This is a genomic window from Hoeflea ulvae, assembly GCF_026619435.1.
GTDB classification, from domain to species: Bacteria; Pseudomonadota; Alphaproteobacteria; order Rhizobiales; family Rhizobiaceae; genus Hoeflea; species Hoeflea ulvae.
In genome coordinates, this window is the sequence record NZ_JAOVZQ010000001.1 from 457,700 (window position 1) to 515,370 (window position 57,671).

General features: G+C 63.7%; 48 protein-coding genes and 2 pseudogenes (2 of these 50 running past the window's edge). 34 read left to right on the forward strand and 16 right to left on the reverse strand.

Features of this window, described 5'->3' with window-relative positions; genetic code table 11:
* A protein-coding gene (locus OEG82_RS02310; RefSeq protein ID WP_267610854.1) for a malate synthase G crosses the window boundary here: on the forward strand, nt 1–300 show its end. 1,857 nt of this gene lie to the left of the window's left edge; 300 of the gene's 2,157 nt are visible here — the last part of the coding sequence; its start codon lies beyond the left edge, outside the window; the stop codon is at nt 298–300.
* Between the two features lie 82 nt (nt 301–382).
* Here the strand turns inward: OEG82_RS02310 and OEG82_RS02315 are convergent, their stop codons facing one another.
* A complete protein-coding gene (locus OEG82_RS02315; RefSeq protein ID WP_267610855.1) occupies nt 383–1,030 on the reverse strand; it encodes a L,D-transpeptidase in 648 nt (215 codons plus the stop codon).
* A 208-nt stretch (nt 1,031–1,238) separates the two neighbouring features.
* Here OEG82_RS02315 and OEG82_RS02320 point away from each other — a divergent pair, with 208 nt between their 5' ends.
* A complete protein-coding gene (locus OEG82_RS02320) occupies nt 1,239–1,709 on the forward strand; it encodes an MmcB family DNA repair protein (RefSeq protein ID WP_267610856.1) in 471 nt (156 codons plus the stop codon).
* A gap of 11 nt (nt 1,710–1,720) precedes the next feature.
* Here OEG82_RS02320 and OEG82_RS02325 read toward each other — a convergent pair whose 3' ends face one another.
* The 8 genes and pseudogenes from OEG82_RS02325 to OEG82_RS24280 form a co-directional block, all read right to left on the reverse strand.
* Entirely contained in the window at nt 1,721–2,290 is a 570-nt protein-coding gene (locus OEG82_RS02325; RefSeq protein ID WP_267610857.1) for an ActR/PrrA/RegA family redox response regulator transcription factor, read from the reverse strand.
* An 84-nt stretch (nt 2,291–2,374) separates the two neighbouring features.
* The gene (locus tag OEG82_RS02330) at nt 2,375–3,694 is read right to left on the reverse strand and encodes an ActS/PrrB/RegB family redox-sensitive histidine kinase (protein WP_267610858.1); all 1,320 of its coding nucleotides are present in this window, start codon (nt 3,692–3,694) and stop codon (nt 2,375–2,377) included.
* A 67-nt stretch (nt 3,695–3,761) separates the two neighbouring features.
* Nucleotides 3,762–6,227 (reverse strand): ATP-dependent helicase HrpB, encoded by a 2,466-nt coding sequence (gene hrpB, locus OEG82_RS02335; protein ID WP_267610859.1) that lies wholly within the window; start codon nt 6,225–6,227, stop codon nt 3,762–3,764.
* A complete protein-coding gene (locus OEG82_RS02340; protein WP_267610860.1) occupies nt 6,224–6,871 on the reverse strand; it encodes an ATP-binding cassette domain-containing protein in 648 nt (215 codons plus the stop codon). Before OEG82_RS02340 ends, hrpB begins: the two co-directional genes overlap by 4 nt.
* 11 nt (nt 6,872–6,882) lie before the next feature.
* Complete coding sequence (locus OEG82_RS02345; RefSeq protein ID WP_267610861.1) at nt 6,883–8,577, reverse strand: ABC transporter permease; 1,695 nt, start codon at nt 8,575–8,577, stop codon at nt 6,883–6,885.
* Nucleotides 8,578–8,610: 33 nt separating this feature from the next.
* On the reverse strand, nt 8,611–9,843 hold the full coding sequence (locus OEG82_RS02350) for an ABC transporter substrate-binding protein (protein ID WP_267610863.1): 1,233 nt from the start codon (nt 9,841–9,843) through the stop codon (nt 8,611–8,613).
* Between the two features lie 139 nt (nt 9,844–9,982).
* Nucleotides 9,983–11,913, reverse strand: a pseudogene (gene polA, locus OEG82_RS02355) (DNA polymerase I); the annotation flags it as partial.
* A gap of 45 nt (nt 11,914–11,958) precedes the next feature.
* Nucleotides 11,959–12,921, reverse strand: a pseudogene (locus OEG82_RS24280) (5'-3' exonuclease); the annotation flags it as partial.
* A gap of 445 nt (nt 12,922–13,366) precedes the next feature.
* Here OEG82_RS24280 and OEG82_RS02360 point away from each other — a divergent pair.
* From OEG82_RS02360 to OEG82_RS02405, 10 genes are all read left to right on the forward strand, one after another.
* Nucleotides 13,367–14,758 (forward strand): M20/M25/M40 family metallo-hydrolase, encoded by a 1,392-nt coding sequence (locus OEG82_RS02360; RefSeq protein ID WP_267610865.1) that lies wholly within the window; start codon nt 13,367–13,369, stop codon nt 14,756–14,758.
* Nucleotides 14,759–14,976: 218 nt separating this feature from the next.
* Nucleotides 14,977–17,178, forward strand: coding sequence for a transglycosylase domain-containing protein (locus tag OEG82_RS02365; RefSeq protein WP_267610866.1), 2,202 nt, complete (start codon nt 14,977–14,979; stop codon nt 17,176–17,178).
* Nucleotides 17,179–17,431: 253 nt separating this feature from the next.
* On the forward strand, nt 17,432–19,354 hold the full coding sequence (gene dnaK / locus OEG82_RS02370; RefSeq protein ID WP_267610867.1) for a molecular chaperone DnaK: 1,923 nt from the start codon (nt 17,432–17,434) through the stop codon (nt 19,352–19,354).
* Between the two features lie 96 nt (nt 19,355–19,450).
* Nucleotides 19,451–20,581: a molecular chaperone DnaJ gene (gene dnaJ, locus OEG82_RS02375; RefSeq protein ID WP_267610869.1), complete on the forward strand. Its 1,131-nt coding sequence runs from the start codon at nt 19,451–19,453 to the stop codon at nt 20,579–20,581.
* Nucleotides 20,582–20,687: 106 nt separating this feature from the next.
* A complete protein-coding gene (gene pmtA, locus OEG82_RS02380; protein ID WP_425497516.1) occupies nt 20,688–21,284 on the forward strand; it encodes a phospholipid N-methyltransferase PmtA in 597 nt (198 codons plus the stop codon).
* Between the two features lie 88 nt (nt 21,285–21,372).
* A complete protein-coding gene (locus tag OEG82_RS02385) occupies nt 21,373–21,954 on the forward strand; it encodes an NADPH-dependent FMN reductase (protein ID WP_267610870.1) in 582 nt (193 codons plus the stop codon).
* Between the two features lie 91 nt (nt 21,955–22,045).
* Complete coding sequence (pyrF, locus tag OEG82_RS02390) at nt 22,046–22,774, forward strand: orotidine-5'-phosphate decarboxylase (protein ID WP_267610872.1); 729 nt, start codon at nt 22,046–22,048, stop codon at nt 22,772–22,774.
* Between the two features lie 19 nt (nt 22,775–22,793).
* On the forward strand, nt 22,794–23,087 hold the full coding sequence (locus OEG82_RS02395) for a DUF1330 domain-containing protein (protein ID WP_267610874.1): 294 nt from the start codon (nt 22,794–22,796) through the stop codon (nt 23,085–23,087).
* Between the two features lie 229 nt (nt 23,088–23,316).
* The gene (locus OEG82_RS02400) at nt 23,317–24,297 is read left to right on the forward strand and encodes a complex I NDUFA9 subunit family protein (protein ID WP_267610876.1); all 981 of its coding nucleotides are present in this window, start codon (nt 23,317–23,319) and stop codon (nt 24,295–24,297) included.
* A gap of 35 nt (nt 24,298–24,332) precedes the next feature.
* Nucleotides 24,333–25,082, forward strand: coding sequence for a sulfite exporter TauE/SafE family protein (locus OEG82_RS02405; protein WP_267610877.1), 750 nt, complete (start codon nt 24,333–24,335; stop codon nt 25,080–25,082).
* Between the two features lie 512 nt (nt 25,083–25,594).
* Here the strand turns inward: OEG82_RS02405 and OEG82_RS02410 are convergent.
* Nucleotides 25,595–26,398, reverse strand: coding sequence for an undecaprenyl-diphosphate phosphatase (locus OEG82_RS02410; RefSeq protein WP_267610878.1), 804 nt, complete (start codon nt 26,396–26,398; stop codon nt 25,595–25,597).
* Nucleotides 26,399–26,590: 192 nt separating this feature from the next.
* Between OEG82_RS02410 and OEG82_RS02415 the strand changes: the two genes are divergently transcribed.
* The 18 genes from OEG82_RS02415 to ybaK all read left to right on the forward strand — a co-directional run bounded on the left by OEG82_RS02415 (nt 26,591) and on the right by ybaK (nt 44,135).
* On the forward strand, nt 26,591–27,283 hold the full coding sequence (locus OEG82_RS02415; RefSeq protein WP_267610879.1) for a glutathione S-transferase family protein: 693 nt from the start codon (nt 26,591–26,593) through the stop codon (nt 27,281–27,283).
* A gap of 31 nt (nt 27,284–27,314) precedes the next feature.
* Nucleotides 27,315–28,460, forward strand: a complete 1,146-nt coding sequence (gene queG / locus OEG82_RS02420; RefSeq protein ID WP_267610880.1) for a tRNA epoxyqueuosine(34) reductase QueG — start codon at nt 27,315–27,317, stop codon at nt 28,458–28,460.
* Between the two features lie 48 nt (nt 28,461–28,508).
* Complete coding sequence (locus OEG82_RS02425) at nt 28,509–29,381, forward strand: SDR family oxidoreductase (RefSeq protein ID WP_267610881.1); 873 nt, start codon at nt 28,509–28,511, stop codon at nt 29,379–29,381.
* Between the two features lie 181 nt (nt 29,382–29,562).
* Nucleotides 29,563–29,892 carry a septal ring lytic transglycosylase RlpA family protein gene (locus OEG82_RS02430; protein ID WP_267610883.1) on the forward strand — a complete coding sequence of 110 codons (330 nt, stop codon included), beginning with the start codon at nt 29,563–29,565 and terminating at the stop codon, nt 29,890–29,892.
* A 63-nt stretch (nt 29,893–29,955) separates the two neighbouring features.
* Entirely contained in the window at nt 29,956–31,263 is a 1,308-nt protein-coding gene (locus OEG82_RS02435; protein ID WP_267610884.1) for an acetylornithine deacetylase/succinyl-diaminopimelate desuccinylase family protein, read from the forward strand.
* A 36-nt stretch (nt 31,264–31,299) separates the two neighbouring features.
* Nucleotides 31,300–32,790 (forward strand): ABC transporter substrate-binding protein, encoded by a 1,491-nt coding sequence (locus OEG82_RS02440; RefSeq protein WP_267610885.1) that lies wholly within the window; start codon nt 31,300–31,302, stop codon nt 32,788–32,790.
* 70 nt (nt 32,791–32,860) lie between these two features.
* Nucleotides 32,861–33,811 (forward strand): ABC transporter permease, encoded by a 951-nt coding sequence (locus OEG82_RS02445; protein WP_267610886.1) that lies wholly within the window; start codon nt 32,861–32,863, stop codon nt 33,809–33,811.
* Complete coding sequence (locus tag OEG82_RS02450) at nt 33,808–34,671, forward strand: ABC transporter permease (protein ID WP_267610887.1); 864 nt, start codon at nt 33,808–33,810, stop codon at nt 34,669–34,671. Before OEG82_RS02445 ends, OEG82_RS02450 begins: the two co-directional genes overlap by 4 nt.
* Nucleotides 34,668–36,278: an ABC transporter ATP-binding protein gene (locus OEG82_RS02455; RefSeq protein ID WP_267610888.1), complete on the forward strand. Its 1,611-nt coding sequence runs from the start codon at nt 34,668–34,670 to the stop codon at nt 36,276–36,278. The genes OEG82_RS02450 and OEG82_RS02455 overlap by 4 nt, the downstream gene beginning before the upstream one ends.
* Nucleotides 36,279–36,308: 30 nt before the next feature.
* Nucleotides 36,309–37,775, forward strand: coding sequence for an aldehyde dehydrogenase family protein (locus OEG82_RS02460; protein WP_425497517.1), 1,467 nt, complete (start codon nt 36,309–36,311; stop codon nt 37,773–37,775).
* Between the two features lie 24 nt (nt 37,776–37,799).
* Complete coding sequence (locus OEG82_RS02465) at nt 37,800–38,546, forward strand: SDR family oxidoreductase (RefSeq protein WP_267610889.1); 747 nt, start codon at nt 37,800–37,802, stop codon at nt 38,544–38,546.
* Nucleotides 38,547–38,722: 176 nt separating this feature from the next.
* Complete coding sequence (locus OEG82_RS02470) at nt 38,723–40,015, forward strand: RsmB/NOP family class I SAM-dependent RNA methyltransferase (protein WP_267610890.1); 1,293 nt, start codon at nt 38,723–38,725, stop codon at nt 40,013–40,015.
* Nucleotides 40,016–40,079: 64 nt separating this feature from the next.
* A complete protein-coding gene (locus OEG82_RS02475) occupies nt 40,080–40,544 on the forward strand; it encodes a TspO/MBR family protein (RefSeq protein ID WP_267610891.1) in 465 nt (154 codons plus the stop codon).
* Between the two features lie 75 nt (nt 40,545–40,619).
* Nucleotides 40,620–41,069 (forward strand): PaaI family thioesterase, encoded by a 450-nt coding sequence (locus OEG82_RS02480; RefSeq protein WP_267610892.1) that lies wholly within the window; start codon nt 40,620–40,622, stop codon nt 41,067–41,069.
* Nucleotides 41,066–41,698: a 5'-methylthioadenosine/S-adenosylhomocysteine nucleosidase gene (locus OEG82_RS02485; protein WP_267610893.1), complete on the forward strand. Its 633-nt coding sequence runs from the start codon at nt 41,066–41,068 to the stop codon at nt 41,696–41,698. Before OEG82_RS02480 ends, OEG82_RS02485 begins: the two co-directional genes overlap by 4 nt.
* A 9-nt stretch (nt 41,699–41,707) precedes the next feature.
* Nucleotides 41,708–43,279, forward strand: a complete 1,572-nt coding sequence (gene guaA / locus OEG82_RS02490) for a glutamine-hydrolyzing GMP synthase (protein WP_267610894.1) — start codon at nt 41,708–41,710, stop codon at nt 43,277–43,279.
* A 24-nt stretch (nt 43,280–43,303) separates the two neighbouring features.
* Nucleotides 43,304–43,651, forward strand: a complete 348-nt coding sequence (locus tag OEG82_RS02495) for an ArsC family reductase (protein ID WP_267610895.1) — start codon at nt 43,304–43,306, stop codon at nt 43,649–43,651.
* A 10-nt stretch (nt 43,652–43,661) separates the two neighbouring features.
* On the forward strand, nt 43,662–44,135 hold the full coding sequence (gene ybaK, locus OEG82_RS02500; protein ID WP_267610896.1) for a Cys-tRNA(Pro) deacylase: 474 nt from the start codon (nt 43,662–43,664) through the stop codon (nt 44,133–44,135).
* A 46-nt stretch (nt 44,136–44,181) separates the two neighbouring features.
* On the opposite strand, the gene OEG82_RS02505 is transcribed toward ybaK, so the two are convergent.
* The 3 genes from OEG82_RS02505 to xseA all read right to left on the reverse strand — a co-directional run bounded on the left by OEG82_RS02505 (nt 44,182) and on the right by xseA (nt 48,557).
* The gene (locus tag OEG82_RS02505) at nt 44,182–45,648 is read right to left on the reverse strand and encodes a UdgX family uracil-DNA binding protein (protein WP_267610897.1); all 1,467 of its coding nucleotides are present in this window, start codon (nt 45,646–45,648) and stop codon (nt 44,182–44,184) included.
* Complete coding sequence (locus OEG82_RS02510) at nt 45,648–46,883, reverse strand: putative DNA modification/repair radical SAM protein (RefSeq protein ID WP_267610898.1); 1,236 nt, start codon at nt 46,881–46,883, stop codon at nt 45,648–45,650. Before OEG82_RS02510 ends, OEG82_RS02505 begins: the two co-directional genes overlap by 1 nt.
* 96 nt (nt 46,884–46,979) lie before the next feature.
* The gene (gene xseA, locus OEG82_RS02515) at nt 46,980–48,557 is read right to left on the reverse strand and encodes an exodeoxyribonuclease VII large subunit (protein WP_267610899.1); all 1,578 of its coding nucleotides are present in this window, start codon (nt 48,555–48,557) and stop codon (nt 46,980–46,982) included.
* A 221-nt stretch (nt 48,558–48,778) separates the two neighbouring features.
* Between xseA and OEG82_RS02520 the strand changes: the two genes are divergently transcribed.
* The 4 genes from OEG82_RS02520 to OEG82_RS02535 all read left to right on the forward strand — a co-directional run bounded on the left by OEG82_RS02520 (nt 48,779) and on the right by OEG82_RS02535 (nt 53,127).
* Complete coding sequence (locus OEG82_RS02520) at nt 48,779–49,117, forward strand: PilZ domain-containing protein (RefSeq protein WP_267610900.1); 339 nt, start codon at nt 48,779–48,781, stop codon at nt 49,115–49,117.
* Between the two features lie 142 nt (nt 49,118–49,259).
* Nucleotides 49,260–50,873, forward strand: coding sequence for a phytoene desaturase family protein (locus tag OEG82_RS02525; RefSeq protein ID WP_425497518.1), 1,614 nt, complete (start codon nt 49,260–49,262; stop codon nt 50,871–50,873).
* A 38-nt stretch (nt 50,874–50,911) separates the two neighbouring features.
* The gene (locus tag OEG82_RS02530; protein ID WP_267610902.1) at nt 50,912–51,970 is read left to right on the forward strand and encodes a succinylglutamate desuccinylase/aspartoacylase domain-containing protein; all 1,059 of its coding nucleotides are present in this window, start codon (nt 50,912–50,914) and stop codon (nt 51,968–51,970) included.
* Between the two features lie 140 nt (nt 51,971–52,110).
* Entirely contained in the window at nt 52,111–53,127 is a 1,017-nt protein-coding gene (locus OEG82_RS02535) for a TAXI family TRAP transporter solute-binding subunit (RefSeq protein WP_267610903.1), read from the forward strand.
* Between the two features lie 35 nt (nt 53,128–53,162).
* Here OEG82_RS02535 and OEG82_RS02540 read toward each other — a convergent pair whose 3' ends face one another.
* The 3 genes in view from OEG82_RS02540 to OEG82_RS02550 are tightly spaced (at most 4 nt apart) and all read right to left on the reverse strand, a layout consistent with a single transcriptional unit that may run on beyond the window.
* Nucleotides 53,163–54,074: a dimethyl sulfoxide reductase anchor subunit family protein gene (locus OEG82_RS02540; protein WP_267610904.1), complete on the reverse strand. Its 912-nt coding sequence runs from the start codon at nt 54,072–54,074 to the stop codon at nt 53,163–53,165.
* A gap of 4 nt (nt 54,075–54,078) precedes the next feature.
* Nucleotides 54,079–54,825 carry a 4Fe-4S dicluster domain-containing protein gene (locus tag OEG82_RS02545; RefSeq protein ID WP_267610905.1) on the reverse strand — a complete coding sequence of 249 codons (747 nt, stop codon included), beginning with the start codon at nt 54,823–54,825 and terminating at the stop codon, nt 54,079–54,081.
* Nucleotides 54,822–57,671, reverse strand: partial view of a molybdopterin oxidoreductase family protein gene (locus OEG82_RS02550; RefSeq protein WP_267610906.1) — the 3' portion only. It continues 3 nt past the right edge of the window; the window shows 2,850 of its 2,853 coding nt (coding positions 4–2,853); the start codon falls outside the window, past its right edge; it ends in the stop codon at nt 54,822–54,824. The genes OEG82_RS02545 and OEG82_RS02550 overlap by 4 nt, the downstream gene beginning before the upstream one ends.

The window sequence follows — 57,671 nt, forward strand, 5'->3', positions numbered from 1 at the left end:
GTCGGACTGATGGAAGACCGCGCCACGCTGCGGATTTCGGCCCAGCACATGGCCAACTGGCTGCACCATGGCGTCGTCACCCGCGAGCAGATCATCGAGACCATGAAACGCATGGCCGAAGTCGTTGATGGCCAGAATGCCGGCGATCCGGCCTATCGCCCGATGGCGGCCGATTTTGACAAGTCGATCGCATTCCAGGCGGCAGTAGAACTGGTGCTCGAAGGCCGTGCCCAGCCCAATGGTTATACCGAGCCGGTGCTGCATCGCCGCCGTCTCGAACTCAAGGCTGCCGGCGGCTGAGCAACAGCGACCGGCTGAGACAAGAAAGCCCGCCGGAACTGAGTTCCGGCGGGCTTTTTCAATGGCGGCAGAGGCGTAAAACCTATTGCTTGACGATGACCCGGGTGCTCTTGCCCGGACGAACGCGCTCGTAAAGGTCGATGATGTCCTGGTTCATCAGGCGGATGCAGCCCGAGGAGGCGGCGGTGCCGATCGAGGCCCATTCCGGCGTGCCATGCAGGCGGAACAGCGTGTCTTCGCCCTTCTGATTGAACAGGTACAGCGCGCGCGCGCCGAGCGGGTTTGCCAGGCCGGGCTTCATGCCGTCCTTGCCGTATTTGGCCAGCTCGGGCTTGCGGGTGATCATTTCCTTGGGCGGTGTCCAGGTCGGCCATTCCTGTTTCCAGGCGATATAGGCCTCGCCTTCCCAAGCAAATCCGGCCTTGCCGACGCCGATGCCGTAACGCACGGCTTTCTTGCCCGGAAGCACCAGATAGAGAAAGCGGTTGGGTGTGTCGACAATGATGGTGCCCGGCTTTTCCTTGGTGCCATAGCTGACGATCTGCCGGTGGAACTGCTTGTCGATCTTGCTGATCGGCACCGCCGGGATCGAATAGCCGGCGTCACTCACCGTGCCGTATTCGGAAGTGAAAATCTGGGTGGTGGAGCCACCGCCCGAACTGGACGAACAGCCTGCAAGCGCGAGCGCCGCGATCAGGCCCGCGATGGTAAGTGAAAAACGAGGTATCATTATATGATCTTCCGAGAGCAAGGCGTTGGGCGCCAGTTTTAGAATCACGCGCAACTTGGCACCGGTTATTTTAAACAAATCTTAATCACGCAACTCTCTTCGAAGAAAAGCCGGGACAGGATACTCGCTTTGTCTCGGGTCATTGTTTTTCTGCAACAAGAAGGGCGCTGACATTGCGACGCCAGGCAAACTGGGGCATTTATGCCCCATGCCCATTATCTCTCCCCATTCCGACAATCCGCTTGTCGACGGCCGCCAGTCCGACCGTGCGATGATGGTCCGCCGCGGGGTCCAGCGGCTGTTTTCCGATCTGCGGCTGTCGATGGTGCCCGAATTGTCGCTGGCCTCGGGGCGGCGCGCCGACCTGGTGGCGTTGAACCCGGCCGGCGAGATCTGGATCGTCGAGATCAAGTCTTCGATTGAAGATTTCCGGTGCGACAGCAAATGGCCCGACTACCGGTCCCATTGCGACCGGCTGTTTTTTGCCACCCATGCAGGCGTGCCGACCGAGATTTTCCCGCAGGAATGCGGCCTGATCATCGCGGACACATGGTCGGGTCACATGGTGAGGGAGGCGCCGGAACACCGGCTTGCCGCGACCACGCGCAAGGCGATGCTGCTGAGATTTGCCCGCGCCGCCGCCGATCGGCTGCTTCTGGCCGAACTCGCCGCCGGCTGAAATCGCTTCGCTCAGCGCGGCGCGCGCTTGGCAAGGATCCGCTGCAATGTCCGCCGGTGCATGTTGAGCCGCCGCGCGGTTTCCGAGACATTGCGCTCGCACATTTCATAGACCCGCTGGATATGCTCCCAACGGACCCGGTCGGCCGACATCGGGTTTTCCGGAAGCTCGGCCCGTTCACCCGGCTTGCGGGTCAGCGCGGCAAACACCTCGTCGGCGTCAGCAGGCTTGGCCAGATAGTCGATCGCGCCCAGTTTCACGGCGGTCACCGCCGTGGCGATGTTGCCATAGCCGGTCAGCACGATGATCCTCGTGTCATCGCGGCGTTCCCGGATCGCCCCGATCACGTCGAGCCCGTTGCCGTCCTGTAGCCGCATGTCGACCACGGCATATTTCGGTGGGTTGCGCCGCGCCTTGGCCAGGCCCTCGGCAACGCTTTCGGCAATGTCGACCACAAAGCCGCGGGCTTCCATGGCGCGGGCCAGCCGGCGAAGGAAGGGCGCGTCGTCATCGACCAGCAACAGCGTCGCGTCTGGTCCAATGGGCTGGGTTTCGGTCGAATTGGCAGTTTCGTCGGTCATGATTCACCTTATCGGTGTGCGCAGGATACAGTCTGTATCTCCGATTTAATGCGGTTTTGCAATTTATCCAGTTCCGGCACGGATTCAGTGAGTTTCACTGGTCCCGAACAGGTCCATTTTCTCTCGCGGCCAGCTGATCTGGACATGCGCGCCGGTAGCAGGCGGGGTCCGGTTGGAGAATTTCAACTGGGCGCCGGAGCGCTCGAGCAGGGTCTTGGCGATGAACAATCCCAGCCCCAGCCCGCCGGCCTTTTCCCGGTCAAGCCGGTTGCGCCGGTTCATGAACGGCACGCCGATCTGGGTCAGCACGTCGGGTGCAAAGCCGGGCCCGTCATCATCGATGCTGATTTCCACCCGGTCCTTGCCGTGCGACACCGTCACCGTTACCTCGGAATCGGCAAAATCGACGGCATTCTCGATCAGGTTGCCCAGTCCGAACAGGATGCCCGGATTGCGCCGGCCCACCGGTTCGCGCGAGCCGGTCTCGCCGCGCACCACGTGGATGGCGATGCCGAATTCCCGGTGCGGCGCGATCACCTCCTCAATCAGCGAGTCCAGTGGCAGCCGCACCATATGGGCCTCGTCTTCCGCCGACAGCGTCGACAGGCGCCGCAGGATGTCGCGGCAGCGCTCGCTCTGGCTGCGCAGCAGCATCAGGTCATCGGTAAACCGCGGGTCATCCGCCAGCGCCTTTTCCATTTCGCGCGCCACCACCTGGATGGTTGCCAGCGGCGTGCCGAGTTCGTGTGCGGCCGCCGCAGCCAGGCCATCGAGCGCCGAAATGTGATGTTCGCGCTGCAACACCAGCTCGGTCGCAGCCAGCGCATCGGCCAGCTGATTGGCCTCGGCCGAGACCTGGAACGAATAGAAGGCCGCAAACGCCGTGGTCGACACGATGGCGATCCACGCCCCGCCGATCAGCAGCACCGGAAATTCGAAATCGCTTCCCGGATACCAGGGCAGCGGCAGCGAATAAAACGCCAGAACGGTGACGCTGGTCACCGACAGCGCGCCAAGGCTCAGGGTATGGCGCACCGGCTGCGATGCCGAGGAAATGATCACCGGAACGCACAGCAGCACCGAAAACGGATTGGCCAGACCTCCGGTCAGGAACAAAAGCCCGGAGAGTTGCAGAACGTCGATCGACAGCACCGCCGTGGCCTCCAGCGGCGGCAGCCGGTGCGCTGCTGGAAAACGCACGGACAGGAAGATGTTGAGCCAGGCCGAGCAGGCAATCAGCGCAAAGCACATCAGCTCCGGAAGCTCAAAGCCATAGCCATGGGCGACGACCAGCACCGTGAAGCTTTGCCCCGCCACCGCCAGCCAGCGCAGCCGTGTCAGCGTCTGCAGCCGCAGCCGGTGCCGGATCGAATGATCATCATGCAAGGACGGGGTCATGGTCATGGGGTCAGGTCTAGCGCATCGGGGTTCAAGGTCACAAACTGTTTTCAGCTGACGGATCTGCCGCGCACTAGCTTCCGCGCGGCTTGACCCGCCGTGTCGGGTCGGCTTCGGACGGATCTTCCGGCCAGGGGTGGCGCGGATAGCGGCCGCGCATGTCGGCCCGCACATCGGCCCAGGAGCCGCGCCAGAACCCAGGCAGGTCCCGGGTGGTCTGGATCGGCCGCTGCGCCGGCGACAAAAGCTCCAGCGTCAGCGGCAGTCGGCCGCCGGCAATGCAGGGGTGACGGGTTTCGCCAAACAGCTCCTGCACCCGGATGGCCACCGTCGGCCCCTCCTCCTCATAGCGGATTGGCAGCCTTGAGCCGGTCGGCGCCTGGTAATGCGTGGGGGCCAAACGCCCGATCTCGCTCCGGGCGCCGGGCCCGCACAGCGACAACAGGCCTTCATTGAGCCCCTCCCGGTCAAGCGCCTTGAGCGACGTGATGCCCGGTTGAAACGGCGCAAACCAGATCTCGAGACTGTCGAGCAAGGCCTGGTCCGACACATCCGGCCAGGGCGCGCCCAGGCTGGTGTTGAGAAAGGCGATGCGGTCGCGCAATTGCAGACCGGCCGGTGAAAACGGCAGCGCCTTGATCCCGATCTTGCGGATCGCCGCGCAAAGCGCCGTCATCGCCGCCGCGGCGTCGGGTTTGGGCAATGGCGCTTCCGACAGGGTGATGGCGCCCAGCCGGCTGATCCGCCGCGCCCGCACGGCGCCCGACTGCGCGTCGAAGACACATTCCTCGCTCTGGACTGTGCGGCTTGCCAGAACCTCGTCAAGCGCCTCGCCGGACAATTCCGCGGCGGCGAGGATCCGGGCGGCTTGCGCCTTGCCGCTGAGATCGGCGATCACCACGAATTCGGCGCCGGCCAGCCGGTCGGTTTCGTCGATGGTGGCGCCACGACCATTGGCCAGCACGAAGCGGCCTCTACCGCCGCGCTGCCGGGCGATCCGGTCGGGGAAGGCGTGCACGAGCAGCGCCGCCGCCGGTATCTGGCCCGTTCTTGTGTCCTTTTTCGCGCCCCCGGAAAGTCTGGCTGCCAGCGCCCGCGCCGCCGTGGCTCTTTGTCCGCGATCCGAGCGGAACCGGGACATCCGGGCGTCCAGATCGGCATCCTGCCCGCCCAGCCCCTGTTCGGTGAGCAGCACCGCCAGTTCGGCGGCGGCAAATCCGTGCCCGTCCTGTTGCCCCGCAACCACCATCGAGGCCAGCCGAGGCGGCAGCGCCAACGACCGCATGCGCTTGCCCCGCCCGGTCAGTCCGCCATCCGCATCGATGGCGCCAAGTCCCTGCAGCAGCCCCCGCGCTTCCTCGATCGCCAGAGCCGGCGGCGGATCGATAAAGCGCAATTCCCGCGGATCCTTGACGCCCCAGGCCAGGCAATCGAGCACCATGGCGGACAGGTCGCTCGCCAGGATCTGCGGGGTGGAAAAGGCCGGCAGCGCCCCGGTCTGTGCCTCGCGCCACAGCCGCACCGCGATGCCCGGCGCGGTACGTCCGGCACGGCCGGCGCGCTGGTCGGCAGAAGCCTGCGACGCGCGGATGGTTTCAAGCCGGGTGATGCCGGTGGAGGGTTCATAGACCGGCTGCCGCACCAGCCCGCTGTCGATGACGATGCGCACCCCATCAATGGTGATCGAGCTTTCCGCCACCGGCGTGGCCAGCACCACCTTGCGTCGTCCTTCAGCTGGCGGCTTGATTGCCGCGTCCTGCTCCTGTGAACTCAGCCCGCCATAAAGTGGTTGCACATCGGTGAGCGGTCCGAGCCGGTCTTCAAGCCGTGAGGCCACCTGCCGGATTTCGCCCTGGCCGGGCAGAAACGCCAGGATCGATCCGGTCTCGGAACGATGGATCGCCTCAATGGCGCTTGTCATGCTGATCTCGACGCGCTCGCCCGGTGTCCGGTCTTGGTAGCGGGTCTCGACCGGAAAACTCCGGCCGAGGCTCTCGATCACCGGGCAATCATCCAGCAGCGATGCCACGCGGGCGGTGTCCAGCGTCGCCGACATCACCAGAATGCGCAAATCCTCGCGCAGGCCCGACTGGATGTCGAGCGCCAGCGCCAGACCGAAATCGGCCTCAAGCGCGCGTTCGTGAAATTCATCGAAGATCACGCAATCAACGCCCTCGAGGTCGGGCGACGACAGCGCCATGCGGGTGAACACGCCTTCGGTCACCACCTCGATGCGGGTCCTGGCCGAGACCCCGGTGTCGAGCCGCATCCGGTAGCCGACGGTGCCGCCGACCTCTTCGCCCAGCATCGACGCCATTCGCCGCGCCGCAGCCCGCGCCGCCAGCCGCCGCGGCTCGATCAGGATGATCTTGCCGGTGAGCCAGGGCTCTTGTGCCAGCACCAGCGGCACCAGCGTGGTCTTGCCGGCACCCGGCGGCGCGGCAAGCACCGCGTTGGGGCCATCGGCAAGGGCTGTGCGCAAGGGCTTGAGCGCGTCTGAAACCGGCAGATCGGCAAAGCGGGCGGCAATGTCGCTCACGCCGGGTCGACCTTGTGCACCTGTCCGCCGGCGGCGCGGGCGTCGTCCTCGTCATGGGTGACAAGCACCACCGGCAGGCCGGCGCGGCGTGCCCGGTCAAACACCAGCTGCCGGGTCTGGTCGCGCAAATTGGCGTCGAGCTTGGAAAACGGCTCGTCCAGCAGCAGCAGCCGCGGCCGCGAGGCCAGCACCCGCTGCAGCGCGACACGGGCCTTTTGCCCGCCCGACAGCGTTTCGGGATCGCGATCACCGAAGTCCGAGAGGCCTGCATCGTCAAGGGCTGCCTCGGCAAGCGCCCGCCTTTGCTTGCGGCCATGAACGTCTTCGGGGATGGCAATGGCAATATTGTCGGCGACGCTGAGATGCGGAAACAGCAGCGGATCCTGGAACAGGATTCCCGCATGGCGCTTTTCAGCCTGAAGCCGGGTCAGGTCGATCCCGTCGACGATCACCCGGCCGCTGGCGGTGAACGCCGGATCGAGAAATCCGCCGAGATAGGCCAGAAGCGTCGATTTGCCCGATCCCGACGGCCCCATGACGGTCAGGGTTTCGCCGCGCCGGACATGGGCATCCAGTGCCACCAGCACGCGCTCGCCCAGGCAGATGTGCACGGCCTCAAGTCGTAGTCCCTGATTGTCGCTCATGCTGTCCAATCTCACACCCGCAAGCCTCGCCGGTTGCGGAATACCAAGCCGGGCAATCCCGTGGCAATGGCAAAAGCCAGAAACGGCAGCAGCGTCTGCATGAAGGCATAGACGCCGATGACGCGCCGATTGCCGCCGGCCGCCAGCGCCACAGCTTCGGTGGTCACCGTGGTCAGCCGCCCGGCGCCGATCAGCACGGTGGGCAGATATTGCCCGACCGAGACCGAAAACCCGACCGCGGCAGCGGTCAGGATGGCGCGTGTCAGCATCGGCATCCGGATACGGATCAGTGTCCGCGTCCGGCTCATGCCCAGCCCTGCGGCAATCAGGTCATGGCGGCGGTCATGCGCCCGCCACGGATCGCTCAATGACAAAAACACGTAAGGAAGCACGAACACCAGATGCGCCAGCACCAGCGCCGGAAAGCTGGCATCGACCCCGAGCCAGATCGACAGCACCTGCAGCCCGAACATGAATGAGATCTGTGGCACGATCAGTGGCAGATAAATCAGGAGCAGCGCCCCGCCGCCGCGCCCGCGTCCGGTCTCGTATTCGCGTTCAAGACACAGGATCGTCAGCACCAGCGCAATCAGCGTCGACAGCCCGGCTACAGCCAGGGTGGTTGCCAGCGGTCCGCTCATCCGCGGCAGCGCCTGCATCCAGCTTCGCAGGCTGAAATTCGCCGGCAGCGCGTCGGGGAACTGCCACAGGCCCGACACCGACCACAGCGCCAGCACGGCAATGCCGCCAAAGACGATGGCAGCCGACGCGATCATCACCATCCGCGCACCGGCGCGCACAATGCGGTCACGCTGCATCCGGTGACCGCAATTGCGGGCGCGGCCAACCATGGCGGCGCCGATCCGCTCCAGCCCGACCCAGGCCAGCAGCGCGGTCAGGGTGACGCCCAGTTGCAGGATCGCGCCGGCTGAGGCCAGAAACCGGGTCTCAAGATCGGGGTCGTTCATCCAGTCGATCAGCCGCACCGGTAGCGTCGCCGGCAGATGCGGCCCCAGGATCAAGGCGACATCGACCACTGAAGTGGCATAGGCAACCACCGCGAACACGGCGAGCCGAATCTGCCGGTAAAGCGGCGGCCACAGCAGGAAGACGAAGCTGGCAATCCGGCCGTAGCCGAGCGACCGTCCCAGCCGCATGGTCTCGACATGACGGGTCTGCGGCAGGGCCGCCAGTGTGACCAGAAACAGGAACGGGATTTCCTTGACGATCAGCCCGGCCATCATCGACAGCGCCAGCGGGTCATTGACGATCAGGACATCCGGCGGCTGGTCGTAGCCGGTGAGCCAGGGCGAGACCAGGCGCATCAGCATGCCCGACGGGGCAATCAGGAAGGCGAGGCCAAACGCCGCCGCCGCATGCGGCACCGACAGCAGCGGCGAGATCATCCGCCGCATCCGCGCAAATCCGCAGGTGCCGAGATCGCTGGCGACAAATCCTGCCACCGCGCCAAGCGACACCAGCGTGGTGACCAGCCCGATCAGGATCGACAGGACTGCGGAACGGGTGATGCCGGGCACTTCCGCCAGAGCCGAAAAATGCGCGGTGGTAAACTCCGTGCCGCCCAGTTCCGGCAGATAGCCCAGCGCCGGAAGCGCGGTTCCGGCCAGCCCGAAGGCCAGCGGCCCGAGCAGGATCAGCAATGTCAGGGGCGGCGCCAGTCGCGCCAGGCGCACGCCGCCCGTCATGTCACGCGTATCCGCTTGAGCTGGCCATGCGGATCAGTTGGCCGCGCCGTAGCGCCGGAGCCATTCGCCCTCGATATGCTCCATCCAGTCCGGATGCGGCTCATCCAGCGCCGGGCCCAGCTCGTCGGGCTTCAGCGTGGCGATGCCGAGGTCGAGCGCGTCGAAGGCGGCGCGGTCCTGGGCTGACAGCTTGTTCATCGACAGCACGGTCGGGTCGCCCCAGATCGCCGGGTCCTGCTTGCGGGCCTGTGCTTCCGGCGAGATCAGGAAATTGGCCAGCACCAGGGCGCCGGCCTTGGCCGCAGCATTGTAGGGGATGGCAACGAAATGGGTGTTGCCCAGCGTTCCTTTGTCATAGGTGAAGGAGCGCACGGTGTCCGGCAGTTCGCCCGCAGCGATCCCCGCCGAAGCCTCCGACGGATTGAAGGCGAAGATGATGTCGAGCTCGCCATCGGCCAGCTTCTGCTTCATGTCGGGATAGTTCTGCGGATAGGCCTTGCCGCTGCGCCACAGGCTGGGGTGCAGCTTGTCGAGATAGGCAAACAGCGGTACCGCATCTTCGGCAAAGCGCGCCTCGTTGACCGGTTTGCGAAGTTTCGACTTGTCCGTGATGGTTTCCAGCAGCACCTGCTTGAGGAATGACGAGCCGATGAAATCCGGTGGTTGCGGGTAGGAAAAGCGCCCGGGGTTTCGCTGGGCCCAGTCCAGCAGTTCCGCCGATGAGTTGGGCACGCTGTCGGCGGGTGTACGGGCAATGTCATGGAAGAACACCATCTTCGCCCCGCCCCAAGGGCTTTCGAGCCCGTCGGTCGCAATGGTGAAATCGGTCAGGATCGTCGGCTTGTTCTCGTGGTCGACATAGGCCCAGTTCGGCAGGCGGGTGGTCCAGTCCGGCGCCATCAGCAGGTTCTGACGTTTCATCGAGGCGAAATTCTCGCCATTGATCCAGATGAGGTCGACCGAGCCGCCCTCGTTCTTGCCGGCGGCCTTTTCGGCCAGCACCTTGGCCACCGCATTGGCGGTGTCATCGAGCTTGACGTGGACCACGTCGACGCCGAAGCGGTCCTTCAGCGTCGCACCGGCCCAGTCGATATAGCTGTTGATGTTTTCGGAGCCGCCCCAGGCGTTGAAATAGACGGTCTGGCCCCTGGCCTCTTCAAGCACCGCATCCCAGTCCCGCGGATCGGGGTCAGCGGCCTGCGCTGCGGGGGTCAATACCAGCGCCGCGGTCAGCGCACCGGCCAGCACGGAAAGGGACTTCAACATGGCATTTCTCCTCAGACGGCAAAATCATCCCCACACACCACAGCGCCGGGATGGCGTCAAATAAACGCCACCGCCCGCAGCGTCACATTTTGGTGACCCGCACGTGTAAAACGGGTCTGGAAACCCCGATGAGCCGTTGCTAATGCGCCTCGTCCCAGTTCAGCGCTGCGCGGGCATCGACCTTCAATGGTACTGCCATGTCGACGGCCGGCATGGCGGCGTTTTCCATCACGTCGACGATCAGCGGGATGATCTTTTCGGCCTCGGTCTCGGGCGCTTCGAAAATCAGTTCGTCATGCACCTGCAGCAGCATCCGGGCATTGGCGCCGGCCTTTTCCAGCGCCGGTTCCATCCGCACCATGGCGCGCCGGATGACGTCGGCGGCCGAGCCACTGGATCGGCGCATTGATGGCGGCGCGCTCGTTGAAGGCGCGCACCTGCGGGTTGGACGAGCGGATTTCCGGATAATGCGCGCGGCGGCCGAAGATGGTGGTCACGTAGCCATATTCCTTGGCCTCCGCCTTGGCGGCGTCCATATAGTCCTTGATGCCCGGGAACCGCTCGAAATATTTGCGGATGTAATCGCCGGCTTCTGACCGCGAGATGCTGAGCTGATTGGCCAGGCCGAAGGCCGAGATGCCATAGATGATGCCGAAATTGATCGCCTTGGCGCGGCGGCGCACTTCCGACGGCATGCCCTCGATCGGCACGCCGAACATTTCCGACGCGGTCATGGCGTGAATGTCGACGCCATCGGCAAAGGCCTGGGTCAGCTGCGGAATATTGGCGACATGGGCCAGCACCCTGAGTTCGATCTGGCTGTAGTCGGCCGAGATCAGCACATTGCCCGGCTCGGCAATAAACGCGGTGCGGATCTTGCGCCCTTCGGCAGTGCGCACCGGAATGTTCTGGATGTTGGGGTCCGACGAGGACAGCCGCCCGGTGGTGGTGGCAGCCATCGCAAAAGACGTGTGCACGCGTTGGGTTTCGGGGTTGATGAACCCCGGCAGTGCATCCGTATAGGTGGATTTGAGCTTGGTCAGCTGCCGCCAGTCGACAATCTTGCGCGGCAATTCATGGCCTGCGGCTGCCAGATCCTCGAGCGCCTGGGCGGAAGTCGACCATTGCCCGGTCTTGGTCTTCGACCCGCCCGGCAGGCTCATCTTGTCAAACAGGATTTCGCCGAGCTGTTTGGGCGAGCCGACATTGAAGTTTTCGCCGGCCAGTTCCTGGATCTCGGCTTCCAGCGCCGCTGCGCCCTGAGCCAGCTCACCCGACAGCCGCGACAGGATTTGCCGGTCGACGCGGATCCCGTGCCGTTCCATGCGCATCAGCACCGGCGCCAGCGGCCGTTCCAGCCGCTCATAGACCGTTGCCAGTCCATCGGAAACCAGCCGCGGTTTGAGCACATGCCACAGCCTGAGCGTCACATCGGCGTCCTCGGCCGCATAGGCCGTTGCCTTGTCGATCTGCACCTCGGCAAAGGGGACCGCGCTCTTGCCCGTACCGGCCACGTCCTTGTAGCTGATGGTCTTGTGGCCGAGCCAGCGTTCGGCCAGCGCATCCATGCCGTGGCCGCCACTGGCCGGCATCCAGCACATAGGACAGCAGCATCGTGTCATCGAAGCTTTCGATGGATATGCCGTGTTGCGCCAGCACCAGCATGTCGTATTTCAGGTTCTGCCCGATCTTGAGAACCGACGGGTCCTCGAGCAGCGTCTTGAGCTCATCGAGTGCGGCGCGCATCGGCATCTGTCCGGCCTGCGCCCCGCCGCCGCCGAGCAGATCGCCGATGCCGTTGGAGTGCGCCAGCGGCACGTAGCAGGCCTTCACCGTCAAGCCGCCGGCTTCCGGGGCGGTTTCGGGAATGGCCAGCGAGAATCCGACCAGCTCGGCCTGCATTGCATCCAGCGAGGTGGTTTCGGTGTCAAAGGCAATGAGACCGCGTTCGCGCGCCAGGGCGGACCAGAGCCTGAGCTGTTCGATATCGCGCAGGGTCTCGTAGGCTGTCGTATCGATCTTGCTCGAAACGGCCGCATCGGCGCGCCGCTTCGCCAGCGCCTGCGGTGTGTCATCGCCGTCAGCGGCAATGGAAATTCCGGCAGCCTGGCCCGGATCGAGGTCGGGACCGCGCATCTCGGCCGCGGCGCCGATGGCGACATCGGTCGCGTCGATGACGCTGGCGTCGGTCTCTGTGGCCTCGGCCACCCGCCGGGTCAGCGAGGTGAACTCCATGCCCTTGAGAAAGGCCACCAGCTTGGGTCCGTCAAGCGGATTGAGCACCAGTTCGTCGAGCTTCTCAATGACGTCGACATCATCGCGCAGCCGCACCAGCTCGCGCGAGATCCGCGCCTTTTCGGCATATTCAATGATGTTTTCGCGGCGCTTGTTCTGCTTGATCTCGCCGGCGCGTTCGAGCAGCGTGTCGAGATCGCCGAAGTCGGTGATCAGCTGTGCGGCGGTCTTTGGCCCGATGCCGGGGATGCCGGGAACATTGTCGACCGAATCGCCGGTCAGCGCCTGCAGATCGATCATCTTTTCCGGCGGGACGCCCCACTTGTCGATGACTTCCTGAACGCCGATCTGCCGGTCCTTCATCGAATCATACATCGACACCTGCGGCCCGACGAGCTGCATCAGATCCTTGTCCGAGGATATCACCGTGACATCGGCGCCGGTTTCGCGCGCCAGCCGCGCATAGGTGGCGATCAGGTCATCGGCCTCGAAGCCCTCCATCTCGATGCAGGGCAGGTCGAACGCCCGCGTCGCCTCGCGGATCACGGCAAATTGCGGCACCAGATCTTCCGGCGGGGCGGATCGATTGGCCTTGTATTCGGGATAAAGCTCGTTGCGGAAGGTTTTCGAGGAATAGTCGAAAATCACCGCGAAATGCGTCGGTGTGACCCCCACCGAGGTGTCGCGCGTTTCCGACATCAGCTTCCACAGCATGTTGCAGAAGCCGGCAACGGCGCCGACCGGCAAACCGTCGGATTTGCGCGTCAGCGGTGGCAAGGCGTGATAGGCCCGGAAAATATAGCCGGAGCCGTCGACGAGGAAGAGATGATCACCTTTTTTCATGCGGCAAGGATTAGCGCGGGGCTGCTTCAAGGTCCATGCGCTTTGCGCGCCATACGCCGGAAAATCCGATCGTCGCCATTTTGAAGCCACAGGAACACTGTCTCAGTGATGGCGACGGGACTTGCGAAGCGCCGCCGCGAGCCGCTGAAAATGGCCCGCCGATCACAAAATGGTTACCAAATTGTAATCTTTGGAAACAGTTTGTGTCCTTGAAAAGCCACATTCCGGGGGCCAGATCACTATCACCGGCAAACGAATAAGCCGCTGTCTGGAATTTCGGCTCGTCCCCCGCCGTCTCCAGACAAGGGCAGAGGACCCCCCGCCCCCTCAGTGGTCCTTGCCCGAAAAACGAGCCGTCATGACCTTCCCCCCGGTCATGGCGGCTTTTCTTTTGGCGGGCCCGGGCTGTAGTCTGGCTGCATCTGATTCCCCTCCGGAGCTTGCCATGACCGATCTCACCGCCGCCCTTTCTGCTGCCGACGCCAATCTCGATGACAGCCTCGAGCGGCTGTTTGGACTGCTGCGCATCCAGTCGATTTCAACCGACCCGGCTTTTGCGCCCGAGTGCCGCCGTGCCGGGCAATGGCTGGTTGATGAGCTGAGCTCCCTGGGTTTTGAAGCCAGCCTGCGTGACACCACCGGTCATCCCATGGTTGTCGCCCACCACGACGGCGCCACCCCGGATGCGCCGCATTACCTGTTTTACGGCCACTACGACGTGCAGCCGGTCGATCCGCTCAATCTCTGGGTCGACCCGCCGTTCGAGCCGGCGATCAAGGAGATCGCGCCCGGCCGCAAGGCGATCACCGGCCGCGGTTCCTCCGACGACAAGGGCCAGCTGATGACCTTTGTCGAGGCCTGCCGGGCCTGGAAGGCGGCAGCGGGCACCCTGCCATGCCGCATCACCATCCTGTTCGAGGGCGAGGAGGAATCCGGTTCGCCCTCGCTCAAGCCGTTTCTCAAGGCCAATGTCGAGGAACTGACCGCGGAATGCGCCCTGGTCTGCGACACCGGCATGTGGGACCCGGAGACACCGGCGATTGCGGTTGCGCTGCGGGGCCTGGTCGGCGAGGAGGTGACAATTCACGCCGCCGACCGCGATCTGCATTCCGGCCTGTTCGGCGGCGCTGCTGCCAATCCGCTGCATATCCTGTCAAAGATCCTTGCCGATCTGCATGACGAGACCGGCCGGGTGACGCTGGACGGCTTTTACGACGGCGTCGAGGAAACCCCGGCGCAGGTGCTGGCGAGCTGGGAAAGCCTGGGCCGGACGGCGGAGGATTTTCTCGGTGAGGTCGGCCTTTCCGTGCCCTCGGGCGAACAGGGCCGCTCGGTGCTGGAGCAGACCTGGGCGCGGCCCACGGCCGAGGTCAACGGTATGTGGGGCGGCTATACCGGCGAGGGCTTCAAGACCGTGATCGCGGCGCAGGCCTCGGCCAAGGTCTCCTTCCGGCTGGTCGGCACGCAGGATCCCGAAAAGGTGGCCGCAGCCTTCCGCGCCCATGTCGAAGCCCGCTTGCCGGCTGATTGCACGGTGAGCTATGCGCCGCATGGCGGCTCGCCGGCGATCCAGTTGCCGTTTGATTCGCCCGTCGTCACCAAAACCCGCAACGCGCTCACCGATGAATGGCCCAAGCCTGCAGTGATGATCGGCATGGGCGGCTCGATCCCCATCGTCGGCGATTTCCAGAACATTCTCGGCCTGCAATCGGTGCTGTGTGGCTTCGGACTGACCGACGACCGCATTCATTCGCCCAACGAGAAATACGACCTCAAGTCCTTCTCCAAGGGAATCCGCTCCTGGGTGCGCATCCTTGACGCCCTGTCGGTGCGCTGAAACCCGGCCTGTGCCGCAAGCGCGGGCTGCAAAGGGGTGGTTTCCTTAACCACCCCTTAAATCGTCGCATTTAGGGTGTTGTGAGATCGCCGGGCAGTTTCGGAATGGGACATCGTCAGGTCCCGGCCCGAAATTGCTGTGAAACCAGATCCCGGACTGCCGCCGCAAACGCTTTGCCGGTGAAGCCGACCGGGGTTCAATCAGCATCCGGACCCTTCATGGCTCGCAAGAAAACCACCCGAAGCCGCATCGAACCGTCGTTTGAAGGCGGCCGCTCGAAGGCGGTGTCGCGCACTCTTGCCGATGATCGCGTGGCCGGCAAATCGGCAGCCAAATCCGGATCCGCTCCGGCCAGGCGTCGCAAGAAAACCGGGACCAAGGCCCGCAGGCCGAAGGGGCGCACCTCCCGCGGCCGGCTGACGGGCGCGTTGCGCGCGATGGTCTATTGGTGTTTTGTGCTGGCGATCTGGGGCGGCATCGCCATTGCCGGCGTGGTCATTTTCTACGGCGCACGGATGCCCAGTGCAGCCACCTGGACGATTCCCGACCGGTCGCCCAACGTCAAGATCGTCTCTGTCCGCGGCGAGACCATGGCCAATCGCGGCGCCACCGGCGGCGAGGCGCTGCTCTTGGGCGAGATGTCGCCCTATATCCCGGAAGCCGTGATCGCCATCGAGGACCGGCGCTTCTATTCGCATTTCGGCGTCGATCCGATCGGCCTGGCCCGCGCCATGGTTGCCAATGTCATGGCCGGGCGGCTGGTGCAGGGCGGATCGACCCTGACCCAGCAATTGGCCAAGAACCTGTTCCTGTCGCCCGAGCGCACGGTTGAACGCAAGGTCCAGGAGGTGCTGCTGTCGCTGTGGCTGGAGCACCGCTTCACCAAGGACCAGATCCTGGAAATGTATCTCAATCGGGTGTTTTTCGGGTCCGGTGCCTATGGCGTCGAGGCCGCGTCGCGGCGTTATTTCCGCAAGCCCGCCCGCGATGTCTCGCTGGCCGAAGCAGCGCTTCTTGCCGGCCTGCTCAAGGCGCCGTCACGGCTCTCGCCCGCCCGTGATCCGAAGGCCGCCGAAGACCGGGCGCAAGTCGTGCTTGCCGCCATGCGTGATCAGGGCGTCGTCACCGACAGCGAAACCGCCACGGCGCTGACCAGTCCGCAAGTGCGCGCCAAGAGCTACTGGACCGGTTCCGAAAACTATGTCGCCGATCTGGTCATGCAGCGTCTGCCCGGCCTGGTCGGCAAGATCGCCGAGGATCTGGTTGTCGACACCACCATCGATTTCAATCTTCAGCACGAGGCCGAAAAGGCGCTCAGGACGGCGCTTGCCGAAAACGGCGCCAAGCTCAATGTCAGCCAGGGGGCCCTGGTCTCCATCGACGGCACCGGTGCGGTCCGGGCGCTGATCGGCGGGCGCGAATATGCCACCAGCCAGTTCGACCGCGCCACCGATGCCCTGCGCCAGCCCGGATCGGCGTTCAAGCCTTTTGTCTACACCGCAGCACTGGAACAGGGGCGCACACCCGTATCGGTGCGCAATGATGCGCCGGTGCGGATCGGCAAATGGACGCCGGAAAACTATGACAGCAAATATCGCGGCAAGGTCACGCTGTCGGATGCGCTGACCGATTCGCTCAACACCGTGGCGGCCCAGCTGGTCATGGAGGTCGGGCCGAAAACCGTGGTCAAGACCGCCCACCGGCTCGGCATCGAGGCGCCGCTGCAGGCCAATGCCTCGATCGCGCTTGGCACTTCCGAAGTGACGCTGCTGGAACTGACCGGAGCCTATGCGCCATTCATGAATGGCGGCTACAAGGCGACGCCGCATGTCATCCGCCGGGTCAGCACCCAGGACGGCAAGGTGCTGTATGAAAACACCTATGACAATCCGCCACGGGTCCTCGATCCGGCGGTCGCGGCGATGATGAACCAGATGCTGGTCCGGGTTGTCGAGGAAGGCACCGGCCACAATGCCAAGCTCGACCGCTGGCTGGCCGCCGGCAAGACCGGTACCACCCAGTCCTACCGCGATGCGCTGTTTGTCGGCTACACCGCCAATCTGGCCACCGGGGTCTGGTTCGGCAATGACGATGGCAAGCCGATGAAGAAGGTCACCGGCGGCGGCCTGCCGGCCCAGACCTGGAAGCAGTTCATGCAGGTGGCCCATTCAGGCCTGCCGCCGGTCAGTCTGCCGATCGGCGGCCCGGTGCCCCCCGTCGCCATCGACGGGCCTGGATCGGGCGAGGGCGATGCCGTGGCCGATCTGGTGCGCGGCCTGGCGCCGGTGCCGGTCTCGCGGGATGCGACGGGTGCCACCGGGCAGGGCTTTTTGACCCCGCCGGCCGATGTCGGCGGCGGTTCGGCGCCCAATGCCAATCCAAAGCGAACCACCCTGCTTGATATCCTGATGGGCAATTAATAGGTAAAGCGGCAGCTTGAGTCCGCAAAACAGACTTCAGCTCATAAACTGGCAGTGCTGTGGCGCTTGCAGTCTTGAGGCGACATTCTTATATACGCCTCAACGCTTCCGGCGGGCGCCGCTTTGCAGTGGTCTGGCCTGGATAGCGGAGACGGATGGCACTCGTCATCCTGTTTTCAGTAATGTCCCGTTAGGGGCTGTCGTATGGAACGCCTGACCGGGTCCCGGCAGCTCGCTTCAAGGAGAAAGTAATATGGCGAAAGTAATCGGTATCGACCTCGGAACCACAAATTCCTGTGTCGCAGTGATGGATGGCAAGGACGCCCGCGTGATCGAAAACGCGGAAGGCGCCCGCACAACGCCTTCCATGGTCGCTTTCAGCGACGACGGCGAGCGTCTGGTTGGCCAGCCGGCCAAGCGGCAGGCGGTCACCAATCCGGAGAACACCCTGTTTGCGGTCAAGCGCCTCATCGGCCGCCGCTATGAAGACAAGGCCGTGGCCAAGGACAAGGAGCTGGTCTCCTTCAAGATCGTCCGCGGCGACAATGGCGACGCATGGGTCGAAGCCAATGGCGACAGCTATTCGCCGGCACAGATCTCGGCGATGATCCTCCAGAAGATGAAGGAAACCGCCGAATCCTATCTTGGTGAAAAGGTCGAGAAGGCCGTCATCACGGTTCCGGCCTACTTCAACGACGCCCAGCGTCAGGCCACCAAGGACGCCGGCAAGATTGCAGGCCTTGAAGTGCTGCGTATCATCAACGAGCCGACCGCTGCGGCGCTGGCCTATGGTCTGGACAAGACCGAAGGCAAGACCATCGTGGTCTACGACCTGGGCGGCGGCACCTTCGACGTCTCGGTTCTCGAAATCGGCGACGGCGTCTTCGAAGTGAAGTCGACAAACGGCGACACCTTCCTCGGCGGTGAAGACTTCGACATGCGCCTGGTTGGATATCTGGCCGACGAGTTCAAGAAAGAGCAGGGCATTGACCTGAAAAAGGACAAGCTCGCGCTGCAGCGTCTCAAGGAAGCTGCCGAAAAGGCCAAGATCGAACTGTCCTCGCTGGCCCAGACCGAAATCAACCTGCCCTTCATCACTGCCGACGCCTCCGGGCCGAAGCACCTGACCATGAAGCTCAGCCGCTCCAAGTTCGAAAGCCTGGTCGATGATTTCGTCCAGCGCACCATCGGACCGTGCAAGGCCGCTCTCAAGGATGCCGGTCTTCAGTCTGCCGAAATCGACGAAGTGGTTCTGGTCGGCGGCATGACCCGCATGCCCAAGATCCAGGAAGTGGTGAAGAAGTTCTTCGGCAAGGAGCCCCACAAGGGCGTCAACCCGGACGAAGTTGTCGCCATGGGCGCGGCCATTCAGGCCGGCGTTCTCCAGGGTGACGTCAAGGACGTTCTGCTGCTCGACGTGACCCCGCTGTCGCTCGGCATCGAAACCCTTGGCGGTGTCTTCACCCGCCTGATCGACCGCAACACCACCATCCCGACAAAGAAAAGCCAGGTCTTCTCCACCGCCGAAGACAATCAGAATGCGGTGACGATCCGGGTTTTCCAGGGTGAACGCGAAATGGCTGCCGACAACAAGGTTCTCGGCCAGTTCGACCTCGTCGGCATTCCGCCGGCACCGCGTGGTGTGCCGCAGATCGAGGTGACCTTCGATATCGACGCCAACGGCATCGTCAATGTCTCGGCCAAGGACAAGGGCACCGGCAAGGAGCACCAGATCCGCATCCAGGCCTCCGGTGGTCTCTCCGATGCCGACATCGAGGCGATGATCAAGGAAGCCGAAACCAATTCGGAATCCGACAAGAAGCGCCGTGCCGGTGTTGAAGCCAAGAACCAGGGCGAAAGCCTGATCCATTCCACCGAGCAGTCGCTCAAGGAATATGGTGACAAGGTTTCCGAGGAAGACCGCACCGCGATCACCGATGCGATCGCGGCGCTCAAGTTTGCGGTTGAGGCGGAAGAAGCCGACGCCGAGGAGATCAATGCCAAGAGCCAGACCCTGATGGAAGTTTCCATGAAGCTGGGTCAGGCGATCTATGAGCAGAACCAGGCTGAAGGCGCCGACGGCGAAGCCGAGGCCGAAGGCGACGAAAAGGTCGTCGACGCGGACTTCGAGGAAGTCAACGACGACGACGGCGACGACGAAAAGAAGTCAGCCTGATAGGCGAACGCAACGGACCCGGGAGTTCTCTCCCGGGTCACGATCCGGCACCCCGGCCGGTAGCGGTAAGTGAACTCAGGACGTCGGCGGAGTAGTATGGCCAAGGCTGATTTTTACGAAACACTCGGTGTGGCGCGTGGCGCGGACGAGAAGGAGCTGAAAGGCGCCTATCGCAAACTTGCCATGAAGTTCCACCCGGACAAGAACCCCGACAATGCCGAGGCCGAGCACAAGTTCAAGGAGATCTCCGAGGCCTACGAGACCTTGAAGGATCCCCAGAAGCGTGCGGCCTATGACCGGTTCGGCCACGCTGCCTTCGAACAGGGCGGCATGGGCGGCGGCGGCATGGGTGGCGGCGGCGGTTTCTCGGACATCTTCGAGGATATTTTCGGCGAGATGATGGGCGGCCGTGGCGGCCGACGCTCGGCCGGTGGCCGCGAGCGCGGCGCCGATCTGCGCTACAATATGGAGATCTCGCTCGAGGAAGCCTATGAGGGCAAGACCGCGCAGATCCGTGTTCCCACATCCATCACCTGTGATGTCTGCAGCGGCTCGGGCGCCAAGCCCGGCACCCAGCCGACCACCTGCAGCACCTGCGGCGGCGCCGGTCGCGTGCGCGCGGCGCAGGGTTTCTTCTCGGTCGAGCGCACCTGCCCGACCTGTCACGGCCGCGGCCAGACCATCACCGATCCCTGCACCAAATGCGCGGGTCAGGGCCGCGTCACCGAAGAGCGCTCGCTCTCGGTCAACATTCCGGCAGGCATCGAGGACGGCACCCGAATCCGGCTGACCGGCGAAGGCGAGGCCGGTGCGCGTGGCGGACCTGCGGGCGATCTTTACATCTTCCTGTCCGTCCGGCCGCACGCGGTGTTCCAGCGCGAAGGCGCGGACCTTTATTGTTCGGTGCCGATTTCGATGACCTCGGCAGCACTTGGCGGCAAGTTCGAGATCACCACCATGGATGGCGCGCGTTCGCGCGTGACCGTGCCCGAAGGCACCCAGCCGGGTAAGGAACTGCGGCTGCGCGGCAAGGGCATGCCGGTGCTGCGTTCGGCCCAGTTCGGCGATCTCTATATCCGGATTACCATCGAGACCCCGCAGAAACTGTCCAAACGGCAACGTGAATTGCTGACCGAATTCCAGGAACTGTCCTCTAAAGAGACCAGTCCGGAATCCACCGGCTTCTTTTCGCGGATGAAGGGCTTTTTCGATACGCTGACTGACTGATCTTGCGGCCCGTACCGGCGTTGCTCAGGATATACCGTGTTTTACATCCAGGACCCGTCGTATAGATTGGGTTCTGGACCGGGTATAGACGCCGAAAGGGCAGGCCGTGAGTATCAGTTTTCCTGGACGGATCGCCAAGCATTTTGACGACGAGATCCGTTTTTTCAAAGGCTGGATGCACGGGCCCAGGGCCGTCGGCGCGATCATGCCCACCTCGTCCGTCACCGCGCGGTCGATGGCGCGGCTGATCAATCCCGCTTCCGGTCTGCCGGTGCTTGAGCTCGGACCGGGAACCGGCGTGATCACGCGCGCCATCCTGGCCCGTGGCGTTATCCCCTCCGATCTCGTCTCCGTCGAATTTTCCCCCGATTTTCATGCCCGCCTGATGGTCGATTTTCCCGGCGTCGATTTCATCTGCGGCGATGCATTCGACCTTGGCGTGACGCTGGGAAGCCTGAACACCAGCCTGTTCGATTGCGTGATTTCGGGTATTCCGCTGCTCAATTTTCCCATGGCCCGGCGCGTCGCACTGATCGAGGATCTTCTCGACCGCCTGCCGCCGGGACGTCCGGTGGTGCAGTTTTCCTATGGTCCGAAGTCCCCGGTGACCTCGCACGGCGCCAGTTTCGAGGTGATCCACCACGATTTTGTCATGCGCAACGTGCCGCCGGCGCGGTTGTGGATCTACAGGCGGACCCATTGATTTCATGAAGAAGCCGGTTGTGCGGCCTGTCTGCCCGGCAGGACGGCGCGGGCGCCGCGCAACCGGCAACACAGCAGCGGAGTAGCAGATGACACCCAAGATCCTGGTCTTGCCCGGCTCCAACCGGAGCGGTTCCTTCAACGCGGCCCTGGCTGCCGCCGCAGCGGTCGAACTGGCCCAGCAGGGTGCGGATGTGACCCGCATCTCTCTGGCCGATTACCCGCTGCCGATCGTCGATGAAAACCTCAAGAACCAGTCGGGCATTCCGGACAATGCCATGAAGCTCGGCCGTCTGATCGCCGCACAGGACGGGGTGTTTCTGTGTTGCCCGGAATATAATTCGTCGATCCCGCCGCTTCTCAAGAACATGATCGACTGGGTCAGCCTGATTGCGAAGGACGGCGAGCGGGCGGTCAAGCCCTGGGCCGGCCGCTACGTGGCGCTCGGCTCGGCCTCCAACGGCAAGTTCGCAGGCATCCGGTGCCTGTCGCATGTCCGTCCGGTGATGATGAATGTCGGTGCGCAGGTCGTCAGCGAGCAATGTTCGGTCGGCGGCGCGGCCTCCGCCTTTGGCGAGGACGGGCGGATCATCGACGAGCGCACCCAGGCAATGCTGACCAGGGCCTGCACCTCGCTGATCACCCATTGCGTCATGATGAACAGCCGCTGAGCCGCAGGCCGCGGGCCGCGGCGGCGGCGCGAACAGGCTTGCGAAGCCCGTGTCTTCATGCGAGTACCGGAAAACACGGAGGGAATGCATCATGGAAAATGCAGTGCTTGATCAAGCTTCGCCTGCCAGTGACACCATTGACCCGCGCCTGATTGTCGCGCTCGATGTGCCCAGCGTCGCCGAGGCCGAGGCGCTGGTGGCGCGCATCGACAATGAGGCGGTGTTCTTCAAGATCGGCTATCAGCTCGCCTTTGCCGGAGGTCTGCTGCTGGCGCGCGACCTCAAGGCTTCGGGCCGCAAGGTCTTTCTCGACATGAAACTGCTCGACATCGACAACACGGTTGCCAAGGGCGTGGAGAGCGTTGTCCGCATGGGCGTCGACATGCTCACCCTGCACGCCTATCCCAAGGCCATGCGGGCTGCAGTTGAGGCCGCGCGGGGCAGTGATCTCTGCCTGCTCGGCGTTACGGTGCTGACCTCGATGGACGCGGATGATCTGGCCGACGCCGGCTATGCCGCCACGCCCGAACAGCTGGTCCTGCGCCGCGCAGCCCAAGCGCGCGACGCCGGCATGGGCGGCATCGTCTGCTCGGCCGCCGAAGCCCGCGCCGTGCGGACCATCGTCGGTCCCGGCATGGCCATCGTCACACCGGGCATCCGCCCGGCCGGCGCCGAGCACGGCGATCAGAAACGGGTGATGACGCCGGCGCAGGCGCTCGAAGCCGGCGCCTCGCACCTGGTGGTCGGCCGTCCGGTCTCGGCGGCAAGCGACCCGGCCGCCGCTGCCCGCGCAATCCGCCTGGAAATGGCGCAATACTGACACCGGAGGGGAAGCCGACATGGCAAAGGGATACTGGATCGGGCGCATTGATGTGCATGATGCGGAGGCCTACAAGGCCTATGTCGAAACCGCGACGCCCGCCTACAGGGAGTTCGGCGCGACATTTCTGGTGCGTGGCGGCGAATTCGACCCGGTCGAAGGAAACGCCCGTGCGCGCAATGTCGTGATCGAATTCCCCACTTACGAGGCGGCGCTGGCCTGCTACGCCTCCGAAACCTATCAAAAGGCCCGGGCAATCCGCCAGAAAGTCTCCGATGGCGAGCTGATCGTCATCAAGGGCCACGACGGCTGAGGCACCGGGATCCGGTCCGGTCGATATGGCGCAGGACTTGGCCCTTCACCTTGCCGCCGTTTTTGACTATGAGCTTCGTTGACCATTTGCATTTGTCCTCGAAGCGGCAGCGGTTTGAGGCTAATGTCGCCTATTGAGACTATCCCCGCTGCAGCGGTTTTGCGTCAGACCTGACGCGGCGCTTCAGTCACATTTACCTGCCCCAATGATCCTGTCAGGGAGAGCACAGATGACATCGCTGAACCAACCCAAGCTCGTCACGGTATTCGGCGGGTCCGGCTTTGTTGGCCGCCACGTGGTGCGCGCACTCGCCCGCCGCGGTTACCGGATCAGGGTGGCCGTGCGCCGGCCCGATCTCGCCATTCACCTTCAGCCGCTCGGCGGCGTCGGCCAGATCATGGCCGTTCAGGCCAATCTGCGTAACCGCGATTCGGTCGACCGGGCGGTTCAGGGCGCCGATCACGTGATCAATTGCGTCGGCATTCTCTTCGAATCGGGCCGCAACACCTTTGATTCGGTCCAGGCCTTTGGCGCCCGCGCGGTGGCCGAAGCTGCCCGTGCCGCCGGCGCCGGCCTGACCCATATCTCGGCCATCGGCGCCGATGCCGAATCGGACTCCGATTATGCCAGATCCAAGGGTCTCGCCGAGGCAGCCGTGTCCAGGATCCTGCCCGAGGCGGTGATCCTGCGTCCCTCGATCGTGTTCGGACCGGAAGACGGCTTCTTCAACAAATTCGCGGAAATGGCGCGTTTCGCACCCGCCCTGCCGCTGATCGGTGGCGGCAAGACCAAATTTCAGCCGGTCTATGTCGGCGATGTTGCCGAGGCCGTGGCGCGCAGCGTCGACGGATTGCTGGTTCCCGGCACGGTGTACGAGCTGGGCGGCCCGCGGGTGATGAGTTTCCGGGAATGTCTTGAGGAGATCCTCAAGATCACCTACCGCAAGCGCGCGCTGGTGACCCTGCCCTGGGGCCTGGCCTCGCTGATCGGCAAGATCGCCGGTCTCATTCCCTTCATCGAGCCGCCATTGACCAGCGACCAGGTGACCCTGCTCAAGAGCGACAATGTCGTCTCCGCCGAAGCGGCCGCGGAAAACCGGACCCTGGCCGGGATCGGCATTGCGCCGGCCACCGTCGAGGCGATCCTGCCGAGCTACCTCACCCGCTATCGCCCGCACGGCCAGTACAGCGGCACGGGGAGCGAAGCCTGAGCGCCGCCGATCCGGCCTCCTTGTTTGCGGCGCTGATGCCGGCGGGACTGGAACCCTGGGTCGCCATGGTTCTGGTGTCGGCGAGCTTTTTCACCTCGGCGCTGACCGTGTCGGTCGGCATCGGCGGCGGTGTCGCCATGCTGGCGCTGATGGGCTATCTGGTCCCCGTCGCGGCCATCATTCCCTTGCACGGCGTGGTGCAGCTGGGCTCCAATGTCGGCCGCGCGGCGATTCTGCGCAGCCATGTTGCCTGGACCTGCCTGGCCGCCTTCCTGATTGGCGCCATTCCCGGAGCCTGGGCGGGCAGCAGTGCCGTCGGCGCCCTCTCCGATTCGGTGCTCAAGGCGGCTCTCGGGTTCTTCATCCTGCTGATCACCTGGCTGCGGCTGCCGCGTCTGGCCGCGATCCGGCTTCCCGGTTTCGCCCTTACCGGCGCCATCACCACCTTTCTCACCATGATCTTCGGCGCCACCGGACCGTTCAACGCGGTCGTGCTGTCCAAGACCTTTCCCGAACGGTTGCGGTTCCAGGCCACAACGGCTGCGGTGATGAGCCTGCAGCACCTGGTCAAGACCATCGCCTTTGCCTTGGCCGGCTTCGCCTTTGCGCCCTGGCTGCCGCTGATCGCGGCTATGATTGTCACCGGACTGGCCGGAACCTGGGTGGGGGCGAACATCCTGCGCAAGACATCCGAGAGCCGCTTTCAATTGATCTTCAGGCTCTGCCTGACCCTGCTTGCCATCGACCTGATCCGGCGCGGTGTTGCCGGAATGGCGCATGGTTAGCATTGGTTTAAGTTTATCCCGGTATAAATGGGGTCTTGCAGGAATAGGACTTGAACGGACAGCCGCCCCAGCGTAATTCGCCACAGCCTCTCATCATAAGCATGTTCCGGCGCGCAAGCGAACGGAAACCGACGCCCGGCAACGGGCGCTGGAGGGTTGAAAACGCCTGCCATGTGCATCTGCCGGAAGGTCATTCGTAAAGTTGAGTTTAATACAGGTCGGGAATTGAATTAATGGGCAAAACAGTCGTATCCGCATTCGCTTTTGCAATTGTGGTCATTCTGTCCGCATCGGCTTTCGCACCGCGCAGCGTCGCTCACTCGCCCAAGGGCTGCACCCCCGCCTATGGCGTGGATCCCTGCGCCGTTCAGGCCAGCACCGACTGATCTTCAGGATCATCTTGCAGGATCGGGCGACAGCGCCTGGTCCGGTGCCCGGGCTACGGATCTGCCGCCGGCCCGGCGCCTGCGGCCGTCACGGGCAGTTCATTCCGGACATGACCGTGGCGGGCTTCAGGCCATCAGCCACAGGCCGACGAGGCCGAGTGTGCCCACGGCGATGCGCCACCAGGCAAACACGGCAAAGCCGTGCCGCGAGACAAAGTCCAGCAGGCCGCGCACAACGATCACGCCGGCAATGAAGGCCATGACAAAGCCGACCACGATGGTGACGATGTCATCATAGGCGAGCTTGTCGTAATTCTTGTACAGATCCAGCGTGAAGGCGCCGACCATGGTCGGCATGGCGAGGAAAAACGAAAATTCCGCGGCCGAGCGCTTGTCGGCGCCCATCAGTAGCGCGCCGGCGATGGTCGCGCCCGAGCGCGAGGTGCCCGGAATCATCGCCAGGCACTGGAACAGTCCGATCTTGAACGCCAGCGGCAGCGGATAATCCATCACATTGGTGTATTTCGGCGTGAGCTTCATCCGGTCGATCACAAGCAGGATCACACCGCCGCCGATCAGCACCCAGCAGATCAGCGCGGTCGATTCGAACAGCACCGACTTGATGAAGCCATGCGCGAAGGCGCCAATCACCGCTGCCGGCAGGAATGCCAGCAGGATCGCGCCGACGAATCGCCGCGCCCGGGCGCTGGACGGAAGCTCCATGGCGAGTTTCCACAGCCTTGCGAAATAGACCGACAGGATTGCCAATATGGCGCCGAGCTGGACCAGAACCTCGAAACTGTTGCCGGGAGATTTGAAACCGAGGAAATGCCCCGCCAGCAACAGATGCGCGGTCGAAGACACCGGAACAAACTCGGTGAGACCTTCGATGAGGCCGAGAAATGCCCCCACAATTGTCGACTCATTCATTCTGGTGCCTGTTCCCTGTCTCGACTGATTTTCACGAAAATCCAGATGGATCGCCCGTTTTGCCACAAAGTCGTTGCCAAAATCCGGTCAGTGATTCGCTTGTCTTGCGGTGGGCCAATCCCTATAGCTTTATTTTCCGGAATCTGACCAGTCCCGCGCGTCGCGCCAACGAGAACGCCTCCAGCTTCAATAATGCCAGTTCTTTATCATCACACAGTGTCCGCCGCCTCGCGCTTCGCGCGGGTGTGTTTCAACGAGGTCGATTTTGCCGCTGAGCTCAGGGAAGAGCTTCCGTGGGAACGGCGTCCGGAATTTCTCAAGCTCAATCCGGCCGAGACCTTGCCGGTGCTGGTGACCGACAATGGCCACGCCCTGTGCGGTCCGCATGTTATCGCCGAATGGCTCGATGAATCCTTCGGCGTGTTCAAGCGTGACCGGCGGCTGCTGGCCGAAAATCCGTTCAGCCGCGCCGAGATCCGGCGGCTGATGGAATGGTTCCTGGTCAAGTTCGAGCAGGATGTCGTGCGCCCGCTGGTCCGCGAACGCTTCATCAAGCTGCAACTGCCCTCGAGCAAGGGCGGCAGCGCGCCGGACCCGAAGATGCTGCGCACCGGCCGCGCCAATATCCGCCAGCACATGAAATACCTGTCCTGGCTCGCAGGCTCCCGCACCTGGCTCGCCGGCGACCGCTTGAGCTATGCCGATCTCGCCGCTGCCGCCGCCCTGTCGGTGATGGACTATCTTGGCGAGATCGACTGGAACGAATATCCGCAGGCCAAGGAATGGTACCAGCGCATCAAGTCCCGCCCCTCGTTCAGGCCGCTTTTGACCGACCGGATCAGGAATTTGCCGCCGGTTGCGCATTACGCCGATCTCGATTTCTAGCTCGATGACTGGTTCCGGCCCCGAATCGTCCATGGTCATCACTGACGCAAGGGCGGCGCGGCTCAAGACTTTCCTGCGTAAGGAGGCCAAGGCGCTGGGATTTTGCGAGCTTGCCGTGACCGGGTCCGATGCCGATCCGCAATTGCGTGAACGGCTCGATCACTTCGTTGATCTCGACCGGCATGGCTCGATGGCCTGGATCGCCGAAACGGTGGAACGCCGCAGCGCCCCGCGCAATCTGTGGCCGGAAGCCCGATCGGTGATCATGCTGGCAATGAATTACGGCCCTCAGAGCGAGCCGCTTGCCAATCTCGAGCGGAAATCCAGCGCCAACATCTCGGTCTATGCCCGCAACCGCGACTATCACGACCTGATCAAGGGCAAGCTCAAGGAACTGGCCGGCAAATTTGCCTCCCGCTCGGGCGGCGACGTCAAGGTTTTTGTCGACACGGCCCCGGTGATGGAAAAGCCGCTGGCCCAATCCGCAGGCCTGGGCTGGATCGGCAAGCACACCAATCTGGTCAGCCGTACCCAGGGCTCGTGGCTGTTTCTCGCCTCGATCTTCACCACCGTTGAATTGCCCACCGATGACCGCGAGACCGATCATTGCGGCTCCTGCCGGGCCTGTCTCGATGCCTGCCCGACCAATGCCTTCCCCGCGCCCTACCAGATCGACGCAAGGCGCTGCATTTCCTATCTCACCATCGAGAACAAGGGTCCGGTTCCGCACGAATTCCGCCGCGCCATGGGCAACCGCATCTATGGCTGCGACGACTGCCTGGCCGCCTGTCCGTGGAACAAATATGCGGTGGCGTCGCATGAGGCCAAGCTGATGGCGCGAGACGATCTGACGTCGCCGCCGCTCGCCGATTTTCTGAAGCTGGATGATGCGACTTTCCGGACATTTTTCTCCGGCTCACCGGTCAAGCGGATCGGCCGCGACAGGTTCCTGCGCAATGTCCTCATTGCCGCCGGCAACAGCGGTGATCAAAGCCTGGTGCCTGAATGCGAAGCCCTGCTGGGCGACGCCTCCGCGCTGGTGCGGGGAGCTGCGGTCTGGGCGCTGTCGCAATTGAGCGAACCGGACCATATGAAGCGCCTGCAGGCCCGGACGCCCGCCGAACCCGACGATGACGTCCGCGCCGAATGGCGCATGGCCCTTGCGCCGGCTCCGTGAAACCATGGAGTGGCGACACCGAAATTGCATGAAAGGATGGATTGGCAGATGAATCTGATGATTTTCGGCGCCGGATTTTCCGGTCTCGCCATTGCCCGCGCGCTGGCAGGCGAATGTGACTTTGCCGGCGGCACCACCCGGAGCGAAACCCGCTTTGCCGAGCTGCGCGCGGCCGACCTGTCCCCGTTCCTCTATGATGGCGGCAGTCTCACCGACAATCTGCGCGAGCCGCTCGCCGAGGTCAGCCATCTGCTGATGTCGATTGCGCCGGATGACGACGGCGATCCTTTGCTCGAGAACTTGGGAGCCGGTCTGAAGCAGATCCTGCCGAAGCTCGAATGGATCGGCTATCTGTCGACGGTCGGGGTCTATGGCGATCACGGCGGCGCCTGGGTCGACGAGGACACGCCCTGCCGGCCAGTGTCCAAGCGTTCGGTGGCGCGCCGTGCGGCGGAAGACCAGTGGGCCCGGCTGGCCGCAGAGGCCGGCGTCCCGCTTGCCACCATTCGCCTCTCCGGCATTTATGGTCCGGGCCGCAACGCGCTCAAGACCATGCAGGCGGGCAAGGCGCGGCGGCTGATCAAGCCCGGCCAGGTGTTCAACCGGATTCACGTCGCTGATATCGGCGGCGCCACCGCTCTTCTGGCGCGGCAGAACCTTGGCGGCATCTACAATGTGACCGATGACAGGCCGGCGCCGCCGCAGCATGTGGTCGAATATGCCGCGAAACTCCTGGGCGTCCAACCGCCGCCGGAAATGGATTTCGACACCGCCGATCTGTCGCCGATGGCGCGGTCTTTCTATGGCGAAAACAAGCGTGTAGCCAATGCCCGGATCAAGGCCGCCGGCTACGAGTTTCTCAATCCGGACTATGAAGCAGGGCTCGACAATCTCTGGCGTAATGGAGAATGGGCCGGGTAACACCGGCAGATCACTGCACTACAGTTCCTGCTGCAACGCAACAAAAAGAAACAACAAGTGATTTCCCGCATCCTTTTTTGGCCCGGTTCGGTGTGCAACACACGGGCGAAACACAAGGATCGAGAATTTGACGTCAACAAAGCTTAACGCACGGGCCTCCGGATTGTTCCTTGCAGCCGTTATGACCGCTGCAACCACGCTCACCACCTTCACCCCGGCCTCTGCGGCTGCCCCGTCCTGCGGACGTGCGTCCTGGTATGCGCTGACCTCGCGCACCGCGTCGGGCGAACGCATGGACCCCTCCAAGCTCACCGCTGCGCATCCGCGGCTCAGCTTCGGCACCAAGGTGGAAGTCAGCAACCCGCGCAACGGCAAGTCCGTGATCGTGCGCATCAATGACCGTGGTCCCTTCATCAAGGGCCGCATCATCGATGTCTCCAAGGCGGCCGCCGGTCATCTGGGCATGATCAAGGCAGGTGTCGCAAAGGTTTGTTTTCGCGTCATTTCCTGATCCTGACCGGCTTGCCAGACCTGTCTGTCGCGCTATTGTGGCGCGGCAGCAGGGAGAGCTTACATGGCGCAGGCCGTCGACCAATCTGACAGGCAGCAGGCGCTGTCGCGGGAAATCGCCGCCCGGCGCGATGATCTTGTGGCCCTCACGCAGGATCTGATCCGGATTCCGACGCTCAACCCGCCCGGCGAGTTCTACCGCGACATCTGCGAATATCTCGCCCGCCGCCTGGAAAAATCCGGCTTCGCCATCGAGCTGCTGCGCGCCATCGGCACGCCCGGCGACAGCGAGCGTCATCCCCGCTGGAACGTGATTGCCCGCCGCGAAGGCGGCCGCTCAGGGCCTTGCGTGCATTTCAATTCCCACATCGATGTGGTCGAGACCGGCGCTGGCTGGACCTTCGATCCCTTTGCCGGAACGGTGGCCGATAGCAGGATCTATGGCCGCGGCGCCTGCGACATGAAGGGCGGGCTGGCGGCCTCCATCATTGCGGCGGAGGCCTATGTCGCGCTGTGGCCGGACCATCCCGGCGCCATCGAGATCTCCGGCACGGCCGATGAGGAAACCGGCGGTTATGGCGGCGTCGCCTGGCTGGCCGAACAGGGCTATTTCTCGCCCGAACGCGTCCAGCACGTCATCATTCCCGAACCGCTCAACAAGGACCGCATCTGCCTCGGCCATCGCGGCGTCATGTGGGCACAGATCAGCACCCATGGCCGCATTGCCCACGGCTCGATGCCGTTTCTGGGCGATTGCGCCGTGCGCCACATGGGTGCGGTAATCTCCGAGATGGAGAACTCGCTGTTTCCGGCGCTGGCCAAAAAGCGCACCGCCATGCCGGTAGTGCCCGACGGCGCCCGGCAATCGACCATGAATATCAATTCCCTGCATGGCGGCCAGACCGAGCCGGAAGCCGGGTTCACCGGCTTTCCCTCGGCCTGCGTTCCCGATCGTGCCCGCATGGTCATCGACCGGCGCTATCTGATCGAGGAACAGGCAGATGAGGTGCGTGAGGAGATTGTCGCGCTGCTCGAGCGGGTCAAGGCCGAGAGGCCGGGATTTCGCTATGATTTCGAGGAGCTCTGGCAGGTCAGCCCGACCATGACCTCGGTGGAGTCACCGGTGGTCAAGGCGGTCGAGCGCGGCATTCGCTCGGCGCTGTCCTGCGAGCCGGTTCACGTGGTCTCGCCGGGCACCTATGACCAGAAACATATTGACCGCATAGGTCGCTTGAAAGACTGTATTGCCTATGGACCCGGCATTCTCGATCTGGCGCATCAGCCGGACGAATATGTCGGGATCGACGACATGATTGACTCGGCGAAGGTGATGGCCTTCGCTGTGGACGATCTTTTGCACGGACGCGCCTAAGACAGCGCCGGGCCAACGGGAGTGAAGGAAATCTACATGACAAAGAACCCGATTGCGGCTGCAGCCGTTTCGATACTGGCGCTGGGACTGGCGCTCGGCGTCACGCCGGCGACCGCCGCCGGGATGGACGCCACCATCGGCATGCAGTTGGAGCCGCCGAATCTCGACCCGACGGGCGGCGCCGCGGCGGCGATTGACGAGGTGGTCTATGCCAATGTCTTCGAAGGCCTCACCCGTTTCGGCCCCGATGGCGCAATCCTTCCGGCGCTGGCAGAAAGCTGGGAGATTTCCGAGGACGGCCTCACCTATACATTCAAGCTGCATAGCGGCGTGACATTCCATGATGGTTCGGGTTTTGACGCCGAGGACGTCAAGTTCTCGCTCGACCGGGCCCGTGGTGACGAGTCGACCAATGCCCAGAAGGCACTGTTTGCCGATATCGCTTCGGTTGACGTCGTCGACCCCACCACGGTCAAGATCACCCTGTCCAAGCCGAACGGCTCGTTCCTGTTCAACCTGGCCTGGGGCGACGCGGTGATCGTTGCGCCCGAGAGTGCTGACGGCAACGCGGCCAATCCTGTCGGCACCGGCCCGTTCAAATTCGCCGAATGGGTCAAGGGCGACCGCGTCGATCTCGAACGCTATCCAGATTACTGGGGCGCGGCGGTCAAGCTCGATCATGTCACCTTCAAGTTCATCTCCGACCCGACCGCAGCCTTTGCCGCGATGATGGCCGGTGACCTTGATGCCTTCCCGGGCTATCCGGCGCCGGAAAACCTGGTCCAGTTCGAAGCCGATCCGCGGTTTTCCGTGATCATCGGCTCGTCCGAGGGTGAAACCATTCTGGGCATGAACAACAAGAAGCCGCCGCTCGACAACATCTTGGTGCGTCAGGCGATTGCGCATGCCATCGACCGGCAGGCGATCATCGATGGCGCCATGTTCGGCTACGGCACGCCGATCGGCACCCATTTTGCCCCGCACAACCCGGCCTATGTCGATCTGACGGCGCAATCTGCCTATGACCCGGAGCAGTCGAAGGCGCTGCTGGCCGAGGCCGGTGTCTCCGATCTGACCCTGAGCCTGAAGCTGCCACCGCCGAGCTATGCCCGCCGTGGCGGCGAGATCATCGCGGCGCAATTGCGTGAGGTCGGCATCACCGCCGAGATCACCAATGTCGAATGGGCGCAATGGCTCGATGATGTCTTCAAGGCCAAGAATTTCGACCTGACCATCGTTTCCCACACCGAGCCGATGGATATCGACATCTATGGCCGTGATGATTATTATTTCCAGTATGGCGATCCGGATTTCAAGGCGATCATGGCCGATCTCGACCAGGCCACCGATCCGGCCAAACGCACCGAGCTGATGCAGGCGGCGCAGACAAAAATCGCGGATGATTATGTCAACGCCTATCTGTTCCAGCTTGCCCGCACCGGCGTCGCCGATGCCAAGCTCAAGGGTCTGTGGCTGAACTCGCCGACCCAGGCCAATGACATGACCGGTGTCCACTGGGAAGAGTGATACCTGATCGAGACCTGACGGCCGGGCGGGGGTCCGGCTGTCAGGCACTCATGGGAATGGACCCTGCCCGATGACTGCCTATCTGCTCAGGCGCTTGCTTTCGCTGTGGCTCAGTCTCGTCGCGGCCAGCCTTGTCATATTCCTGGTCATGGAAGCCGTGCCGGGCGATCCGGCTTCCTTCATGATGGGCATCAATGCCGATCCGCAGGCGGTCGCCGCCTTGCGCCTCCAGCTCGGCCTCGATGAGTCGCTGCCGCTGCGCTATCTCGGCTGGGTGGCAGGGCTGCTGCAGGGTGATTTCGGCGTCTCCTACACCTACCGGGTGCCGGTCTCCGAACTGATTGCCGAACGGGTGATGATCTCGCTGCCGCTGACGCTCTATGCGCTGGCGCTGTCGACCCTGATCGCCTTTCCCGCCGGCATCCTTGCCGCCTCGCGGCGCAATTCCGCCGCCGATCTCTCGGTGATGGGCGCGACGCAGCTCGGCGTGGCGATCCCGAATTTCTGGTTCGCGATGATCCTGGTGCTGATCTTCGCCATCAATCTGCGCTGGTTCTCCGCCGGCGGCTTCCCCGGATGGGACGCCGGCTTCTGGACCGCGATCAAGGCGCTGACATTGCCGGCCATCGCGCTGGCGCTGCCGCAGGCCTCGATTCTGGCGCGGGTGATGCGCTCATCGCTGATCGACACGCTGGACGAGGATTTCATGCGCACCGCCCGGGCCAAGGGCCTCAGCCGCAGCCAGGCGCTGTGGCGGCATGCGCTGCGCAACGCGCTGATCCCGGTGCTGACCATTTTGGGTCTGCAATTCTCTTTCTTGCTGGCCGGCGGCATCATCATCGAAAATGTGTTCTATCTGCCCGGCCTCGGCCGTCTGGTGTTCCAGGCCATCACCCAGCGTGATCTGATCGTCGTCCGCTCGGTGGTCATCCTGCTGGTCTTTGCCGTCATTGTGGTCACCTTTCTGGTTGATCTCGCCTATGCCGCCGCCGATCCGCGGCTCAGGAGGCACAGGCGATGAGCACCGGGACCTCCACCAACCGCTCCTTTATTCAAATGGCGCTGGGCCACCGCGCTTTTGTCATCGGTGTCGTGCTGTCGGGCTTCTTCATCCTGCTGGCGCTGCTCTCCTTTGTCTGGACCCCCTTTGATCCGACCAAGCTCTCGATTGCCACCAAGCTGCGCACCCCGTCGCTGGAACACTGGTTCGGCACCGATCATTTCGGCCGCGATATATTCTCGATGATCATGGTCGGCGCCAGGGTGTCGATTGCCGTGGCCTTTGTCGCAGTCGGCATCGGCATTTCCCTGGGGGTGCCGCTGGGGCTCTATGCGGCGGCCCGCCGCGGCAGTCTCGTCGATGAAATCATCATGCGCGGCAATGATCTGGTCTTTGCCTTCCCGTCGCTGCTGCTGGCCATCATGATCACCGCCGTGTTCGGCCCCGGTGCGATCAACGCCATCATCGCCATCGGCATTTTCAACGTGCCGGTGTTTGCCCGGCTGGCGCGCGGCGCAGCATTGTCGCTGTGGACCCGCGATTTCATTCTCGCCGCAAGGGTCGCCGGCAAGAACAAGGCGCGCATTTCCGCCGAGCACATCCTGCCCAACATCGCCAATCTGCTGATCGTTCAGGGCACGATCCAGTTTTCGCTGGCCATTCTAGCTGAAGCAGCGCTCGCCTATGTCGGTCTCGGCGCACAGCCGCCGCTGCCGAGCTGGGGCCGGATGCTGGCCGATGCCCAGACGCTGATTTCGCTGGCGCCGCATATGGCTTTGTTTCCCGGCTTTGCCATCATCATCACCGTGCTCGGCCTCAATCTGATGGGCGATGGCCTGCGCGACCTGTTCGATCCCAGGCTGAGGCACGGACGCGGATGAGCGCGCTCAGTATCTCCAATCTCAAGGTCGAGATCCACGGCAACACCGTGCTGCATGATATCGACCTGAGGCTCGAACCCGGCCAGATTCTCGGCGTTGTCGGCGAATCCGGCTCGGGAAAATCGATGACGGCGCTGTCGGTGATGCAATTGTTGCCGCGCGGCAGCCGCTGGAGCGGCAGCATCACCGTCGGCGGCGCTGATCTTGCGACCATGGATGAGGCCGCACTCTGCCGGATGCGCGGCCGCGATGTCGGCATGATTTTCCAGGAGCCGATGACGGCGCTCAATCCGGTCAAGACAATCGGCGATCAGGTGGCCGAAACCGTGCGGGTGCACACCGGCGCCAGCCGCCGCGAGGCCTATGCCGTCGCAAGAGCCATGCTCGATCGCGTCGGTCTGCCTGAAGCGCAGTTCCCGCTCGACCGCTACCCGCATGACCTCTCCGGTGGCCAGCGCCAGCGCGTCGTCATCGCCCAGGCGATTGCGCTCCGGCCCAAACTGCTGATCGCCGACGAGCCGACCACCGCGCTCGATGTCACCACCCAGGCCCAGATCCTCGAACTGCTGAAGCAGCTTGTGCGCGAAGAGGGCATGGGACTGATGCTGATCACCCATGATCTCGCGGTCGTCGCCGGACTGGCCGACACGATCGCCATTCTCAAGGACGGCGCGGTGGTCGAGGCCGGCGCGACGCGCGAGATCTTTCGCGAGATGCGCCATCCCTATACCCGTGCCCTGTTCTCGGCCTCCGCCCATGTGCCCGACCGTGGCCGCAAGCCGGAACCGTCGGTCACGCCGGTGCTCTCGGTCGCCCAGGTGGTGCGCGATTACCAGCAGCCGCGCCGCAATCTGTTCGTCCGCCGGCCGCCGTTCCGCGCCGTCGATTCTGTCGCCTTCGACATTCACCATGGTGAAAATGTCGGGCTTGTCGGCGAATCCGGCTGCGGCAAGTCCACGCTGGCCCGCGCAATCCTCGCGCTCGATGCGCTGCAGGGCGGCGAGATCCGTCTCAATGGCCATGTGGTCTCCAGCGCCGGCGAGGGCCCGCATCCGGAACTCAGGGCCCGGATGCAGGTGGTGTTTCAGGATCCCTACGGCTCCTTCAACCCGCGCCACCGGGTTCGGCGCCTCGTTACGGAACCGTTCCATCTTCTCAAGGTGAGGCCGCAAGGCGCCGAGCTTGACCGGCGCGTCGACCGGGCGCTGAGCGAGGTCGGGCTGTCATCATCGGATGCGGACAAATATATCCACGAATTTTCAGGCGGCCAAAGGCAGCGCATCGCCATCGCCCGCGCCTTGATCATCGAGCCGGCGCTGATCGTTCTCGACGAGGCGGTCTCGGCGCTGGATGTGTCGATCCGCGCCCAGATTCTCGATCTGCTGGCCGAGCTTTCCGACCGGCTCGATCTGTCCTATCTGTTCATCTCGCATGATTTGTCGGTGGTCCGCGCCATCACCGACCGGGTTCTGGTGATGAAGGATGGCCGGATCGTCGAGCAGGGCGAGACCGAGACCATATTCCGCAATCCGCAACACCCCTATACAAGGCGGCTGGTGGCTGCCACACCATCGCTGGAAGCAGCTCTCGCCCGGCCTGAAGGCTGAGCGGCAAAGAGCCGAAGGAAAGGACATCCCGTGACCGACACCCTTGATGCCGGATTTGACACCAGCCAATGCCTGATCGGCGGCACATGGATCGGCGCCAGTGGCGGCAGGACATTGCCGGTCGAAGATCCCTCCACCGGTCATGAAATCGGCCGCATCGCCCGTGGCGGTGCCGGCGAGATCGATGCTGCGGTCTCGGCCGCGCGCGCTGCCCTGTCGGGTGAATGGGGTCAGATGACCGCCGCCGAGCGCGGCCGCCTGCTCGCCAAGATCGGGCGTGCGGTGGAAGACCATGTCGAATGGCTGGCCAAGCTCGAAGCCCATGATGTCGGCAAGCCGCTATCCCAGGCCCGTGCCGATGCCCGCGCGCTGGCGCGCTATCTCGAATTCTATGGCGGCGCCGCCGACAAGCTGCACGGCGAGACCATCCCCTATCTCAATGACTACACCGTCTTCACCCTGCGCGAGCCGCATGGCGTCACCGGCCACATCATCCCGTGGAACTACCCGATGCAGATCCTCGGCCGCTCTGTCGGCGCAGCGCTGGCGATGGGCAATGCCGCGGTTCTCAAACCCGCCGAGGAAGCCTCGCTGACAGCACTGGCCTTTGCCCGCATCGCCAGCGATTGCGGACTGCCCGACGGCGCGCTCAATGTTGTTCCCGGTCTCGGCGAGGAAGCCGGTGCGGCGCTCTGCGCCCATCCGGACGTCAATCACATCTCGTTCACCGGCTCGCTTGAGACCGGACGCAAAATCCAGCAGGCGGCGGCCTATAATGTGATCCCGGTGACGCTGGAATTGGGCGGCAAATCCCCGCAGATCGTCTTTGACGATGCCGATCTCGAGCGCGCCCTGCCGTTTCTGGTCAATGCCGGCATTCAGAACGCCGGCCAGACTTGCTCGGCCTCCTCGCGGATTCTGGTTGAAGCCTCGCGCCATGACGAGGTGGTGAAACTGATGAGCGAGCGCTACAGGGCGCTCACTGTCGGCGCCGCAATGGAGGACCAGTCGATCGGGCCGCTGATTTCCGAGCGCCAGAAGAACATCGTCCAGGGCTTTCTCGCTGAAGCCGACGAAGACGGACTGGCCCCGGTGGCCGAGGGTCAGATGCCGAAATCCGCGCCGATGGGCGGCCATTATGTGCGGCCGACGCTGTATGGCGGTGTCGATCCCAATCATGTGCTGGCGCGTGACGAGATTTTCGGCCCGGTGCAGGTGATCATCCCGTTCCGCGACGAAGAAGAGGCCGTGGCCATCGCCAATGGCACCGATTACGGCCTGGTTGCAGGGGTCTGGACCAGCGATGGCGGCCGGCAGATGCGCCTGGCCCGGGCGATCCGCTCCGGCCAGGTCTTCATCAACAATTACGGCGCCGGCGGCGGGGTGGAGCTGCCCTTTGGCGGGGTCGGCAAATCCGGCCATGGCCGCGAAAAGGGGTTCGAGGCGCTCTACGGCTTCTCCTCGCTCAAGACCGTTGCCGTCTGGCACGGCAAATAGTCCAATCATTCCGGGAGTAAAGCAATGAGACTTGAAGGCAAGACAGCCCTGGTAACCGGCGGCGCATCGGGATTTGGCGCCGGTATCGTCCGGAAATTCATCAGCGAAGGCGCCCGTGTCGCCGTTGCCGACATCAATGCAGATGCGGCCCGGGACTTTGCTTCGGAATGCGGCGATCGTGCCTTTGCCGTCACGGTCGACGTGTCCAGCAATGACAGCGTCGCAGCCATGGCCAGCCTCGTGCTGGGCAATTTCGGCCAGCTCGACATCCTGGTCAACAATGCCGGCATCACCCATTTGCCCGCAGCCCTGGAAGATATCAGCGAGGAGGATTTCGACCGGGTTCTGGCCGTCAATGCCAAGTCGGTGTTCCTGACCGCGCGGCACTTCGTTCCGGCCATGAAACAGGCCGGATCCGGCGCGATCCTCAATGTCGCATCGACCGCCGGGGTCAGCCCGCGACCGCGCTTGAGTTGGTACAATTCCTCCAAGGGCTGGATGATCACCGCCACCAAATCCATGGCCATCGAACTGGCGCCCTCGGGAATCCGGGTCAATGCGCTCAATCCCGTGGCCGGGGAAACGCCGTTGCTGAAATCCTTCATGGGTGAGGACACGCCGGAAATCCGCGCCAAATTCCTCTCCACCATTCCGCTGGGCCGGTTTTCCACGCCAGAAGACATGGCCAATGCCGCCTGTTTCCTGTGTTCCGACGAGGCGGCGATGATCACCGGTGTGGCCATGGAAGTGGATGGCGGCCGCTGCATCTGAGCTGGCGGCTTGTCCAATTTGCTTCCATTCGGGTGCAAAAACCTCTAGCAGGGGGCCAACGACCGCGCCGCGCGTCAGACATGACGCGCCAGTGGCGCTGTGCCACACTTAGTGAATGCATGCGCATCATCGCTTGAATGACCCCATTTGAGCCCGCCATGCATTGGAGATTGATCATGCGCCTCGGCGGACGTCTGCAAGCAGCCATCGAAATTCTCACCGACATCGAGACCCGGCACCGGCCGGTGCCGGAAGCGCTGAAGGATTGGGGCCTGTCGCACCGCTTTGCCGGATCCGGCGACCGCGGCGCGATTTCCAACCTGGTCCATGACGCGCTGCGGATGAAGCTCTCTCACGCTTTCATCATGGATGGCGGCACACCCGCCGATCTGGCGGTGGCGACGCTGCTGCGCCAGTGGGGCATCAGCCCGGAAGAGCTGACCGCCAGCCTCGAGGGAGACAAGTTCGCACCCGAAATACCGTCGGTGGAGCTCCTGTCCGCCTGCCTGGCGCGGGACCTGGGTCAGGCCCCGGCGCATGTGCGCGCCGATATTCCCGAATGGCTGGTCGCCTCGTTCGAACGCGCCTTCGGAGACGATTGGGAAGCCGAGGCGCAGGCGATGACCGCCCGTCCGCCGCTCGATCTTCGGGTCAACACTATTGTCACCGACCGAGATCAGGTGCTGGCCGGTTTTGAAGGCCAGGGCGCATCGGCGACCCGGCTGGCGCCAAATGGCATCCGCATTGAAGCCGGCGAGGGGCCGCAGCGCCAGATTGCCGCCACCAGCGAAGTCAATTTTGCCGGGGGCTGGTTCGAAGTCCAGGACGAGGGCTCGCAATTGGCTGCCGGTCTTGCCGGGGCCGAGCCGGGCGAGATCGTGCTTGATTATTGCGCCGGCGGCGGCGGCAAGGCGCTGGCCTTTGCGGCGATGATGAACAATGACGGGCGCATCAATGCCTATGATGCCGACCGCCGCAGGCTTGCGCCGATGGTCGAGCGCATCCGCCGTGCCGGTGTCGAGATCATCGACATCAAGGAGCGACCGTTTAACCTGGCCGGGCTGGAACAGGCGATGGACCGGGTTCTGGTTGATGCGCCTTGCACCGGCACCGGCACCTGGCGCCGCCGGCCGGACGCGAAATGGCGTATTTCGGAAAAGAACCTCAGCGACCGCACCGCAGATCAGGACAAGGTGCTTGATGATGCGTCGGTCTATGTCCGTCCCGGCGGCGAGCTGGCCTATGTCACCTGTTCGCTGCTGCCGGAAGAAAACACCGACCGGGTCAAGGCGTTTTTGACCCGGCATCCGGAATTTGAAACCATTAGCCTCAAGCAGCGTTGGCGTGCCGCAGTGGCCGATCCCGATGCGCCGGTTCCCTATGCGGACCAGAATCTGGGATTGATCCTGTCGCCGCGACGGACCGGCACCGACGGGTTTTATTTCGCCGGTTTCCGCCGCAAACTGTAACGGCCGGCAGCAGCGGGCAGCCCGGCGCGGTCGGCAACGGCCATGACCGGCAAGAGGTGGACCCATGAACAAATCCCATGCAGTGACATTGCTCCTGTTTGTCGCTCTCACCGTCGCCGGGGGCAGCCTGATCGGCTATTTCTCGATCCCCGGACCCTGGTATCAGGGCCTGGAAAAGCCGTCCTTCAATCCGCCCAACTGGATTTTCGGCCCGGTCTGGACCACGCTCTATGTTCTCGTCGGGATTGCCGGCGCGCGCGCCTTCATCAAGGAGCGCGGCAATTGGCTGCCGAAAATCTGGTTTGTGCAGATGGCGCTGAATTTTGCCTGGTCGCCGGTCTTTTTCGTGCTGCACCGCCCCGATCTGGCGCTTGTGGTGCTGATCGCCATGCTGATCGCCATCATGGCCTTCATCGCCACGGCCTGGAGCAGGGATCGTCCCGCCGCATTGCTGTTCCTTCCCTATGCCGCCTGGGTGTCCTTTGCCGGTGTGCTCAATGCCGCGATCTGGTGGCTCAACCGCGTCTGATCCGCACACAGGCAGAAACCGCTTGCGGTTTTGCCGTCTGCTTGCCACCTTCGCAGCTGCGAAAGGAATTGGCGCATGGATGAGAGACCCGATCAGAATTTCCGTGGACGCGTGACCGACAGTTTCGCCCGCCAGAAGGTCATGGGCAGCATCGGGGCAGCCCTCACCAGCGTCGAATATGGCGTGGTCGAGATCGAGATGCCGTTCCGTGCCGACCTGACCCAGCAGCATGGCTTTCTGCATGCAGGCATCCTGTCGACCGCGCTCGATTCGGCCTGCGGCTATGCCGCCCTGTCGGTGATGCCCGAAGATGCGGCGGTGCTGACCATCGAATTCAAGATCAATCTTCTGTCGCCCGGCCGCGGCGATCATTTCCTGTTTCGCGGCGAGGTCACCAAGCCCGGCAACACCATCATTGTCAGCGATGGCCGCGCCTATGCCATTTCCGATGGCCCGGCCAAGCTGATTGCATCGATGACTGGCACCATGATGGTGGTGCGCGGCCGTGAAGGGATTGACGGATGAGCGGAACACTCAAGAGCGTCGGTGACCGGCGGGTGCTCTATGTGATGGCGGCCGAGCCGGAATATGGCCCGCATCTGAAATCGCGGTTTGCCCCCTTGATCACCGGCATTGGCCCGGTGGAGGCAGCCAGTGTGCTGGCGGCTAATCTGGCGACATCAGGGCCAAACCGTCCCGACTGCATCGTCTCGCTCGGATCAGCAGGCTCACGGCTGCTCGAACAGACCCATGTCTATCAGGTTTCCTCTGTCAGCTACCGCGACATGGACGCAAGCCCGCTCGGATTCGAAAAAGGCCGGACGCCGCTTCTCGACCTGCCCGCCAAGCTGCCGATGCCGGTGATAGCTGAAGGCGTTCCCTCGGCAAGCCTATCGACCGGCGCCAACATCGTCTCCGGCGAGGCCTATGATCTGATCGATGCCGACATGGTCGACATGGAAACCTTCGCCGTGCTGCGCGCCGCCAGCCTGTTTTCCGTGCCCGTCATAGGCCTGCGCGGCATTTCCGATGGCAAGGCCGAGCTCAACCATCTTGATGATTGGACCGAATATTTGCATGTGATCGATGAAAAACTCGCCGAAGCGGTGGATCTGGTCGAAGCGGCGATTGCATCCGGCGCGGCTTTGGCTTAATCGCTCGCCATGAACGATATCCTCCACACCACTCATCCCGATTCCATTCTGATCATCGACTTCGGCAGTCAGGTCACGCAGCTGATCGCCCGCCGCGTGCGCGAAGCCGGGGTCTATTGCGAGATCGTCCCGTTCCAGCTCGCCGATGAAGGCTTTGACCGGATGCAGCCGAAAGGCGTGATCTTTTCCGGTGGACCGGATTCGGTCACCCGCGAAGGCTCGCCGCGCGCGCCGCAGGCGGTGTTCGATTCCGGCGTCCCGATCCTCGCCATCTGCTACGGCCAGCAGACGCTGTGCATGCAGATCGGCGGCAATGTCGAAGGCGGTCACCACCGCGAATTCGGCCGCGCCGATGTCGAGATCCTCAAAGCCTCGCCCCTGTTCGAGGGTTTTTGGGAAGTCGGCAAGAAATACCCGGTGTGGATGAGCCATGGCGACCGCGTCACGAAGCTGCCCGACGGCTTCGAGGTGATCGGCACATCGCCGAACGCGCCCTTTGCCATCTCGGTCAATGAGGACAAGCGCTATTACACCACCATGTTCCATCCCGAGGTGGTGCACACGCCCGACGGCGCCAAGCTGCTGGCCAATTTCGTGCACAAGATCGTCGGCCTCAAATCCGACTGGTCGATGGCCGCCTACCGGGCGGAGATGGTGCAGAAGATCCGCGACCAGGTCGGCTCCGGCAAGGTCATCTGCGCGCTCTCCGGCGGCGTCGATTCCTCCGTTGCGGCGCTGCTGATCCACGAGGCCATCGGCGACCAGCTCAGCTGCATCCTCGTCGATCACGGCCTGATGCGCATGAACGAGGCCGCCGATGTGGTGGAGATGTTCCGCAACCACTACAATCTCAACCTGAAAATGGTGGATGCGTCCGACCGCTTCATCTCGCAGCTCGAAGGCGAGGCGGACCCGGAAACCAAGCGCAAGACCATCGGCCGGCTGTTCATCGAGGTCTTCGAGGAAGAAGCTGCGAAAATCGGCGGCGCCGACTATCTGGCCCAGGGCACACTCTACCCGGATGTGATCGAAAGTGTCTCGTTTTCGGGCGGCCCTTCGGTCACCATCAAGTCGCACCACAATGTCGGCGGACTGCCCGAGCGCATGAACATGCAGCTGGTCGAGCCCCTGCGCGAGCTCTTCAAGGATGAAGTCCGGGTGCTGGGCAAGGAGCTCGGCCTGCCCGACAGCTTCATCGGCCGTCACCCGTTCCCCGGGCCGGGCCTGGCGATCCGCTGCCCCGGCGGCATCACCCGTGAAAAGCTCGACATCCTGCGCCAGGCCGACGCGATCTATCTCGACGAGATCCGCAAGGCCGGTCTTTACGACATCATCTGGCAGGCATTTGCCGTGCTGTTGCCGGTGCAGACTGTCGGCGTCATGGGCGATGGCCGCACCTACGAGTTCGTCTGCGCGCTGCGCGCCGTCACCTCGGTCGACGGCATGACCGCGGATTTCTATCCCTATGACATGGATTTCCTGGGCAAGACCGCGACCCGGATCATCAACGAGGTCAAGGGTATCAACCGCGTCGTCTACGACGTCACCTCCAAACCTCCCGGCACCATCGAGTGGGAATGAGGCGCTGACAGCACGGAACTGCATATGACCGTCACCATTTATGGCATCAAGAACTGCGACACGATGAAGAAGGCGCGGACCTGGCTCGCTGAGCATTCGGTCGAAGCGGAGTTCCACGACTACAAGGCGTCTGGCATCGACCGGGCGCATCTTCAGCGCTGGTGCAGTGAGGCCGGCTGGGAAACCGTCCTCAACCGGGCCGGAACCACCTTCCGCAAGCTTGATGACGCCGACAAGCAGGATCTCGACCAGGACAAGGCCATCGCGCTGATGCTGGCCCAGCCCTCAATGATCAAGCGGCCGGTGCTGGAAGCGGAGAACCGGATCATCATCGGCTTCAAGCCGGATCTCTACGAGCAATTCTTCGCCTGAGGAAAGTGCGATGGCGAAAACCACTCGCGCCACGACAGCTCTCGGCAAGCTCGGCATTGCCTTCACCATCCACAGCTATGATTACGATCCCGATGCCGACAGCATTGGCCTGCAGGCAGCCGAGGCTTTGGGTGAGCCGCCCTCGCGCGTGCTCAAGACCCTGATGGCGGAACTCGACGGCAAGCCGGTCTGCGTCGTGCTGCCATCCGACCACGAACTCAGCATGAAGAAGCTGGCGGCAGCGCTCGGCGGCAAGTCGGCGACAATGATGAAGCCCGCGGACGCCGAACGCCTCACCGGCTACCATGTCGGCGGTATCAGCCCCTTTGGCCAGAAAAAGCACGTGCCGACCGCTTTTGAACGCGCCGCGCTGACAGAGCCTTATGTCTTCATCAATGGCGGCCAGCGCGGGCTGCAAATCCGGCTGGACCCCGATACGGCGGCGCGGGCGCTCAAGGCGGTCTGTGCCGAAGTCATCGCCTGACACAGCATTTGTTAGCCGGCTGATAAGGCCCCAACCCGTTGACAGATCACCCAGCGGCCATGTCCTGCCTGCCCGATCGAGCCGTCAGCGCAACAACCATTTCCACCGCGCGGCGCAGATCCGCCTCAAACAGCGCCATCTGCTTTTGCCGTTCCGCCGGATCGGGCAGGCGCAGCAGGAACGATGGATGCACCGACAGCAGCACCGGGGTTCCGTCGGCAAGCTGTTCCACGGTTCCGCGGCGGCGAAGAATGTTCGAACCTGACCCGGTCAGGGCCTCGGCAGCCGTGGCCCCCAGCGCCAGGATCAGCTTCGGCTGCACGAGGCTGCGCTCGGCATCAAGCCACCAGCGGCAATGCTCGATCTCGCCGGAATTGGGCCGCTGGTGCAGCCGCCGCTTGCCGCGCGGGGTGAACTTGAAATGCTTGACCGCATTGGTGACGAAGGCCTCTGCCCGGTTCAGCCCGGCTGATTGCGCGACTTTGTCGAACAGTTGCCCTGCCGGGCCGACAAAGGGCAGACCGGTGAGATCTTCCTGATCGCCGGGCTGCTCGCCGACAATCATCAGCGCCGCATCGAGAGGGCCGACACCCGGCACGGCCTGGGTCGCGGTTCTGTGCAGCGGACAGCGGGTGCAGGCATAAATGGCGGCTGGCAGCGCCTCTTTCGGTCCGTCCCAGGCGGACATGTGCGCGGCAAGCTGCTGGCGCGCCTTGCCGGCGCGAACCGGGGGCAGGGTGGGCGCGGCCTGCGCCATCGCCCGGGCGCGCGCCGGAGCATTGGCAATCAGGTCGGGGATGGTCGCAGCTTCGGGCAGATTCTTCCAGTATTTCTTCGGCATCTCCGAGGTCATCGCCTGCACCTTCAGCCGCGCCGGATTGAAGATGCTGCGGAAATAGGTGAGCCACAGCGCTTCGCCGGCGTCCTCCGGCAAGGCCGGCTTCGGCTGTCCTGGCGCAAAGCTCAAGCTCCCGTCCTGAAAGATCGCGGACTTCTCGGGCGTGACGATCCGCCAGTCCATGTCGGCAAAGCGGCGGGCGAAGAAATCCGCCGTCGGCTCCACCGTGTGATGAGTCGGTTCGAACCAGGCGGCGAAGCTGCGCCTCAGATCATCGCGATCGCCGATTTCCCGGAAGCGGACAAAGGCCTTCATCTTGTGCTGGCATCGATGCACCGATTTTTCCATCGCCCGCAGATGCGCCAGCTCCCTGTCGCCCCGGTCGGCAATCAGATGCGGCGTGTCTTTCAGTCGCCACAGAAAGGCGTAAAGCCGCGCGAAACGGTCGGCGTCGCTGTGCCAGCAGACGGTTTCGGCGAGGCTGACAAAGCTGCGCGGCACCGTCATCTTCACCGGCGCGGCACCTGCGATCGGCTGGTCGTCAAACAGGCTGCGTTCGGTCTGCGCGGTTCCCCAGCTGACATCGGCGGGCGACAGGCCCTCGCGCAGGCAGGCGCGCGCGGCCTTGCGCCACGCATCCGCGGTCCCGGTGTCTGGCAAGGCGATATGGCGCATCAGAGTAGCGACAATTGCTCTGGCGGCGGCAGAACGCGGCTGCGCAGTTGCGCGGTGTCGATCAGCCCGCCGGGCGACCAGCCCTGCGCGGTGATGAAGGCGCCGGCCTTTTTCATGCTTCCGCCCATTCGCACCACGTCCTCGTAGCGCACATTGCGGTAGCGGCGCGTGCCGAGGATCCGGTTGACCGTCTTCACCCCGAAGCCCGGCACACGCAGCAAAAGCTCCCGCTCGGCGCGATTGATGTCGACCGGAAAGATCTCCCGGTGCAACAGCGCCCAGGCCAGCTTCGGATCGAGCTCCAGGTCGAGATTGCCGTCCCGGGCGCCGCTGACGATTTCCTGAAGGTCGAAGCCATAAAACCGCAGCAGCCAGTCGGCCTGATAGAGCCGGTGCTCGCGCACCAGCGGCGGCGAGATCAGCGGCAGCCGCGCCGTGCTGTCGGGGATCGGCGAAAACGCCGAATAATAGACCCGCTTCAGCTTGTAGCTGGAGTAAAGCCGGGTTGATTCGCCCAGAATAGCCGCGTCATTGGAGCCGTCAGCACCGACAATCATCTGCGTCGATTGGCCGGCCGGGGCAAAGCGCGGCGCCTTGCGTCCGGTATGGGTGACATCGCCGGCGGCTTCCTTGCGCAGCCGCACATCGGCCATGGCCCGGCGGATCTGCGCCGGATTTTTCTCCGACGCAAAAGCCTGCATGCCGGCGTCGGTCGGCAATTCCACATTGATCGACAACCGGTCGGCCAGCCGCCCGGCTTCCGCGATCAGTTCGGGGGCCGCATCGGGAATGGTCTTGAGGTGGATGTAGCCGCGAAAATTTTCCTCTTCGCGCAATTTGCGCACGATCTGCACCATGTCCGACATCGTCGCATCGGGCGAGCGGATGACGCCGGAGGACAAAAACAGGCCCTCGATGTAGTTGCGCCGGTAGAAGTCGATAGTCAGGCGCACCACCTCGTCCACCGAAAACCGCGCCCGCGGTACATTCGACGACACCCGGTTGATGCAATAGGCGCAATCATAGATGCAGAAATTGGTCATCAGGATCTTGAGCAGGCTAATGCAGCGCCCGTCCGGCGCATAGGCATGGCAGATCCCGGTGCCCTCGTTCGACCCCAGCCCCTTGCCATCGCGGCTGTCGCGCCTGGTGGATCCCGAGGAGGCGCAGGAAGCGTCATACTTGGCGGCATCGCTCAGGATGGCGAGCTTCGATTCGAGTGTTTTTCCGGTCATATGTTCCTTATATGTTCCGTAAGGCCCGTCCGCAATAACCCATGTTAAACCGGACAGGAAAGTTCTGCCGGCCTGCTGTCCGTTCGGATGTATGGTCTAGAAAAGGCTGCCCTGGCCCGGCGGTTTGGCTTTTGCACGCGGCTGCTTCTTCGGTGCCGAGATCGGCTGGTCGCTGCTGCTGGCCAGTGCCGAAACCTCGCCATCGGCGAATTCGACGGCAATCATCGTGCCGGTCTCGACCTGGTCAGCGCGCGACAGCACTGCACGGTCCTTATCGCGAATCACCGCGAAGCCGCGGCCCAGCACGCTGTGGTAGGACAGCGATTGCAGCATGCGCGCCTGCGCATCCAGTCCACGGCGTCTCTGGCTCAGCATCTGGGTGAGCGCGATGTCGGTCCGGCGGTGCAAGCCGGCAAGCTGTTCACGGCTGCGGGTCTGAGCGTCGGTGATCCGGCGCGGCACGGCGGCCAGCACCAGGGCGTGGCGGTCGAGCCGCGATCTCCAGGCCTCGAGCCTGCGTTCCTGCGCCCGGTCGGCGCGTGCCGCCTTGTCGCGCACCAGTTGACGCTTGTCGCGGATTGCCGAAACCAGCGCCACCGGCGTCACCCGTCCGGCCTGGCGTTCGAAACTGCGCCGCCGGTTGGCGGTGTTGAGCTGCAGCGCCTGCCCCAATCCCTGGCCCGAGCGGTCGAGCCGTTGCCGCGGCATGGCCAGCACGCTGTCGAGCGTCGGCAGCGCCCGCGCCAGGCTGCGCACGGCTTCGCGGCGACGGTCAAGCGTGCGCGACTGCGCGGATTTGAGCCGCGCGGTCAGCCCCGCCACATGCGCCGACAGATCGGCCTTGACCGGAACCGCCATCTCGGCGGCGCCAGTGGGGGTCGGTGCCCGGCGGTCGCTGGCGTGGTCGATCAGGGTCCAGTCGGTCTCGTGTCCGACCGCCGAAATCAGCGGGATATCGGACTCTGCCGCAGCCCGCACCACCGCTTCGTCATTGAAGCCCCAGAGATCCTCCAGGCTGCCGCCGCCGCGCGCCACGATGATCAGGTCCGGCCGTTTGATCGCGCCGGTGCCGTCAAGTGCATTGAAGCCGTTGATGGCCCGCGCCACCTCCTGGCCCGAGGTGTCGCCCTGCACCCGCACCGGCCAGACAATCACATGCACAGGAAACCGGTCCTCGATCCGGTGCAAGATGTCGCGGATCACGGCGCCGGTGGGCGAGGTCACCACCCCGATCACTTTCGGCATGAAGGGCAGCAACTGCTTGCGGGCCTCGTCAAACAGGCCTTCGGCTGCCAGTCGGCGCCGCCGTTCCTCGATCAGCGCCATCAGCGCCCCGGCGCCGGCCGGCTCGATCGTGTCGATGACGATCTGGTATTTCGACGATCCGGGATAGGTGGTGATCTTGCCTGTCGCAATCACCTCCATGCCTTCTTCCGGCCGATGCTTGAGCCGTGAGAACACCCCTTTCCAGACCACCGCCTCGATACGGGCCTTGTCGTCCTTCAGGGAAAAATAGGCGTGGCCCGAGGAATGCGGACCCCGGTAGCCGGATATTTCGCCGCGTACCCGTACATGGCCGAAACTGTCCTCCACCGTGCGGCGGATCGAGCCGGACAGTTCGCTGACGGTGAATTCCGTGGCGTTGGTGGGCGAATCATCAAAGGGTGCAACCATGCCTGATTGCGCACCATGAGCTCAGCCGCGTCAAGTCTGGAAGTGCAGGGCTGAAGCCGCGGCGAGCCTCGGAATATTCCCGAACGAATGCGATGCTATATGTATAAAATTGTTTTGTGAGGGGTAATAACTAGTATGTAAACCGGTTTTTAACCCGTCAATACTTATAGGAAAACTGTCATCAGGCATTGAGGATGGAAATGAGCGCTGCAGGAAACTATTTGACGCGTCTGGCAAATCTGGAACAGCGCCAGCACCAGCGCCGTCCGGCAAACAAGCCGAGCACAGTCTATTTTCTCGCGCAGGGTGTGCGCGGATACGCGTCCCAGCGCTGCAGGATGACCAATATCTCCGAAAGCGGTTGCCATTTGTCCGGCCTCCTGCCCAGCCAGGTGCCTGAGTTTCTCTATCTTGTATTCGACGGCGTGAAGGTGAAGTTTCCCTGCGCCGTGATTGCCCGCTCCGATATCGGCCTGCATCTGAAATTTCTGGCCGATCTGCCGACCGACACGGTCGAGAAACTGGCGCAGCCAAAACTGCGTCCGAAAAAACCCAACTAGATCCGCCTGTTCCGCAATGACGCTTCGTCACCTCCGGGATTGCATGATCCGGTGAGGCAGCGCCGGCCCGCGCCGGTTTGTCGCGCCCATTGCGCCGGTCCCGCTGCCCGGTGCAGGATGCCGGTGACGACAGACGGGGAACTTGATCATGAAACAGGCGGTGGTAATTGGCGGTGGCCACAATGGCCTGGTCTGCGCCTGGTATCTGGCGGCCGCCGGACACAAGGTCACCGTCCTTGAAAGGCGCGACATCATCGGCGGCGCCGCCGTCACCGAGGAATTTCATCCCGGGTTTCGCAATTCCGTCGCCTCCTACACCGTGTCGCTGCTCAATCCCAAGGTGATCGCGGATCTCGATCTGCATCGCCACGGGCTGGAAATTGTCGAACGGCGCATGAACAATTTTCTGCCTCTGCCTGATGGCAGGGCTCTCGAAGCCGGTCCCGGGATCACCCGCGCGTCAGTGGCGCAATTTTCGAGCCGCGACGCCGAGGCGCTCGACGGCTATGACCGGATGCTCGAAAACGCCGCTTCCGTACTGCGCGATCTGCTGTTGCGCACCCCGCCCAATGTCACCGAGGGAAACTGGATCTCCGCCGTACCGGAGCTGTTGAAGGCGGCATCGCTGGGCCGCCGCATTTCGCAGCTGTCTCTCGATGCGCGGCGTGACGTGCTTGATCTCTTCACCTGCTCGGCGGCCGAGATCCTTGATCGCTGGTTCGAAAGCGACCCGGTCAAGGCGCTGTTCGGCTTTGATGGCGTCGTCGGCGCCTGGACCAGCCCGCATACGCCGGGGACGGGCTATGTGCTCTTGCATCATTGCTTTGGCGAGGTTCACGGCAAGCGCGGCGCCTGGGGCCATGCCCTTGGCGGAATGGGATCAATCACGGCGGCGATGCGCCGGGCCTGCGAGGAAAAGGGCGTCACCATCAAGACCGGCGCCTCCGCCGCCACCATCGAAACGGAGGGCGGCCGGGTCAGCGCCGTTGTTACCGGAGACGGCGCCCGCCATGAGGCCGATCTGGTCGCTTCCAACATTCATCCGCAATTGCTCGTCGGCAAGCTGCTGTCAGACGCGCCGCTGCCTGAAGATTTCCGCCGCCGCATCGGGCACTGGCAAAGCGGCTCGGGCACCTTCCGCATGAATCTGGCGCTTGATGCGCTGCCGGTGTTCACCGCGCGGCCCGAGCCCGGCGATCATCTCACCGCCGGCATCATCATTGCGCCGTCGCTGGATTACATGGACCGCGCCTATCTCGAGTCCCGCACCCATGGCTGGTCGCGCCAGCCGATTGTCGAAATGCTGATCCCGTCGACGCTCGATCCGACGCTGGCGCCTGAAGGCAAACATGTGGCCAGCCTGTTTTGCCAGCATGTCGCGCCCACCCTGCCGGACGGCTTTCCGGGCGGATCGTCCTGGGATGATCATCGCGAGACCGTCGCTGATCTGATGATCGCCACGGTGGATCATCACGCTCCTGGCTTTGCAAAAAGCGTGGTCGGTCGCCAGATACTTTCGCCGCTTGATCTCGAGCGCATCTTGTCGCTGGTCGGCGGCGATATCTTTCACGGCAAGCTCAGTCTTAACCAGTTGTTTTCGGCGCGCCCGGTTCTGGGCTATGGCGCCTATCGCGGACCCCTGGCCGGGCTTTACATGTGCGGCTCCTCGACCCATCCCGGCGGCGGTGTCACCGGCGTGCCCGGTCACAATGCGGCCCGCGAGATTCTCAACGACATCCGCGCCCGGCGGGTGTAGTCGTCACCGCACAGCTTTCAGGTTCAGGGTAATACAGCATGATGACCGAGATCGAATCCATTGCCGGCGAAACGCCGGGCATCGCCTACCAGTTGATTGTTCACCGGTTCGCCGGCTCGGGTGGGGAGCGCGCCCCGCGCGTCTATATCCAGGCAGGCCTGCATGCCGACGAGCGCCCCGGCGTCGCGGCCCTGCATTATCTCATCCCGATGCTCAAGCAGGCCGAAGCCGAGGGCCGCCTGCTCGGCTCGCTGACCCTGGTGCCGCATGCCAACCCGATCGGCGCGGCGCAGCATCTCTATGGCGAGCATATGGGCCGGTTTGCGACCGGAACCCGGACCAATTTCAACCGCGATTTTCCGGTGCCCGATGAAAACGGGGTCCGGGTTCTCGACAGCGCCTCGTCGGCGGTCTTTGCCGAGCGCCGGCTGAAAAGCCGTCTGCTGGAGCTCGCCGATGGATGCCCGATCGTGCTCGACCTGCATTGCGACGACGAAGGCGTGCAATATGTCTATGCGCCCGAGCAGCTCTGGCCGGAAATGTCCGACCTCGCCGCCTGTCTTGATGCCGAAGCAGCACTTCTGTGGGATTCGGGGTCCGACCGGGCGTTCGAGGAAGCGATCTTTGAGGAGATGAAGGCCCGTGCGCCGGGTGGCGATCTGTCCGGCCATTGCGTCACCACCGTCGAACTGCGCGGGCAGAACGATGTCACTGCCGCGCTCGGCCGCAAGGATGCGGAAGGACTCTTCCGCTTCCTGCAGGGCCGCGGCGTTGTCGCAAAAGATGATACGCCCGCGCCCGCGCTGCGGGATGATTTCACCGGCAAGCCGATCCGCCATGTCAACATGGTGCTGGCGCCCGTTGGCGGCACCATCCTGTTTCACGTCGCCCCCGGCGCACGCGTAAAGGCAGGGCAGTTGCTTGCAGAGATCATCACCGATCCCGGCCGCGACGATGGAACAGTGGCGGTTCTGGCGCCGCAATCCGGTTATGTGCTGACCCGCCGCATCCGCCGCTTTATCCGGATGGGCGACAATCTCATCAAGATCATCGGCGATGCGCCGGTGGCAGCGCGCAAGGGCGCGCTGGAGGATTGAAGCCGGGTTGATTTGACCATGGCCTTTGACTTTGGCCGGCGAAACCGCAAGTTTGTCGGCGCTTCGGACATGTCGGCAGAGACCGGTCAGGAGACAGAACCGTCCCGCAGGCAGGGCGGTCAATAAGGTTGGGGGAAAAGATGAGAACTGGGATATCGCTGCTCTTGCGCGCTGTCGGCGCTTTGACGGTTGCGGCTGCCTTGGCCACGACAAGCGTACGGGCAGAAGACATCAACTATTTCAGCATCGGAACAGGCGGGGTCGGCGGCACCTATTTCCCGCTTGCCGGCGCGGTTGCCAATGCGATCTCCAATCCGCCCGGATCCCGCGCCTGTGACGAGGGCGGGTCCTGCGGTGTGCCGGGCCTGGTGGCGGTTGCCCAGTCGTCTCATGGATCCGGCGCCAATGTCGTTGCCGTTACGTCGGGGGATCTCGATTCCGGCTTCTCCCAGGCTGACGTCGCCTATTGGGCCTATTCCGGCACCGGCCGCTTCGAAGGCCAGGAGCCGATGCGCGATCTGCGCGTCATTGCCGCGCTCTATCCCGAACATGTCCATCTGGTCGCCTCGAAAGCCTCCGGAATCGCTTCGGTTTCGGATTTGCGCGGCAAGCGGGTGTCACTCGACAAGACCGATTCGGGCACCCATCCCGACGCCGTGCTGATCCTCGCCGCCTTCGGTCTCAGCGAGGCGGATATCACGGTCGAAAATCTCCAGCCGGAGGACGCCGCAGAGGCGCTGCGCGAAGGCCGGCTTGATGCGCTGTTCTTCGTCAGCGGCTATCCGGCCCGCGCGGTCGATGAGCTTGCCAGAACCGGCGAGATGGTTCTCATCCCGATTGCCGGTCCGGAGGTGGACCAGATGCTGCTGGAACATTCCTTCTTCACCCGGGACAGAATTCCCAACGGCGTCTACCGCAATGTCGAAGGCGTGGAGACGGTTGCCGTCGGCGCGCAATGGCTCACCAGCCTGAGCCAGAGCGAGGATCTGATCTACGCCATCACCTCGGCGCTGTGGAACGACACCGCACGCCGGCTGCTCGATGTCGGCCACACCAAGGGCCAGTCGGTGACCCGGCAGACCGCGCTCGACGGTATCGCCATCCCGCTGCATCCCGGCGCCGAGCGGTTCTACCGCGAAGCCGGCATGATCAAGTGAGGCTGAACCGCCCGATGGCGGCCGGGTAACCCGGCTCAGCGGTGGCCGTAATAGAGCGACACCGCGTGCTCGGCTTCGGCAAAGAACAGCCAGCGCTCCGCCAGCAGACCGATGAGCATCGAGACCGCCGCGACGAGATTGAATAGCGCCGGCGCATCGCTGAGACCGACAATCGCCAGGATCACGACCGGCACGACAGCGCCAAACACGAGCGCCAGCATCCGCAGGCGCGCAGCGTGCTTGCGTCCGATCCTGTGCACCATTTCGCGGGTCAGGTAATTCTCGCCGGTGTGCGGGCGCTCCAGCAAGCGGACCTTGCCGATGAAGCCCAGTCCGGTGGCGGTTTCGGGTGTTGAGCCGGTATCGGAAAGCCGGCTGCGCCCGGCGCGCGCCCACCAAAGCCATTTGGCGGCCCAGGCCAGCGCGATCAGTGCGATGCCCCAGATCTCCGGCGCCCGATGCGTGCCCAGTCCCGACGCCAGCAGCCAGCCGGAGCCAAGCGCGAAACCGCCATAGACCAGCGGCGTCAGCCGGCTGTTCCACTGCGGCACGGTTTTGAGCTGGGCATAGATCATCGAAGTCGTGAACACGGTGATCGCAGCACCCAGGGCGGCGAGCCCTCCCAGAAGCTGATGGCGGGTTCCTGTCACCAGCCAGATCAGCACATAGATTCCGAACAGGACCAGCGTCGCGATGGCCGCAATGCCTTCGCGCGACAGCCAGCTCGAGCGCCATTGGCTGAGCGCCCGCCAGGCCCGTTCCGGGTGGCCGAGATGGAAGGTCGAGGCCAGAAGCCCCGCCACCGCCAGCCCGCCGCCGACCAGTGCGACGAAGAACACCCAGAGCGCGGAGGCATCGACAGGAAAGCCGAGGCCAAGCAAGAAGATCATGCCAAGCCCGGCGCCCGATGTGACGGTGAAGAAGATGACGGAGACAGCAGGATGCATGGGACTATCCGAGTTTATCGAGCGCAGCGTCGAGCCAGCCGAGGAAGCCGTCGGCCTTGGGCACGGGCGCTGAAACCCGGGTCGACGCTGCGGCGGGCTGCGAGCGGGTCTTTGGGCGCGGCGGCAGATACTGGTTCACCGGCCGTGTGCCCATTTCAGGCATCAGATCGATCCCGCCGCGCTTGGCCACCAGTTGCGAGACATTCGACTCCGGATCGTTGAAATCGCCGAAATGCCGCGCGCTTGACGGGCAGGTGCGCACGCAGGCCGGAATCCGGTCTTCTTCAGCAAGCGTCTCGCTGTAGATCCGGTCGACGCAGAGCGTGCATTTCTTCATCACGTTTTCGACCGGGTCCATTTCCCGCGCGCCATAGGGGCAGGACCAGGCACAAAGCCCGCAGCCGATGCAAAGATCCTCGTTGACCAGCACGATCCCGTCCTCGGGCCGCTTGTAGCTGGCCCCGGTCGGGCAGACGGTCACGCAGGGCGCATCGTCGCAATGCAGGCAGGATTTGGGGAAATGCACGATCTGCGCCGGCGCATTCTCCGGCGTCACCTCAAACGTGTGGATCCGGTTGAGCCAGGCACCCGACACATCGGCGCCATAGGCGTCGACATCGCTGAGCGCCGAGGCCCCGGCGCTGGTGTTCCATTCCTTGCAACTGACCGCGCAGGCATGGCAGCCGACGCAGGTGTCGAGATCGATGACGAGGCCGAGCCGCTTGTCTGTCGATGCGGGAAGACTGGTCATTCCGCGGCCTCCGCTCTGAAACGCACATTTTCGGGCGGCTGCCCCACCGGGCTTGTCTGCGCGCGTGGATCTGGCAGGCTTTTTTCCGTCGTCTGATCGGGATCCCTGCGGATCGCCACCCGCAGATCGAACCAGGCCGCCTGGCCGGTGATCGGATCGGAATTGGCCCAGCGGCGGCCGTCACCCTTGGGCGGCAGCAGCTCGTCGATCAGATGGTTGAGCAGGAATCCGCGTGTTGCTTCCGGCGCATCGGTGTCGAGCGCCCAGGCGCCGGAGCGCTTGCCGATGGCGTTCCAGGTCCACAGCGTCGAGCCGTTGACCGCATCCATGCGCGCAATCCTGACCCGGATTTCGCCCGATTGCGAAGTCACCAGTGCCCAGTCGCCAGTCTCAAGTCCCTGGCTGTCACAGACATCGCCGGGCACATAGAGCGCGTTCTCGCCGTGGATCTGCCTGAGCCAGGCATTCTGCGATCCCCAGGAATGATACATAGCCGCCGGCCGCTGGGTGATGGCGTGCAGCGGGTAGGCGTCCTCGTTCAGCCCGTCATCCGCAAAGGGCGGATACCATGTCGGCAAAGGTTCGAAACAGCGCTTGATCCGCTCCCGGTGATGTTCCGGCGGCACCGGCTTGATCTTGCCCTCGGCAGCAAGCTGAAACTTGCGCAAGGGTTCGAGATAGAGCTGAAAGATGTTTTCCACCGGCCCGTCCTGCAGGCCTTTTTCGATCGCCCAGTCGCTCCACGCCCGGTTGGCGTGTTTGAAGTAATGCGCTTCCGCCGGCACATGCACCTGCGAGAATCCGCCATTTTCGATGTAGCGCTTGAGCTGGTCCGGATTGGGCTTGCCGCGCCCGGTCTTGTCGCCATCTTCGCCGCGCCAGCCTGACAGCGGCCCGATCCCCGGCTTGCGTTGGTGATTGACGATGTAGTCGGCGTAATCGGTGTAGACCGGCGAACCGTCCTCGGTGACCATGCCCGGCAGCTTCAGCCGGGCGCCGAGATCGAGCAGCACGCTCTGGAAGCCGCGCACATCGCGGTCGGGCTCCACCACCGGCCAGCGGATTGAATCGCACAGCGCTTCCGGCTCGCTGATCGGCCGGTCGAGCAGCGAAATGCAGTCGTGCCGTTCGAGATAGGTGGTGTCGGGCAGGATCAGGTCGGCAAACGCCACCATTTCGGAGGAATAGGCGTCCGAATAGATGATCTTCGGGATCACGTAGTCGCCGTTCTCGTCCTTGTCGGTCAGCATATCCATGACCGAGGTGGTGTTCATCGACGAATTCCACGCCATATTGGCCATGTACATGAACAACACGTCGATGCCGTAGGGATCGCGCGCATGGGCGTTGGAAATCACCATGTGCATCATGCCGTGCGCCGACAAAGGCGCGTCCCAGGAAAATGCCTTGTCGATGCGCTCTGCTGTTTCGCCATCGGCTTCCAGCAGCAGGTCTTCCGGTCCGCGCGGATAACCCAGATGCGGGCCTGCCAATGCGGTGTCGGCACAGGCGCCGCCATGCGGCCGCGGCTGACCCGCAACCGGACGCGGATAGGGCGGTTTGAAGCGGAATCCACCAGGGCAGTCGATCGATCCGACGAGGATCTGCAGCATGTGCAGCGCGCGGCAAGTCTGGAACCCGTTGGAATGAGCCGAGATGCCGCGCATGGCGTGAAACGCCACCGGCCGTCCGATCATCCGTTCGTGCCGCTCGCCCTTCATGTCGGTCCAGGGCTGCTCGATGATCACCTCGCGCTCGAACGCGGCTTCCGCAATCTCGCCGGCAATACGGATGATGGTGTCAGCCGCGATCCCGGTGCGTCCGGCAACCTCAGCAGGGGCATATTCAGGATCGAGATATTTTTGCGCCAGCAGTTCGAACACCGGAATGGCGAAGCGGCCGTCGGGCAATTCGAACCGGCCTTTCAACGCCGGTTTGATGCCTGCCGTTGCAGAAGCCACGGTCTTGCCGCTCACCCGCTCGGCGACCAGCGGCGTGCCGTCCTCATCGCGCGCAAACAGGCCGTGACCGGCGCCATCGGGGTCGTCGATGACCAGCCAGGGCGCATTGGTGTAGCGGATCAGGTAGTCGACATCGATCTTGCCGGCCCGCATCAATTCGTGCACCAGCGCCAGGATCAGCAGCCCGTCGGTGCCCGGCGTGATGCCGAGCCATTCGTCGGCAATGGCATTGTAGCCGGTGCGCACCGGATTGACCCCGATCACCTTGACGCCGCGCTCCTTGAGCTTGCCCAAACCCATCTTGATCGGGTTGGAATCATGGTCCTCTGCGACGCCGAAAATCATGAACAGCTCGGTCTTCTCCCAGTCCGGCGCGCCGAACTCCCAGAACGCGCCGCCCATGGTGTAGATGCCGGCAGCGGCCATGTTGACCGAGCAGAAACCGCCATGGGCGGCGTAATTCGGGGTGCCGTATTGTTGCGCCCACCAGCCGGTCATCGACTGGCTCTGGTCGCGGCCGGTGAAAAACGCCAGCTTGCGCGGATCGGTGCGGCGAACCTCGCCGAGCCAGTCAGTGGCGAGCGACAGGGCCTCGTCCCATTCGATTTCCTTGAATTGACCAGAGCCGCGTTCGCCGGTCCTCAGCAACGGCTTCTTAAGCCGCGCCGGCGAGTAATGCTGCATGATCCCCGCCGAGCCCTTGGCGCAGAGCACGCCCTTGTTGATCGGGTGATCGCGGTTACCCTCGATGTAAGTGACCTTGCCGTTCTTCAGGTGAACATCGATGCCGCAGCGGCAGGCGCACATGTAGCAGGTGGTCTTGCGAATCCCGGTGGTCCCGCGCGCCGCGTCCTGTCTGCCGCCCGGCGCCCCGTTTGTCTGGTT

Bases quoted from the DNA above. Each gene is read 5' to 3' on its own strand.
- OEG82_RS02505 (WP_267610897.1), bottom strand. From the start codon at position 45,648: ATGCGCCATATCGCCTTGCCAGACACCGGGACCGCGGATGCGTGGCGC.
- OEG82_RS02340 (WP_267610860.1), bottom strand. From the start codon at position 6,871: ATGAGCGACAATCAGGGACTACGACTTGAGGCCGTGCACATCTGCCTG.
- OEG82_RS02475 (WP_267610891.1), top strand. From the start codon at position 40,080: ATGAACAAATCCCATGCAGTGACATTGCTCCTGTTTGTCGCTCTCACC.
- OEG82_RS02365 (WP_267610866.1), top strand. From the start codon at position 14,977: ATGGCTCGCAAGAAAACCACCCGAAGCCGCATCGAACCGTCGTTTGAA.
- xseA (WP_267610899.1), bottom strand. From the start codon at position 48,557: ATGGTTGCACCCTTTGATGATTCGCCCACCAACGCCACGGAATTCACC.
- OEG82_RS02330 (WP_267610858.1), bottom strand. From the start codon at position 3,694: ATGACCATGACCCCGTCCTTGCATGATGATCATTCGATCCGGCACCGG.
- OEG82_RS02495 (WP_267610895.1), top strand. From the start codon at position 43,304: ATGACCGTCACCATTTATGGCATCAAGAACTGCGACACGATGAAGAAG.
- OEG82_RS02465 (WP_267610889.1), top strand. From the start codon at position 37,800: ATGAGACTTGAAGGCAAGACAGCCCTGGTAACCGGCGGCGCATCGGGA.
- OEG82_RS02485 (WP_267610893.1), top strand. From the start codon at position 41,066: ATGAGCGGAACACTCAAGAGCGTCGGTGACCGGCGGGTGCTCTATGTG.
- pyrF (WP_267610872.1), top strand. From the start codon at position 22,046: ATGGAAAATGCAGTGCTTGATCAAGCTTCGCCTGCCAGTGACACCATT.
- OEG82_RS02395 (WP_267610874.1), top strand. From the start codon at position 22,794: ATGGCAAAGGGATACTGGATCGGGCGCATTGATGTGCATGATGCGGAG.
- OEG82_RS02430 (WP_267610883.1), top strand. From the start codon at position 29,563: ATGACCGCTGCAACCACGCTCACCACCTTCACCCCGGCCTCTGCGGCT.
- OEG82_RS02360 (WP_267610865.1), top strand. From the start codon at position 13,367: ATGACCGATCTCACCGCCGCCCTTTCTGCTGCCGACGCCAATCTCGAT.
- guaA (WP_267610894.1), top strand. From the start codon at position 41,708: ATGAACGATATCCTCCACACCACTCATCCCGATTCCATTCTGATCATC.
- OEG82_RS02345 (WP_267610861.1), bottom strand. From the start codon at position 8,577: ATGACGGGCGGCGTGCGCCTGGCGCGACTGGCGCCGCCCCTGACATTG.
- OEG82_RS02530 (WP_267610902.1), top strand. From the start codon at position 50,912: ATGATGACCGAGATCGAATCCATTGCCGGCGAAACGCCGGGCATCGCC.
- OEG82_RS02535 (WP_267610903.1), top strand. From the start codon at position 52,111: ATGAGAACTGGGATATCGCTGCTCTTGCGCGCTGTCGGCGCTTTGACG.
- OEG82_RS02320 (WP_267610856.1), top strand. From the start codon at position 1,239: ATGCCCATTATCTCTCCCCATTCCGACAATCCGCTTGTCGACGGCCGC.
- OEG82_RS02455 (WP_267610888.1), top strand. From the start codon at position 34,668: ATGAGCGCGCTCAGTATCTCCAATCTCAAGGTCGAGATCCACGGCAAC.
- OEG82_RS02315 (WP_267610855.1), bottom strand. From the start codon at position 1,030: ATGATACCTCGTTTTTCACTTACCATCGCGGGCCTGATCGCGGCGCTC.
- OEG82_RS02350 (WP_267610863.1), bottom strand. From the start codon at position 9,843: ATGTTGAAGTCCCTTTCCGTGCTGGCCGGTGCGCTGACCGCGGCGCTG.
- OEG82_RS02415 (WP_267610879.1), top strand. From the start codon at position 26,591: ATGCCAGTTCTTTATCATCACACAGTGTCCGCCGCCTCGCGCTTCGCG.
- OEG82_RS02545 (WP_267610905.1), bottom strand. From the start codon at position 54,825: ATGACCAGTCTTCCCGCATCGACAGACAAGCGGCTCGGCCTCGTCATC.
- OEG82_RS02325 (WP_267610857.1), bottom strand. From the start codon at position 2,290: ATGACCGACGAAACTGCCAATTCGACCGAAACCCAGCCCATTGGACCA.
- queG (WP_267610880.1), top strand. From the start codon at position 27,315: ATGGTCATCACTGACGCAAGGGCGGCGCGGCTCAAGACTTTCCTGCGT.
- dnaK (WP_267610867.1), top strand. From the start codon at position 17,432: ATGGCGAAAGTAATCGGTATCGACCTCGGAACCACAAATTCCTGTGTC.
- OEG82_RS02435 (WP_267610884.1), top strand. From the start codon at position 29,956: ATGGCGCAGGCCGTCGACCAATCTGACAGGCAGCAGGCGCTGTCGCGG.
- dnaJ (WP_267610869.1), top strand. From the start codon at position 19,451: ATGGCCAAGGCTGATTTTTACGAAACACTCGGTGTGGCGCGTGGCGCG.
- OEG82_RS02540 (WP_267610904.1), bottom strand. From the start codon at position 54,074: ATGCATCCTGCTGTCTCCGTCATCTTCTTCACCGTCACATCGGGCGCC.
- OEG82_RS02400 (WP_267610876.1), top strand. From the start codon at position 23,317: ATGACATCGCTGAACCAACCCAAGCTCGTCACGGTATTCGGCGGGTCC.
- OEG82_RS02510 (WP_267610898.1), bottom strand. From the start codon at position 46,883: ATGACCGGAAAAACACTCGAATCGAAGCTCGCCATCCTGAGCGATGCC.
- ybaK (WP_267610896.1), top strand. From the start codon at position 43,662: ATGGCGAAAACCACTCGCGCCACGACAGCTCTCGGCAAGCTCGGCATT.
- OEG82_RS02425 (WP_267610881.1), top strand. From the start codon at position 28,509: ATGAATCTGATGATTTTCGGCGCCGGATTTTCCGGTCTCGCCATTGCC.
- OEG82_RS02410 (WP_267610878.1), bottom strand. From the start codon at position 26,398: ATGAATGAGTCGACAATTGTGGGGGCATTTCTCGGCCTCATCGAAGGT.
- OEG82_RS02480 (WP_267610892.1), top strand. From the start codon at position 40,620: ATGGATGAGAGACCCGATCAGAATTTCCGTGGACGCGTGACCGACAGT.
- OEG82_RS02385 (WP_267610870.1), top strand. From the start codon at position 21,373: ATGACACCCAAGATCCTGGTCTTGCCCGGCTCCAACCGGAGCGGTTCC.
- OEG82_RS02405 (WP_267610877.1), top strand. From the start codon at position 24,333: ATGCCGGCGGGACTGGAACCCTGGGTCGCCATGGTTCTGGTGTCGGCG.
- OEG82_RS02470 (WP_267610890.1), top strand. From the start codon at position 38,723: ATGCGCCTCGGCGGACGTCTGCAAGCAGCCATCGAAATTCTCACCGAC.
- OEG82_RS02440 (WP_267610885.1), top strand. From the start codon at position 31,300: ATGACAAAGAACCCGATTGCGGCTGCAGCCGTTTCGATACTGGCGCTG.
- OEG82_RS02450 (WP_267610887.1), top strand. From the start codon at position 33,808: ATGAGCACCGGGACCTCCACCAACCGCTCCTTTATTCAAATGGCGCTG.
- OEG82_RS02445 (WP_267610886.1), top strand. From the start codon at position 32,861: ATGACTGCCTATCTGCTCAGGCGCTTGCTTTCGCTGTGGCTCAGTCTC.